This is a genomic window from Streptomyces phaeofaciens (genome assembly GCF_014648915.1).
Lineage (GTDB): Bacteria > Actinomycetota > Actinomycetes > Streptomycetales > Streptomycetaceae > Streptomyces > Streptomyces phaeofaciens.
Window position 1 is genome coordinate 56072 of sequence record NZ_BMSA01000021.1, and the last position, 57277, is coordinate 113348.

46 protein-coding genes and 1 pseudogene (2 of these 47 cut by a window edge) are annotated in these 57277 nt (G+C 72.4%); 25 read left to right on the forward strand and 22 right to left on the reverse strand.

Annotated elements, in window-relative coordinates:
- Positions 1-1715 carry the 3' portion of an NHL domain-containing thioredoxin family protein gene (locus IE275_RS30265; RefSeq protein ID WP_189714957.1) on the forward strand. Its footprint begins 118 nt before the window's first position, so the window shows 1715 of its 1833 coding nt (coding positions 119-1833); its start codon lies off the left edge, out of view; it ends in the stop codon at positions 1713-1715.
- A 40-nt stretch (positions 1716-1755) separates the two neighbouring features.
- Here the strand turns inward: IE275_RS30265 and IE275_RS30270 are convergent, their stop codons facing one another.
- From IE275_RS30270 to IE275_RS30280, 3 genes are all read right to left on the reverse strand, one after another.
- Positions 1756-2004, reverse strand: coding sequence for a DUF6458 family protein (locus tag IE275_RS30270; RefSeq protein ID WP_189714959.1), 249 nt, complete (start codon positions 2002-2004; stop codon positions 1756-1758).
- A gap of 83 nt (positions 2005-2087) precedes the next feature.
- Positions 2088-3413, reverse strand: a complete 1326-nt coding sequence (locus tag IE275_RS30275) for a M18 family aminopeptidase (RefSeq protein ID WP_189714961.1) — start codon at positions 3411-3413, stop codon at positions 2088-2090.
- A gap of 135 nt (positions 3414-3548) precedes the next feature.
- The gene (locus IE275_RS30280) at positions 3549-5375 is read right to left on the reverse strand and encodes an acyl-CoA dehydrogenase (protein ID WP_189714963.1); all 1827 of its coding nucleotides are present in this window, start codon (positions 5373-5375) and stop codon (positions 3549-3551) included.
- 220 nt (positions 5376-5595) lie between these two features.
- Here IE275_RS30280 and IE275_RS30285 point away from each other — a divergent pair, with 220 nt between their 5' ends.
- The 3 genes and pseudogenes from IE275_RS30285 to IE275_RS30295 all read left to right on the forward strand — a co-directional run.
- Positions 5596-6063, forward strand: coding sequence for an SseB family protein (locus IE275_RS30285; RefSeq protein ID WP_189714965.1), 468 nt, complete (start codon positions 5596-5598; stop codon positions 6061-6063).
- Positions 6064-6250: 187 nt separating this feature from the next.
- Positions 6251-8194, forward strand: coding sequence for an NHL repeat-containing protein (locus IE275_RS30290; protein ID WP_189714967.1), 1944 nt, complete (start codon positions 6251-6253; stop codon positions 8192-8194).
- A gap of 130 nt (positions 8195-8324) precedes the next feature.
- A pseudogene (locus IE275_RS30295) lies at positions 8325-9032 on the forward strand (pirin family protein); the annotation flags it as partial.
- Between the two features lie 69 nt (positions 9033-9101).
- Here the strand turns inward: IE275_RS30295 and IE275_RS30300 are convergent.
- A complete protein-coding gene (locus tag IE275_RS30300) occupies positions 9102-10016 on the reverse strand; it encodes a BRO family protein (protein ID WP_189714969.1) in 915 nt (304 codons plus the stop codon).
- 174 nt (positions 10017-10190) lie between these two features.
- Here IE275_RS30300 and IE275_RS30305 point away from each other — a divergent pair, with 174 nt between their 5' ends.
- A complete protein-coding gene (locus IE275_RS30305) occupies positions 10191-11243 on the forward strand; it encodes an AI-2E family transporter (protein ID WP_189714971.1) in 1053 nt (350 codons plus the stop codon).
- Here IE275_RS30305 and IE275_RS30310 read toward each other — a convergent pair.
- Positions 11207-13369: a SpoIIE family protein phosphatase gene (locus IE275_RS30310; RefSeq protein WP_189714973.1), complete on the reverse strand. Its 2163-nt coding sequence runs from the start codon at positions 13367-13369 to the stop codon at positions 11207-11209. The genes IE275_RS30305 and IE275_RS30310 overlap by 37 nt on opposite strands.
- 144 nt (positions 13370-13513) lie before the next feature.
- Between IE275_RS30310 and aspS the strand changes: the two genes are divergently transcribed.
- The 4 genes from aspS to IE275_RS30330 all read left to right on the forward strand — a co-directional run bounded on the left by aspS (position 13514) and on the right by IE275_RS30330 (position 17994).
- A complete protein-coding gene (gene aspS / locus IE275_RS30315) occupies positions 13514-15277 on the forward strand; it encodes an aspartate--tRNA ligase (protein WP_189714975.1) in 1764 nt (587 codons plus the stop codon).
- 162 nt (positions 15278-15439) lie between these two features.
- Positions 15440-16366 (forward strand): dioxygenase family protein, encoded by a 927-nt coding sequence (locus IE275_RS30320; RefSeq protein WP_189714977.1) that lies wholly within the window; start codon positions 15440-15442, stop codon positions 16364-16366.
- A gap of 108 nt (positions 16367-16474) precedes the next feature.
- Positions 16475-17452 (forward strand): intradiol ring-cleavage dioxygenase, encoded by a 978-nt coding sequence (locus IE275_RS30325; RefSeq protein WP_189714979.1) that lies wholly within the window; start codon positions 16475-16477, stop codon positions 17450-17452.
- 158 nt (positions 17453-17610) lie between these two features.
- Positions 17611-17994: a hypothetical protein gene (locus IE275_RS30330; RefSeq protein WP_189714981.1), complete on the forward strand. Its 384-nt coding sequence runs from the start codon at positions 17611-17613 to the stop codon at positions 17992-17994.
- A gap of 17 nt (positions 17995-18011) precedes the next feature.
- Here IE275_RS30330 and IE275_RS30335 read toward each other — a convergent pair whose 3' ends face one another.
- The 3 genes from IE275_RS30335 to IE275_RS30345 form a co-directional block, all read right to left on the reverse strand.
- Positions 18012-18239, reverse strand: coding sequence for an ATP-binding protein (locus IE275_RS30335; protein WP_189714984.1), 228 nt, complete (start codon positions 18237-18239; stop codon positions 18012-18014).
- Between the two features lie 109 nt (positions 18240-18348).
- Entirely contained in the window at positions 18349-19023 is a 675-nt protein-coding gene (locus IE275_RS30340) for a hypothetical protein (protein ID WP_189714986.1), read from the reverse strand.
- A gap of 57 nt (positions 19024-19080) precedes the next feature.
- Positions 19081-21594: an FG-GAP-like repeat-containing protein gene (locus IE275_RS30345; protein WP_229870714.1), complete on the reverse strand. Its 2514-nt coding sequence runs from the start codon at positions 21592-21594 to the stop codon at positions 19081-19083.
- A 216-nt stretch (positions 21595-21810) separates the two neighbouring features.
- Here IE275_RS30345 and IE275_RS30350 point away from each other — a divergent pair, with 216 nt between their 5' ends.
- The 3 genes from IE275_RS30350 to IE275_RS30360 are packed head-to-tail and all read left to right on the forward strand — an operon-like array spanning position 21811 to position 25024.
- Entirely contained in the window at positions 21811-22413 is a 603-nt protein-coding gene (locus IE275_RS30350) for a DUF4956 domain-containing protein (protein ID WP_189714988.1), read from the forward strand.
- The gene (locus IE275_RS30355; protein WP_189714990.1) at positions 22410-23198 is read left to right on the forward strand and encodes a polyphosphate polymerase domain-containing protein; all 789 of its coding nucleotides are present in this window, start codon (positions 22410-22412) and stop codon (positions 23196-23198) included. Before IE275_RS30350 ends, IE275_RS30355 begins: the two co-directional genes overlap by 4 nt.
- A complete protein-coding gene (locus tag IE275_RS30360; RefSeq protein WP_189714991.1) occupies positions 23195-25024 on the forward strand; it encodes a carbohydrate-binding domain-containing protein in 1830 nt (609 codons plus the stop codon). Before IE275_RS30355 ends, IE275_RS30360 begins: the two co-directional genes overlap by 4 nt.
- A 74-nt stretch (positions 25025-25098) precedes the next feature.
- Here IE275_RS30360 and IE275_RS30365 read toward each other — a convergent pair whose 3' ends face one another.
- A complete protein-coding gene (locus IE275_RS30365) occupies positions 25099-25464 on the reverse strand; it encodes a PH domain-containing protein (protein WP_189714993.1) in 366 nt (121 codons plus the stop codon).
- 76 nt (positions 25465-25540) lie between these two features.
- The gene (locus IE275_RS46195; RefSeq protein WP_229870717.1) at positions 25541-28006 is read right to left on the reverse strand and encodes an FG-GAP-like repeat-containing protein; all 2466 of its coding nucleotides are present in this window, start codon (positions 28004-28006) and stop codon (positions 25541-25543) included.
- 194 nt (positions 28007-28200) lie between these two features.
- Here IE275_RS46195 and IE275_RS30375 point away from each other — a divergent pair, with 194 nt between their 5' ends.
- On the forward strand, positions 28201-29550 hold the full coding sequence (locus IE275_RS30375) for a pectate lyase family protein (RefSeq protein WP_308435713.1): 1350 nt from the start codon (positions 28201-28203) through the stop codon (positions 29548-29550).
- Between the two features lie 92 nt (positions 29551-29642).
- On the opposite strand, the gene IE275_RS30380 is transcribed toward IE275_RS30375, so the two are convergent.
- The 3 genes from IE275_RS30380 to IE275_RS30390 form a co-directional block, all read right to left on the reverse strand.
- Positions 29643-30134, reverse strand: a complete 492-nt coding sequence (locus tag IE275_RS30380; RefSeq protein ID WP_189714995.1) for a hypothetical protein — start codon at positions 30132-30134, stop codon at positions 29643-29645.
- A 131-nt stretch (positions 30135-30265) separates the two neighbouring features.
- Entirely contained in the window at positions 30266-31981 is a 1716-nt protein-coding gene (gene metG / locus IE275_RS30385) for a methionine--tRNA ligase (protein ID WP_189714997.1), read from the reverse strand.
- Between the two features lie 162 nt (positions 31982-32143).
- On the reverse strand, positions 32144-33997 hold the full coding sequence (locus tag IE275_RS30390; protein ID WP_189714999.1) for a VWA domain-containing protein: 1854 nt from the start codon (positions 33995-33997) through the stop codon (positions 32144-32146).
- Between the two features lie 267 nt (positions 33998-34264).
- Between IE275_RS30390 and IE275_RS30395 the strand changes: the two genes are divergently transcribed.
- Positions 34265-36328, forward strand: coding sequence for a PhoX family protein (locus IE275_RS30395; protein ID WP_189715001.1), 2064 nt, complete (start codon positions 34265-34267; stop codon positions 36326-36328).
- A 33-nt stretch (positions 36329-36361) separates the two neighbouring features.
- On the opposite strand, the gene IE275_RS30400 is transcribed toward IE275_RS30395, so the two are convergent.
- From IE275_RS30400 to IE275_RS30415, 4 genes are read right to left on the reverse strand one after another with little or no spacing between them, the layout of a single operon-like run.
- Positions 36362-38326 (reverse strand): FUSC family protein, encoded by a 1965-nt coding sequence (locus IE275_RS30400; RefSeq protein WP_189715003.1) that lies wholly within the window; start codon positions 38324-38326, stop codon positions 36362-36364.
- Positions 38327-38355: 29 nt separating this feature from the next.
- A complete protein-coding gene (locus IE275_RS30405) occupies positions 38356-39372 on the reverse strand; it encodes an endonuclease/exonuclease/phosphatase family protein (protein ID WP_189715005.1) in 1017 nt (338 codons plus the stop codon).
- Complete coding sequence (locus tag IE275_RS30410; RefSeq protein WP_189715007.1) at positions 39317-39664, reverse strand: hypothetical protein; 348 nt, start codon at positions 39662-39664, stop codon at positions 39317-39319. The genes IE275_RS30405 and IE275_RS30410 overlap by 56 nt, the downstream gene beginning before the upstream one ends.
- Before the next feature lie 41 nt (positions 39665-39705).
- Complete coding sequence (locus IE275_RS30415; RefSeq protein WP_189715009.1) at positions 39706-40527, reverse strand: alpha/beta fold hydrolase; 822 nt, start codon at positions 40525-40527, stop codon at positions 39706-39708.
- A gap of 78 nt (positions 40528-40605) precedes the next feature.
- On the opposite strand from IE275_RS30415, the gene IE275_RS30420 reads away from it, so the two are divergent.
- Entirely contained in the window at positions 40606-41934 is a 1329-nt protein-coding gene (locus IE275_RS30420; RefSeq protein ID WP_189715011.1) for an aminotransferase-like domain-containing protein, read from the forward strand.
- Here IE275_RS30420 and IE275_RS30425 read toward each other — a convergent pair.
- Entirely contained in the window at positions 41846-42739 is an 894-nt protein-coding gene (locus IE275_RS30425; RefSeq protein ID WP_189715013.1) for a hypothetical protein, read from the reverse strand. The genes IE275_RS30420 and IE275_RS30425 overlap by 89 nt on opposite strands.
- 293 nt (positions 42740-43032) lie before the next feature.
- Here IE275_RS30425 and IE275_RS30430 point away from each other — a divergent pair, with 293 nt between their 5' ends.
- Positions 43033-43353, forward strand: a complete 321-nt coding sequence (locus IE275_RS30430; RefSeq protein ID WP_229870718.1) for a hypothetical protein — start codon at positions 43033-43035, stop codon at positions 43351-43353.
- Between the two features lie 121 nt (positions 43354-43474).
- Here IE275_RS30430 and IE275_RS30435 read toward each other — a convergent pair whose 3' ends face one another.
- Positions 43475-43915: a hypothetical protein gene (locus IE275_RS30435; RefSeq protein ID WP_189715015.1), complete on the reverse strand. Its 441-nt coding sequence runs from the start codon at positions 43913-43915 to the stop codon at positions 43475-43477.
- A 134-nt stretch (positions 43916-44049) separates the two neighbouring features.
- Between IE275_RS30435 and IE275_RS30440 the strand changes: the two genes are divergently transcribed.
- On the forward strand, positions 44050-45270 hold the full coding sequence (locus tag IE275_RS30440) for a PP2C family protein-serine/threonine phosphatase (protein ID WP_373299314.1): 1221 nt from the start codon (positions 44050-44052) through the stop codon (positions 45268-45270).
- A gap of 129 nt (positions 45271-45399) precedes the next feature.
- Positions 45400-46683 (forward strand): hypothetical protein, encoded by a 1284-nt coding sequence (locus tag IE275_RS30445; protein WP_189715017.1) that lies wholly within the window; start codon positions 45400-45402, stop codon positions 46681-46683.
- A gap of 29 nt (positions 46684-46712) precedes the next feature.
- Here the strand turns inward: IE275_RS30445 and IE275_RS30450 are convergent, their stop codons facing one another.
- Complete coding sequence (locus IE275_RS30450) at positions 46713-46886, reverse strand: hypothetical protein (RefSeq protein WP_189715019.1); 174 nt, start codon at positions 46884-46886, stop codon at positions 46713-46715.
- A gap of 127 nt (positions 46887-47013) precedes the next feature.
- Between IE275_RS30450 and IE275_RS30455 the strand changes: the two genes are divergently transcribed.
- From IE275_RS30455 to IE275_RS30470, 4 genes are all read left to right on the forward strand, one after another.
- Complete coding sequence (locus IE275_RS30455) at positions 47014-48357, forward strand: helix-turn-helix domain-containing protein (RefSeq protein WP_189715021.1); 1344 nt, start codon at positions 47014-47016, stop codon at positions 48355-48357.
- 117 nt (positions 48358-48474) lie between these two features.
- Positions 48475-49470, forward strand: a complete 996-nt coding sequence (locus IE275_RS30460) for a permease (protein ID WP_189715023.1) — start codon at positions 48475-48477, stop codon at positions 49468-49470.
- Complete coding sequence (locus tag IE275_RS30465) at positions 49467-50219, forward strand: TIGR03943 family putative permease subunit (protein ID WP_189715246.1); 753 nt, start codon at positions 49467-49469, stop codon at positions 50217-50219. Before IE275_RS30460 ends, IE275_RS30465 begins: the two co-directional genes overlap by 4 nt.
- A gap of 50 nt (positions 50220-50269) precedes the next feature.
- On the forward strand, positions 50270-51001 hold the full coding sequence (locus IE275_RS30470) for a GAF and ANTAR domain-containing protein (RefSeq protein ID WP_308435714.1): 732 nt from the start codon (positions 50270-50272) through the stop codon (positions 50999-51001).
- 16 nt (positions 51002-51017) lie between these two features.
- Here the strand turns inward: IE275_RS30470 and IE275_RS30475 are convergent, their stop codons facing one another.
- Positions 51018-51803, reverse strand: a complete 786-nt coding sequence (locus tag IE275_RS30475) for a hypothetical protein (RefSeq protein WP_189715025.1) — start codon at positions 51801-51803, stop codon at positions 51018-51020.
- Positions 51804-52113: 310 nt separating this feature from the next.
- On the opposite strand from IE275_RS30475, the gene thrS reads away from it, so the two are divergent.
- Both thrS and IE275_RS30485 read left to right on the forward strand, forming a co-directional pair.
- Positions 52114-53337, forward strand: a complete 1224-nt coding sequence (gene thrS / locus IE275_RS30480; protein ID WP_189715027.1) for a threonine--tRNA ligase — start codon at positions 52114-52116, stop codon at positions 53335-53337.
- A gap of 111 nt (positions 53338-53448) precedes the next feature.
- Entirely contained in the window at positions 53449-54420 is a 972-nt protein-coding gene (locus IE275_RS30485; RefSeq protein ID WP_189715029.1) for a nucleoside hydrolase, read from the forward strand.
- Positions 54421-54495: 75 nt separating this feature from the next.
- Here IE275_RS30485 and IE275_RS30490 read toward each other — a convergent pair whose 3' ends face one another.
- A complete protein-coding gene (locus IE275_RS30490) occupies positions 54496-55440 on the reverse strand; it encodes an LAETG motif-containing sortase-dependent surface protein (protein WP_189715032.1) in 945 nt (314 codons plus the stop codon).
- 236 nt (positions 55441-55676) lie between these two features.
- Between IE275_RS30490 and IE275_RS30495 the strand changes: the two genes are divergently transcribed.
- On the forward strand, positions 55677-57277 hold the 5' portion of the coding sequence (locus tag IE275_RS30495) for a glycoside hydrolase family 13 protein (RefSeq protein WP_189715034.1). The gene runs 46 nt beyond the window's last position; the window shows 1601 of its 1647 coding nt (coding positions 1-1601); it begins with the start codon at positions 55677-55679; the stop codon falls past the right edge of the window.

Sequence of the window (57277 nt, forward strand, 5' to 3'; positions counted from 1 at the left end):
TCGTACTGGATTTTTGGACGTTCTGCTGCATCAACTGTCTGCATGTCCTCGACGAGCTGCGTGAGCTGGAGGCGAAGCACCGGGACACGGTCGTCGTGATCGGGGTGCACTCGCCGAAGTTCGTGCACGAGGCCGAGCACCGGGCCGTGGTGGACGCGGTGGAGCGGTACGGCGTCGAGCATCCGGTGCTCGACGATCCCGAGCTGGCCACGTGGAAGCAGTACGCCGTGCGGGCCTGGCCGACGCTCGTGGTGATCGACCCCGAGGGGTACGTCGTCGCGCAGCACGCCGGCGAGGGGCATGTGCACGCGATCGAGCGGCTGGTGACGGAGCTGGAGGCGGAGCACGGCGCGAAGGGGACGCTGCGGCGCGGCGACGGGCCGTACGTGGCGCCGGAGCCGGAGCCGACGGCGCTGCGCTTCCCCGGCAGGGCGATCGTGCTGCCGAGCGGGAACTTCCTGGTCAGCGACACCACACGGCATCAGCTGGTGGAGCTGGAGGCCGACGGGGAGAGCGTCGTGCGGCGGATCGGGTCCGGTGGGCGCGGCTTCGCCGACGGTCCGGCCAGGGGCGCCTCGTTCAACGAGCCTCAGGGGCTGGCGCTCCTGGACGACTCCGCCGTGGTCGTCGCCGACACCGTCAACCACGCCCTGCGCCGTCTGGACCTCGGCTCCGGGGAGGTGACGACCCTGGCGGGCACCGGCCGGCAGTGGTGGCAGGGGTCGCCGACGTCAGGGCCGGCCCGCGAGATCGACCTCTCCTCCCCGTGGGACGTGGCGCTGTTCGACGGGCGGGTGTGGATCGCCATGGCGGGTGTGCACCAGCTGTGGGCCTACGACCCGGCCGAGGGCACGGTGGCGGTCGCCGCCGGTACGACCAACGAGGGCCTCGTCGACGGACCTGCCGACGAGGCGTGGTTCGCGCAGCCGTCCGGGCTCGCGGTGTCCGCCGACGGCGCGCGGCTCTGGCTCGCCGACTCGGAGACGTCCGCGTTGCGCTGGGTGGACCGCGAGGGCGTCGTCCGCACCGCCGTCGGCACCGGGCTGTTCGACTTCGGGCACCGTGACGGGGCGGCGGGGCAGGCGCTGCTCCAGCATCCGCTGGGCGTCACCGTCCTGCCGGACGGGTCGGTCGCCGTCAGCGACACCTACAACCACGCCCTGCGCCGTTACGACCCGTCGACCGGCGAGGTCACCACCCTGGCCACGGATCTGCGGGAGCCCAGTGACGCGGTGCTGGTCGGCGACGAGATCGTGGTCGTCGAGTCGGCCCGGCACCGGCTGACCCGGCTGCGGCTGCCGGAGGAGGCGGTACGGGTGGAGGCCGTGGCCCACCGCACCCGGCGCGCCGCCACCGAGGTCGCGCCGGGCACCCTGCGGCTGGACGTGATCTTCCAGGCGCCGGCCGGGCAGAAGCTCGACACCCGGTACGGTCCGTCGACCCGCCTGCTGGTCTCCGCCACCCCGCCCGAGCTGCTCCTGAAGGGCGAGGGCGGGGACACGGACCTCTCCCGCACCCTGGAGCTCGACCCCGACGTCCCGGAGGGGGTGCTGCACGTCTCCGCGATGGCCGCCTCCTGCGACGACGACCCCGCCAACCCGTACCCGGCCTGCCATGTCCACCAGCAGGACTGGGGTGTCCCGGTCCGCCTCACCGAGGGCGGGGCGGACCGGCTGCCCCTGGTCCTGGCGGGGATGGACGACTCGGCCGGCTGAGGCGGAGGGCCGGCGCCGGCGGCTGCCGGCCGAGGTGGGCTCAGCCGCCGTACCCGTCGCTGTATCCGCCGCGGTGGTGGCGCTCCTCCTCGACGACGGTCGTCGTCGCCGGAGGCACCACCACGCGGCGGCGTCGCGCGATGCTGCTGAACGTGGTGACGCCGATCAGGCCGACGATCATCAGAATGACTCCGACCAGGTCGAGGTTGACCCCTTGCATGTCCCAGTCGGTCGCGAAGGTGAGGATCGCTCCTACGGCGATCAGGATGATGCACCCGCCGAGGCCCATGGTGTTGCCTCCCTGTACGGTCCGGTGGTTCCGGTCTGCTCCGGTCTGCGGTCCGCACCGGCGGGTACCCCCCTTCGCGTGAACTACCCCTCCAGGAAGGCCACCAGAGCGTTCGCCAGCAGATAGGGGTCGGCGTCGCCGCACAACTCCCGTGCGCTGTGCATCGACAGGATGGCCACGCCGATGTCGACGGTCCGGATGCCGTGCCGGGCGGCGGTGATCGGGCCGATGGTGGTGCCGCAGGGCATGGAGTTGTTGGAGACGAAGGACTGGAAGGGCACGCCGGCCTTCTCGCAGGCGGCGGCGAACACCGCCCGGCCCGAACCGTCCGTCGCATAGCGGTTGTTGACGTTGACCTTGAGGATCGGGCCGCCGTTGACGCGCGGGTGGTGCGTCGGGTCGTGCCGCTCCGCGTAGTTGGGGTGCACCGCGTGCCCGGTGTCGGAGGAGAGACAGACGGTGCCGGCGAAGGCTCTCGCCCGGTCCTCGTACGATCCGCCGCGCGCGAAGACTGAACGTTCCAGCACGCTGCCGAGCAGCGGCCCGTCCGCGCCGGTGTCGGACTGGGAGCCGTTCTCCTCGTGGTCGAAGGCGGCCAGCACCGGGATGTACGGCAGGTCGGTGCCGCTCGTCGCCACGGCCGCCAGGGCCGCGGTGGCGGCGTGCACCGACAGTAGGTTGTCCATGCGCGGGCCGGCCACCAGCTCCTGGTCGCGGCCCAGGTAGGCGGCCGGCTCCACGGGGTGGGTCATCAGGTCCCAGCCGGTGACCTCGCCCGCGGGCAGCCCGGCCTCCTCCTCCAGGAAGGCGATCAGGTCGCCGCCGCGGACGTCGCCGCCGAGGCCCCAGACGGGCTGGAGGTGGCGCTGTTTGTCGAGCTTGAGGCCGTCGGTGTTGACCGCCCGGTCGAGGTGGATGGCGAGCTGGGGCACGCGCAGCAGCGGCCGGTTCACGTTCACGAGGCGTGTCGTGCCGTCCCGCAGGGACAGCCGGCCGGCGATGCCCAGGTCGCGGTCGAGCCAGGAGTTGAGCAGCGGACCGCCGTAGATCTCCACGGCGACCTGGCGCCAGCCGTGCGCGCCGGTGTCCGGCAGCGGCTTGACGCGCAGGTTGGGGGAGTCGGTGTGCGCGCCGATGATCCGGTAGGGGGTGTGCGGGGCGGCGCCCTCGGGGACGTACCAGGCCACGATCGCGCCCCCGCGCAGTACGTAGCGGCCGCCCGAGCCCGCGGCGGAGGTGGCCGCGGATGTCTCCGTGTCCCAGGCGTCCGTCTCCGAGACCTGCCGGAATCCGGCCTTCTCCAGCCGCTCGGCCGCGTTCGCCACGGCGTGGTACGGCGACGGGCCGGCCGTCAGGAAGGACATGAGGTCGTCGGTGTGGCCGCGGTCGAAGCGGGCGGGTGCGCTCATGGGTTCACCTTAACGACGGACGAGAGCCCGCTCCCTGTCATGGGAACGGGCCCTCGTGAGGACGGTGTGAGAGTCACCGGGTGGGTGACCGGGCGGCATTTTGGCATGCCGCGCCGGCCACCGCGGCGGGATGGATCAGAACGCGGCCTCGTCCAGCTCCATCAGGTCCAGCTCGACGCCCTCGGCGATCTTGCGGGCCAGGGTGACGCCCGGCAGGACGTTGGCCGCGAAGAACTTCGCCGCCGCGATCTTGCCGGTGTAGAACGCCTGGTCCTTGGCGGAGGCCGTCTCCAGCTTCTCGGCGGCGACCGCGGCGCCCTTGAGGAGCAGGTAGCCGACGACCACGTCACCGGAGGCGAGCAGCAGGCGGGTGCTGTTCAGGCCGACCTTGTAGATGTTCTTGACGTCCTGCTCGGTGGCGGCGAGGTCGGTGAGCATCAGGCCGACGATGGCCTCCAGCTCGACGGCGGCCTTGGCCAGGTGCTCGCGGGCCGAGGAGAGGTCCTCGCCGCCGGTGCCCAGCGCCAGGAACTTCTTGATGTCCTCGGCGAGGGAGTTGAGGGCGGCGCCCTGGTTGCGGACGATCTTCCGGAAGAAGAAGTCCTGGCCCTGGATGGCGGTGGTGCCCTCGTACAGGGTGTCGATCTTGGCGTCGCGGATGTACTGCTCGATCGGGTACTCCTGGAGGAACCCGGAGCCGCCGAAGGTCTGGAGCGACTGGGCGAGCTGCTCGTAGCCCTTCTCGGAGCCGTAGCCCTTGACGATCGGCAGGAGCAGGTCGTTCAGGGCGTGGTCGGACTTGGTGTCCTCGCCGGCCGCCTCCTTGACCGCGATCGTGTCCTGGACCGAGGCCGTGTACAGCACCAGCGCGCGCATGCCCTCGGCGTACGCCTTCTGCGTGATCAGCGAGCGGCGGACGTCCGGGTGGTGGGTGATGGTGACCTTGGGCGCGGCCTTGTCCATGAAGTTGGCGAGGTCGGGGCCCTGGACGCGCTCCTTGGCGTACTCCAGCGCGTTGAGGTAGCCCGTCGACAGGGTGGAGATCGCCTTCGTGCCGACCATCATGCGGGCGAACTCGATGATGCGGAACATCTGGCGGATGCCGTCGTGCTTGTCGCCGATCAGCCAGCCCTTGGCGGGGTGCTGGTCGCCGAAGGTCATCTCGCAGGTGTTGGAGGCCTTGAGGCCCATCTTGTGCTCGACGTTGGTGGCGTAGGCGCCGTTGCGCTCGCCCAGCTCGCCGGTCTCGAAGTCGAACTCGTACTTCGGGACGAGGAAGAGGGAGAGGCCCTTGGTGCCGGGGCCGGCGCCCTCGGGGCGGGCGAGGACGTAGTGGAGGATGTTCTCCGACATGTCGTGCTCACCGGACGTGATGAAGCGCTTCACGCCCTCGATGTGCCAGGAGCCGTCCTCCTGCGGCACGGCCTTGGTGCGGCCGGCGCCGACGTCCGAGCCGGCGTCCGGCTCGGTGAGGACCATGGTGGAGCCCCACTGCTTCTCGACGGCGATCTGGGCGATCTTCTTCTGGACGTCGTTGCCCTCGTCGTGGAGGATGCCGGCGAACGCCGGGCCGGAGGAGTACATCCACACGGCCGGGTTCGCGCCCAGGATCAGTTCGGCGTAGGCCCAGATCAGCGAGGGGGGAGCGGTGGTGCCGCCGATCGCCTCGGGCAGGCCGAGACGCCAGTACTCGGAGTCCATGAAGGCCTGGTAGCTCTTCTTGAAGGACGCCGGGACGGGCGCGGTGTTGGTGGCCGGGTCGAAGACCGGGGGGTTGCGGTCGGCGTCGATGAAGGACTCCGCCAGCTCGTTCTCCGCGAGGCGGGTCAGCTCGTCGAGGATGCTTTTCGCGGTCTCGGTGTCCATCTCCTCGAACGGGCCGGTGCCGTACAGCTTGTCGCGCCCCAGTACTTCGAAGAGGTTGAACTCGATGTCGCGGAGATTCGACTTGTAGTGCCCCATGGCGATGGCTCCCGAGAGAGATCGGCGAGGCACTTGGATCCTCGCGCCAGTTCACTTACCAACTAGTAGCTACGATGATGCTACCCGTCGGTAATAAGCCGCAACCCCGAACCCGCCATCTGTGACGGTTCACACCGCAACGGTCCCGGCGGAGCGCCCGAGTGCGGTACGGACCCCGCCGCAGCCCCACGGGCCGGGCGCTCTCGGTACTCTTGCGCCCATGTACGGCTACGACCAGAACATGGGCGCCCAGCAGCAGTACGCCCAGCCGCCGCAGCAGCCGATGGCGGGCGGCTACGGCCAGCAGCCGCCCCTGTATCCCGAGCCGTCCCCGCCCTCCCTCGCGGACGCGGTGCGGGCGTTCACCACCGGGCAGTTGGCCGCGGAGGACTTCCAGCAGGTCTTCGCCACGTCCAAGGTGTACTGCCCGCGCGGCGACAACCCCGGCTTCCTCGCGCTGCACAACACCCAGCAGCCGGTGATCCCGATGTTCACCTCCCTCAAGGAGCTGCGCCGGTACGCGGGCAAGGAGTCCAAGTACTTCGTCATCACCGGCGCGGAGGTCATCGACCTGCTCCCCACCGGCTACGGCTTCGTCCTCGACATGGAGGGCGAGCACCGCATGGTCTTCGACGCCAAGGCGGTCGAGCAGATGGTGGAGTTCGCGATGCGGCGCATGTACGGCTGACAGCGGCCTCCCCGGCCGGTCGCGCCCGGAAATCCCCCTCCCTGTTTGTCACAGGCATGCCATAGGGTTCCCTCAGGCAGCCGCGCCCCGGGGGCCGTCCTTCACGACGGCCGTCTCCGGGTGTCGCGCGGCGCTCTCTCATCACCCGGGGAACCCGGGTCTTCTGTGGGGGTTCATCACTGTGCGTATGCGCAGCACATCGGCCGCGACGGCACTCGCGGTCCTCTTCAGCTCGGCGGCGCTGAGTGTCGTGGCGGCGGGGACCGCCTCGGCCGCCGGCACCACCGTCGCGAGCGTCGGCGGTCTCGTCGTGGACGGCACGCTCCAGCGCGTGTTCGTCGGCGACGCGGCGGACGGCCGCATCCTCGCCTCCGACTACAAGGGCAACCTCGTCGACCTGAACGCGGGCTTCGGCAGCGTCAGCGACCTGGCCCTGTCGGACGACGGCAGCACGCTGTACGCGGCCCTGCCCAACACGCACCAGATCGTCGCGCTCGACCCGGCCACGCTGGACATCAAGCGGACGTACGCCGTCCCGACCGACACCGGCCCGCGCCACCTGGCCTTCGCCGGCGGCAAGGCGTGGTTCTCGTACGGCGACCAGTGGGACGGCGACCTCGGCTCCGTCGACCCGGCGGTGGACCCGGCGAGCGGGACCGACCCGGTGGCGCTGGCCCAGGTCCCGGCCGAAGGAACGGGGTCCGGGCTGTGGGGGCAGGCCCTGCTGGACACCGACCCGCTGCGGCCGGGCCTGCTGGCCGTCGGCGAGACCGGGGACTCCACGGGCACCGAGGCCGTCCTCGACGTGTCGAGCGGCACGGCCCGGGTGGTCGCCTGGAACGACACCTCGTACGCCCTGAACGACGGCCTCGGGGACATCGACCTCGTCGCGGGCGCCGACCAGGTGCTCGTCAACGGCTCCGGCCGGCACGCCTACGCGAACGGCACTCTCACCAAGGCCGGCGCCTACCCGTCCGGGCACGGCGCCGACATCGCGCCGAACGGGCTGGTCGCCCAGGTCGACGGCGACAGCGTCAAGGTCTACCGGCCGAACGCCGCTCAGCCGCTGCGCACCTTCTACGACCTCTACGGCGGACCGGTGCGCTGGGCGCCGGACTCCTCGCGGATCTTCGGCCTGGTACGGGGCGCCGGCGGCGAACTCACGCTCACGGCCCTGACCCAGCCGACGCTCAACGTCCCCACCCTCACGGTCAACGCCCCGAGCTCCGCGACCCGCGCCAAGAAGATCACCGTCACCGGCAAGATCTCGGCGACGGTCCCGCTGCCCGCGGGCGTCAAGCTCTCCGTCACCCGCACCGACCTCGACAGCCCGAGCGGCAAGGCGCTCGCCGCCGTCACGGTCAAGGCGGACGGCACGTACTCCTTCACGGACACCCCGCCGGCCGGCGGCACGGTCACCTACAAGGTCACCTATGCGGGTGACGCCGAGCACACCTCGATCTACGCCTACGACAAGGTCGCGGTCTCCCGCGCCTCGACGAGCCTGAGCCTGAACAACAACGGCAAGCTGTACAACTACGGCACCGACGTCAAGTTCACCGCGCATCTCGGGGCGACGTACAAGAACCGTACGGTCGAGATCTGGGCGGACCCCTTCGGCGGCGACAAGCCCAAGAAGCTGGTCAAGAAGGGCACGGTCAACTCCAGCGGCAACATCGTCGGGACCGTGGACATGACCCGCGACACGACCGTCACCGCGGTCTTCGCGGGGGACGCCCGCAACGCGCCGAAGACGGTGAAGGTCACGGCGTACGCCCGGGTCAAGGTCTCCACCGCCGTCACCAGGCACTACCGGACGGCCAAGATCGGCTCCACGTCGTACTACTGGTTCCACAAGAACACCGACCCGCTGCTCACCACGACGATGACCTACTACCCGGGGCGTCAACAGCGCTTCGACCTCCAGGTCTACTACCAGGGTTCGTGGTACTCCATGGACTCGGAGTACTTCCCGGTCGGTACGAACGGGAAGTCGGCCGTCAGCCTCGGCGCCCCCGGTGAGGCGGGCATCCGGGTCCGGATGCGCTCGGTGTACGTCAACAGCTCGTCCGGCGACACCGTGAACTCCACGACGTACGGCGCGTGGAAGTACCTGTACTTCAGCAACTGACCGGCCCCGATCTTCGGTGAAGAGGGCGATGTGGCCCGGAGGGAATGTCCTCCGGGCTTTCGTCGTTGGGCCTGGCAGAAAGTTCAACGCTCAACTAAACTGAGACGCAGTCGCCCAAGGAGGTACCGACATCGACGGCATCTTCGACCACCAGGACAGCCAGGGCGGCGGCGGCACCATCACCAACGGCGACACCCAGTGGATGACGGCCGGTTCCGGCCTGCTCCACATCGAGGCGCCGCCGGAGCACCTCGTCATGTCGGGCGGTCTCTTCCACGGCCTCCAGCTGTGGGTGAACCTGCCCGCCAAGGACAAGATGATGGCGCCCAGGTACCAGGACATCCGCGGCGGCAACGTGCAGCTGCTGACGTCACCCGATGGCGGTGCGCTCATGCGCGTGATCGCGGGTGAACTGGACGGCCACGCCGGCCCCGGCATCACCCACACCCCCATCACGATGATCCACGCCACCCTCGCCCCCGGCGCGGAGATCACCCTCCCCTGGCGCGAGGACTTCAACGGCCTGGCCTACGTGCTGGCGGGCAAGGGCGCGGTCGGCGCGGAACGCCGCCCGATCCACCTGGGCCAGACGGCGGTCTTCGGCGCGGGCTCCTCGCTGACCGTCCGCGCGGACGAGAAGCAGGACTCCCACACGCCGGACATGGAGGTCGTCCTGCTGGGCGGACAGCCCATCCGTGAGCCGATGGCCCACTACGGCCCGTTCGTCATGAACACCAAGGACGAACTCATGCAGGCGTTCGAGGACTTCCAGAAGGGCCGCCTCGGCACGATCCCCGCGGTCCACGGAATGACGGAGGAGGGCCCGCGGGAGGCCTGAGGCCGGTACGGTACGACGCAGGCCCGACGCCGCAACTTCGTTTTGCGACGTCGGGCCTGTCTCATCGCGTCACGGCAGGACGCAGACCGGTGTCCCGTCCGCCGCACGGCTCCCGTGCCGCACGCAGCCCCGTTCGAACAGCACGTCCAGGCAGTCGCGTACGCGGCTGGGCGACAGTCCGGTACGGGTGGAGATCTCGTCCACGGAGCACCTCGCCCCGCCGCGCAGCAGCGCCGGTGCCAGGTAGGCCGCCACCACGTGGACGTCTTCCGTCACGACCAGGTTCGTCGCCTTCCACTTGGCGAGGATCTGCTGAGGCGTCAGCTCCGGGGCCGGGGCGGGCCCAGGGCGGGTGTTGGGCTGCCTGAGGGCCTCGGCGATGTCCTTCAGGCCGTTGTTGATCTGCCGCAGCAGATCGTTCCGCTCCTCCTGGAACGCCAGCATCGTGTCGTCCGCCCGGATGTTCCGCTCCTCCAGCCGCACGATGGCCTCGACCACCTGCTCCGGCATGACGTACGCGGTGCCGCCGGACGGGGCGGGCTGTACGGCGGCCGGTTCCAGGGAGTAGGAGCCGTCGCGCTGGATGGTGACGATGACGTCCGAGACCCAGGTCTTGAAGGGCCCGCTCTCCGGTTTCGTGCAGCCGTTGACGAGGGCGATGAGGCCTTGCAAGTTCACCATCCTCATTGACTTCTTGAGCCCGTGACCTGCGATCTTGCTCGAAGCGTCGGCCCCATAGACGCTTTGGACAAGATCGTCGAGAATGGATTGGCATGTTGCCGCAACATGCCACTGGAGTGCTTGGCGGGTGTTCGCATAACCGAGGTCTGTGGCCACATCGGCCGCCACGAACCAGTGCTCCCCGTCCGGCATCGTCACCCTCCGCACCCGCGCCCCCGTCGCCGCGAACACGAAGTCGTTGATGTCGATCGCGTCCTTCCGTCCCGTCGACTCGTCCGACGGAATGTTGTTCTGCTCGTACATCGAGCATCACCTCCGTCCCGGAACGTAGGCACGGGCAAGGGCAACTGGTGTGCATAGTACGGACAATCATCCGTTAGGGTGATCGACGCATCGATTCTGCTCGAATGTGATGAACCGTCACCCGGCCGGCCCCGCCGGGAGGACAAGTCCGGCACCCCATGATCCGCTGGACCCGTGCACCTCCTCCCCGTCCCCGCCCGTCGGTTCGCCGCCTGGTGTGCCGTGATTCTGCTGGCGTCCGGGGTCGGGTACGTCGGGATCCGGTTGTGCGCGGAGTTCCGTACGGCCGTGACGCCGGTGCTGCTCGCCCTGCTCGGGACGGCGCTGCTGGGTCCCCTGTACCGCCGGATGGTGAAGGCGCGGGTGCCCAGGTCGATCGCGGCCGGGCTGACCTGTGTCGCCGTGGTGGGCGTCGTCGGTGGGGCGGTGTACATCGTCGTCGCCGCGCTAGTCGACACCGGGGACGAGATCATCGCCTCGCTGAGGAACGCCGCAGAGAGCGTCGCCGATCACTTCGGGGCGGCCGGGACCTCGCTCGACGACCTCGCCTCGAATTCGAGGGAGCTGCTGAGCCGGTTCGGCGGGACCGCCGCCTCCAATGTGATCAGCGGGGTGAGTGTGGTCGGTGAGGGCATCGCCATGGCCGTACTCGCGCTGCTGCTCGTCTTCTTCTTTCTGCGGGACTCGGACCGGGCCGTCGACGCGCTGCGGGCCGTCGCCCCGCATGGCACCGCGGACACCGTGGAGGCCATGGCCCGGCGGGCCTTCCAGGCGGTCGAGGGGTTCATGAGGGGGACCACGCTCATCGCCCTCATCGACGCCGTGTGCATCACCGTCGGGCTGCTCATCCTCGACGTGCCGGGCGCCGTGGGGCTCGGCGCCCTGGTGCTCGTGCTGGCCTACATCCCCTACCTGGGCGCCTTCCTCTCCGGCACGGTCGCCGTGCTGGTCGCGCTCGCCGACCGGGGCTTCGTCGTCGCGCTGTGGGCGCTCGGGGTGGTGCTCGCCGTGCAGGTGCTGGAGGGGCATGTGCTCCAGCCGATGATCCAGAGCCGCACGGTGCAGATGCATCCGGCGGCCGTGATGCTCGCGATCACGGCCGGGGCCTCCGTCGCCGGCATCCTCGGCATGCTGCTCGCCGTACCGCTCACCGCCGCCGTCTTCGGCATCCTGCACGAACTGCGGACCCGTTACGCCACCTCGCCGGAGCCCGCCGGCGGCTCGTAGAGCTCGAACCAGATGCTCTTGCCCTCGCCGCGCGGTGCCACCCCCCAGGTGTCGGCGAGCAGCTCGATGAGGACCAGCCCGCGGCCGGAGGACGCCAGCTCGCCGGGCCGGCGCTTGTGCGGCAGGTCGTCGCTGGTGTCGGTGACCTCGACCCGGATCCGGCGCTCGCCGGGCTCCCCGGTCACCTCCGCGACCAGCAGCGCGTCGGCGTCCGTGTGGACGAGGACGTTCGTCAGCATCTCGGAGACGAGCAGCACCGCCGAGTCCACCTGATCCGCGCTGTCCCAGTCGTGCAGCAGCTCCCGCACCTGCTGCCGGCCCACGGCCACCCGCTCGGGCTCGGCCTGCGCGACGGTGAGCAGGGTGCGCCGTACGGGAAGCCGCGGAAGCGCCGCGCTGGTGTCGAGGCCGTAGCCCGGCCCGCCCTGCCGGCACAGCAGCAGGACCGCGATGTCGTCCTCGCGGCGGTCCGCCAGCGGGCCCGTGGTGTGGTGGGAGGAGGGGCCGTGCACGGCCTGGACCAGGGCGTCGGCCAGGGTCTCCAGGTCGCCCTCGTGGGTCTCCATGATCTGGCGGACACGTCGCCAGCCGGTGTCGAGGTCGTGCCCGCCGGTCTCCAGCAGTCCGTCGGTGCAGAGCATCAGCGCCTCGCCGGGTTCCAGGGCGAGCCGGGTGGTCGGATAGTCGGCGTCGGGATCGACGCCCAGCGGGAGCCCGCCGGCCGTGGCGCGCGCCAGGACCGTGCCGTCGGTCATGCGCACGGCCGGGTCGAGATGGCCGGCCCGGGCGAATTCCAGGACGCCGGTCACCGGGTCGACCTCGACGTACAGACAGGTCGCGAAGCGCGGGTCGACGCCGCCGTCGGAGTCGGTGAGGCCGTGGAAGAAGTGGGAGGCGCGGGAGAGGACGGCGTCGGGGCGGTGTCCCTCGGCGGCGTACGCCCGCAGGGCGATGCGCAGCTGGCCCATCAGTCCGGCGGCACGTACGTCATGGCCTTGGACGTCCCCGATGACCAGGGCGAACCGCTCGCCCGCGGACTTGGTGCGGGAGGTCCCTCCGGGCAGCGGGATCATGTCGTACCAGTCGCCGCCGACCTGGAGCCCGCCGCCGGTCGGTATGTAGCGGGCGGCCAGGGTCATGCCGGGTATCTCGGGGCCGAGCGTGGGCAGCATGGAGCGCTGGAGGCCGTCGGTCAGCTCCCGCTGGGTCTCGGCGACGCCCGCCCTGGTCAGGGCCTGGGCGAGCATCCGGGCCACCGTGGTGAGCACGGAGCGCTCGTCGGGGGTGAACGCCACCGGGTAGGTGAAGGCCGCCATCCAGGCGCCCATCGTGCGGCCGGCCACCGTCAGCGGCAGGAACGCCCACGACTGCCGGCCGAAGTGCGAGGCCATCGGCCAGGTGAGCGGGTAGCGCTCCTTGTACTGTCCGGGCGAGGAGAGGTACACGGCCCGGCCGGTGCGTACGACCTCGGCGGCCGGATAGTCCGTCTCCACGGGCATCCGGGTGAAGGGGCTCTCGTCGCCGGGGCGCTGCCCGTGGTGCCCTATGACGGTCAGCCGGTCGCCCTCCACACCGAAGACGGCCAGCCCGTCCGGGGAGAAGCCCGGCATCGACAGCCCGGCCGCGACCCGCAGCACCTCCTCCGTGTCCCGTGCCTCCGCCAGCGCGCGGCCCGCGTCCAGCAGGAACGCCTCCCGGGAGCGCCGCCAGTCACCCGTGACGGCGGTCCGTCCGGCGGGGGTGCCCGGCCGGGGCTCGGTGACCTCCTGGAGGGTGCCGATCAGCTCGTACGCCTTCTTCACCGGGTCGAAGGACGGTTTGGAGCGGCTGCGCACGATCCGGATCACCCGTCCCTGGTCGTCCATGATCCGGATGCGTACCTCGGCGAGCGTCTCCTCGGCGACGGCCAGCTGGATGACGCCGGTGATCTCGTTCCAGTCGACCGGGTGGAGACGGGCCCGGGTCTGGGCCTCCGTGAGGACCGCCTCCTCGGCGGGCAGCCCGAGCAGCCGGGCGGCCTCGGCGTCGACCGTGACCAGCCCGGTGGCCGTGCTCCATTGCCAGAGGCCGGTCGCGAGGGAGGCGAGGACCTCTCCCACGGCGGGCAGGGACTCGCCGGTGCGCATTGCCCCACTTTATGAAGACGGGGACGAGAAGTGCCACTGATCGTCGGCGCGCTATTGAGGGGAGCCGATCTCGGGGTGCCCGGTAGGCTGGGGTTGTTTCACGTGAAACGTGCCCCCCGATCCGCGAAGGCTGGATGAACCACGATGCATCGGTACAGGTCCCACACCTGCGGCGAGCTCCGCTCCTCTGACGTCGGCACCGACGTCCGGCTGAGTGGCTGGCTGCACAATCGGCGCGACCTGGGCGGCATCCTCTTCATCGATCTGCGCGATCACTACGGCATCACGCAGCTCGTGGCCCGTCCCGGCACGGCCGCGTACGAGGCTCTGGACAAGGTCACCAAGGAGTCCACGGTCCGCGTCGACGGCAAGGTCGTCTCCCGCGGTGCCGACAACGTGAACCCCGACCTCTCCACCGGTGAGATCGAGGTCGAGGTCGGCGAGGTCGAGCTGCTGGGCGCGGCCGCCCCGCTCCCCTTCACCATCAACGCCGAGGACGGTGTCAACGAGGAGCGGCGCCTGGAGTACCGCTTCCTCGACCTGCGCCGCGAGCGCATGCACCGCAACATCCTGCTGCGGACGTCGGTCATCTCGGCGATCCGCCACAAGATGACGGCGCTGGGCTTCAACGAGATGGCGACGCCGATCCTGTCCGCCACCTCCCCCGAGGGCGCCCGCGACTTCGTGGTCCCCTCCCGTCTGAACCCGGGCAAGTTCTACGCCCTGCCGCAGGCGCCGCAGCAGTTCAAGCAGCTGCTGATGATCTCGGGCTTCGACCGCTACTTCCAGATCGCGCCCTGCTTCCGTGACGAGGACGCCCGCGCGGACCGTTCGCCGGGCGAGTTCTACCAGCTCGACGTCGAGATGAGCTTCGTCGAGCAGGAGGACGTCTTCCAGCCGATCGAGAAGCTCATGACCGAGCTGTTCGAGGAGTTCGGCAACGGCCGTCACGTCACCTCCCCGTTCCCGCGCATCCCGTTCCGTGAGGCGATGCTGAAGTACGGCTCCGACAAGCCGGACCTGCGGGCCCAGCTGGAGCTGGTCGACATCACCGACATCTTCGACGGCTCGGAGTTCAAGGCCTTCGCGGGCAAGCACGTGCGCGCCCTGCCGGTGCCGGACGTCTCCGCCCAGCCGCGCAAGTTCTTCGACCAGCTCGGGGACTTCGCGGTCTCGCAGGGCGCGAAGGGCCTGGCCTGGGTGCGCGTCGCCGAGGACGGTTCGCTGTCCGGCCCGATCGCGAAGTTCCTCACCGAGGAGAACGTGGCGGAGCTGACCAAGCGTCTCTCCCTGGCCGCCGGTCACGCGGTGTTCTTCGGCGCGGGCGAGTTCGACGAGGTCTCGAAGATCATGGGCGCGGTGCGGGTCGAGGCCGCCAAGCGTGCCGGGCACTTCGAGGAGAACGTCTTCCGCTTCTGCTGGATCGTCGACTTCCCGATGTACGAGAAGGACGAGGACACCGGCGCGATCGACTTCTCGCACAACCCGTTCTCCATGCCGCAGGGCGGCCTGGAGGCCCTGGAGACCCAGGACCCGCTGGACATCCTGGGCTGGCAGTACGACATCGTCTGCAACGGTGTCGAGCTGTCCTCCGGCGCGATCCGGAACCACGAGCCGGAGATCATGCTCAAGGCGTTCGAGATCGCGGGCTACGACCGGGACACCGTCGAGGAGAAGTTCGCGGGCATGCTGCGGGCGTTCCGCTTCGGCGCCCCGCCGCACGGCGGTATCGCGCCGGGTGTCGACCGCATCGTCATGCTCCTCGCGGACGAGCCGAACATCCGAGAGACGATCGCCTTCCCGCTCAACGGCAACGCCCAGGACCTGATGATGGGCGCGCCGACGGAGCTGGAGGAGGCGCGGCTGAAGGAACTGCACCTGACGGTGCGCAAGCCGCAGCCGAAGTAGGTAATTGAGTAAGGGCAGCCTTACCTAATTATCGCTCAGAATTCCAAGGGGCCGGAAATCTCCGTAGATTTCCGGCCCCTTTCGTTTTCCCTTTTCAGGTTTCTTGGTTAACCACAGTGCTTTCCCACGGCGCTGACAGCCTTCTTACTTAGCGTCCGAAACATGACGGGAACACAAGAACCGAAGCACAAGAAGGACCTGACGCGCCGGAAGGTCGTCGTGGCCGGCACCGCGGCGGTGGCCGCGGTCGGCGCGGGCGGCGCCCTCGCGATGTCCGCCTCCGCCGACGAGGCGGCCGACGCGACGAGCACCGCGTCCGCCTCCAGCACCGCGGAGGTCTGTTACAAGCTCACCTCGGAGACCACCGAGGGGCCGTACTACATCGACGCCGACAAGCTCCGCCAGGACATCACCGAGGACAAGGAGGGCATCCCGCTGACCCTCCAGCTGAAGGTGATCGACTCCGAGACCTGCAAGCCGGTGGCGAACGCGGCCGTCGACATCTGGCACTGCGACGCGCTGGGCCTCTACTCGGGCTACGAGAGCTTCTCCCAGGGCGGCGGCACCGCGCCCACGGACGCGCCCACGGACGCGCCCACCGGCACCCCCACCGATGTGCCGACCGGCACCCCGACCGGTGAGCCGCCGTCCGGTGGCGGCGGTGGCGGCGGCCACGAGGAGCCCACCAGCGACACCCGCTATCTGCGCGGCACCTGGAAGACGGACAAGAAGGGGTGCGTCACCTTCAAGACGGTCTTCCCCGGCTGGTACCAGGGCCGGTGCGTCCACATCCACACCAAGGTGCACGTGGACGGCGAGTGGACCGACGCCGGCTACGAGGGCGGGCACGCCTGCCACACCGGCCAGTTCTTCTTCGACGAGGAGACCGTGCTGCTCACCGCGGAGGTGGATCCGTACTCGACGAGCACCACCACGCGCACGACGCTCACCGAGGACACCATCTACGACCAGAGCGGCACGACCGGCGGTCTGCTCAAGCTGAAGTACAACAAGAAGAACATCGCCAAGGGTGTGACCGCCTCCATCACCATGGGCGTCGACCCCGACACGACCAACGACGGCACGTGACGGAGTCCGTCCGGCCGTAGGTCGATTTCCGGCCCCTTTCGCGCGCGGGTGCGAAAGGGTGCCGTTTTCTCAGCTCGTTGACAGGGTTCCTCTCTAATTTTCATGTGCATGACAGCACCTGAACAGGAAACCCAGGTAAGCCAGGAAATCCAGGAAACCCGTGATTCCGGTGACCCGACGCGTCGCCGGGTCGTCGCCGTCGGTGCCGGTGCGATCGCCGTGGCGGGACTCGGCGGCCTCGCCCTGTCGGTGGACGCGGCGGCGGGGGAGAGAACCCCGGCCGGGCGGGGCAAGGCCGAAGGGGCTCCGGCCGAGGACTGCTACGTCCTGACCTCGGAAACCGTCGAAGGCCCCTACTACATCGACGCCGACAAGATCCGCCGCGATGTCCGGGAGGACCGCGAGGGCATCCCCCTCCTCCTCGACCTCAAGGTCATCGACGCCGTGACCTGCCGGCCGATCCGGGACGCGGCCGTCGACATCTGGCACTGCGACGCGGTGGGCGTCTACTCCGGCTACGAGGACATGGGCAACGGCGGCGGGGGCGGCGGCGGACCGGCCCCCACCGGCGAACCCCCCACCGGCGCCCCGACCGGCGCGCCGCCGTCCGGCAACCCCGGCGGCCACCAGGAGCCGACCGACGACACCCGCTATCTGCGCGGCACCTGGCGGACCGACCGGCACGGCCGGGTCGCCTTCAAGACGGTGTTCCCGGGCTGGTACCGGGGCCGGTGCGTCCACATCCACGCCAAGGTGCACGTGGACGGCGAGTGGACCGACGCCGGCTACGAGGGCGGGCACGCCTGCCACACCGGCCAGTTCTTCTTCGACGAGGAGTCCGTCCTCGCCACGGCCGTGGTGGAGCCGTACGCCTCGAACGCCGCCGAGCGCACCACGCTCACCGAGGACACCATCTACGACCAGAGCGGCACGACGGGCGGCCTGCTGCGGCTCCGCTACGACCACCGGGACATCTCCCGGGGCGTACGCGCGGCGCTGACCGTCGGCGTGGACCCGGACGCGACGAACGACGGCCAGGGCGCGCCCCCGCAGCCGAGCGCCTCGGCGTCCCCCTCGGCCACCTGACCTGACCCTTTGTCACGGGGCGCCCCTCGCGGCCTTCCTGGAGACCTCACCGCGAGCGCACAGGAATCCCGAGGGGCGCCCACAGCGGCCTGCCGTCTCATGGGAGAGGAGGGAGCCGGGCCGACGCGCACCGGCTGGACCTGGGGAGGAAACCACCGATGGCGTTCACGCTCGTACTCTCGGCACTGCTGATCACCGGCGCGGTGACGGCCGTCGTCGCCCAACGCCGTTCCCGGCGCCCCCGCCCCCCGTCCGGCCTGGACGCGGAGGCCGAGGCGAACCACTGGCTCGTACGGCTGGGCGGGGGACTGGTCCCGCCGGACGCCCGCACGTGGGTCGGTGCGGACGAGGAGGCGGGCCGGGCGCTGACGAGGGCCGCGGAATGCCACCGCGAGGCACGGGCCCGCCTGGCCGCGGCCCGCACGGCGGCCGACTACGCGGAGGTGACACGGGTGGCGCGGGAGGGACTGGCACATCTGCGCACGGCCCGCGCGGCCCTGGGCCTGGACCCTGCATCGGCGGCGGTCTGCGTGCCTTCGTGAGCCGGTGCGGCGGGCGTTCACACGGCGGTGTTCGTCAGGTCGCACCAGATGTACTTGCCGGTGCCGACGAGGCGCCTGTGGTCCGGCTGCCGGACCCAGCCCCAGCTGTCCGAACAGGTGCGGACGAGCCCCAACCCGCGCCCCGATTCCGCGTCCCACGGCGTCTGGCGAGGTGGACGCGGTGGCGTGGGGTCGTTGTCCCAGACGCCGAACCGCAGGGTGCGGTGTTCCGCGCGGAGCTTCATGGCGGCGGGCCCCTCGGTGTGCCCACTTCCCGTCACCCCCGTCGGTCTCGCCGCCCTCCTGCGAGGTCTCCGCGTCGAAGGGGCGTGAAGCGGGCCGGTGACGGTGTGCTCACGGCGGTTCCGCTTCCCCGTCGTCCGGTGACGCCCCCTCCTCCAGCAGCCGTTCCGCGATGTCCGTGGACCACTCCTGGGCCCAGGCCCGCAGGGCGCCGATCTCCTCCTCCGTGAGGCCGTAGGCCGTGAACGCCGCGTCCGGGTAGTGGTCCGTGCCGGTCAGACGGGTCTGGAGGGTGGGCAGGTCGAACGCGTCGCGGGCGTGCCGACGGGCCAGTTCCTCCAGGTCGGGGTGGGTGAAACGGGCGGACGCGGCCCGCGCGTCGATCAGGTCGACGGCCAGTCCGCGGTCGTACAGGGCGCGGATCTTGGTCCCGACGGCGTCCGGCAGGCCGAGCGTCGGGCCGTACGGGGTGAGGACGGGCGGAGACCACAGGGTCTCCTTGTGGAGCGCGAGCCCCAGGTCCATGACCGTCAGATGCGCGGACAGCGGGTCCGTGTCCCGGACGGTCGCCTCCAGCCCGCGCACGGCCAGCGCCGCGACGAGCATGTCGGCGAGGTGCGGCATCGGATCGGCGCTCTCCGTCGCCAGGTCCACGTTCGCGTGCGGCCGCAGCAGCAGCCCGTGCGCCTCCAAGGCGTACCCGCCCGCCAGCGAGAGCGGCACGGGCGCGACGGCGGCGACTTCGGCGAGGAGCCGCAGATGCGGTTCGAGCAGGTCGGGCGGCATGACCGGAGCGTAGTGCCCGGATGCCGCCGTCCCCGCCCGTTCCCGTCCGGTGTCGGCTCAGGACAGGGTCTTGTACCCGCCCCAGCCCGACCCGATCTGCGTCCGCGACCCGAACGAGCCCTTGCCGTCGCCGTACTGGCGGTACAGCTTGCCGGCGGTGTCCCGGGCGACGAGATCGACCCTGCCGTCCCGGTTGAGGTCCCCGGCGCCGACGACGGCGTTGTACGAGGCGCCCCAGCCGGCGAACAGCTTCACCCGTGCCCCGAAGGTCCCCTTGCCGGTGCCGAAGTACCGGTACAGGTTGTTCGCCTTGTCCTGCGCCAGCAGATCACCGACGCCGTCCCCGTTCAGGTCGCCGGCGCCGACGACCTTCCTGTACGTCTTCCAGTTGTCGTACAGCTTCACGCGCGACGACAGCTTGCCGGTGCTCGTGCCCTTGTAGAGGTAGACGGCGCCGGTGGAGGCGTTGCGGGCGATGAGGTCGGGGCGGCCGTCCTTGGTCACGTCGCCGGGGGCGGTCAGCACGTCGTACTGGTTCCAGCCGCCGGTGGCGAGGGTGGTGTACGGCGTCGAAGGCTTCACCGCACCGCCGCAGGCCGGCTTGTACAGCCGTACCGCTCCGCTGCTCAGCCGGACGAGGACGTCGTTGCAGCGGTCGCTGCTGAGGTCGCCCACGGGGACGGCCTTGACCGTCGTGGCCCAGCCGGTGCCGGTGAGCTTGCCCGAGAGCGCCCCGCCGCCGGTGCCGTACTGGACGCTCAGCGCGCCTGAGGAGTTCAGGGTGAGCAGGTCGCCGGTTCCGTCGGGGGTGGCGGAGGCGCCGCCGAAGTCGTGGGCGGCGGCCGCGCCGCCGGTGACGGTGACCGTTCCGGAAGCCAGCTTCACGGCCGAGGCCGCGCCCACCTGGGTGGCGCTCAGTGTCCAGGTCAGCGGTCCGTTGGACGCGTAACCGCCGCTCGTCGTACGGCCGTTCCAGTGTGCCGCGACCTTCAGGCCGTCGGCGGTCGTGCCGGTGAGCGTACGGACCGTGCGGCCCGCCCGGTCGGTGACGGTCACCGACCACGACGAGGCCGGCCGGCTCAGCTGCCAGACGGGAGCCCAGGCGGTGTCGGCGGTGGTCGTGCCCTTGAGCGGTGCGGTCGCCGGGACGGTGGAGCCGCTGACGGCGAGCGTCGGCCACGCGGTCCGGGAGCCGTACAGCCGGCTCACGGCGCTCGCGCTCGCGGCGCCCGACCAGACGGCGGTGGCGGTGCCGTCGCCGGCGACCGAGAGCCGGCCCTGAACGTAGGCGCTCGCCGAGCCGGGCAGCTGGGCGGGTGTCGTCCAGGCGCCGTTGTCGCGGACGGACTCGACCAGCGCTCGGCCGCCACCGCCGGTCTGCGTCCACAGCGCGTGGACGGTGCCGTCGTCACCGATCGCGCTGTCGTACTGCTCCGGCACGTAAGCCGTCGACAGGGTCTGCGGGGCGGACCAGGTGCCGGTGTCCGCGTCACGGGTGGCGGTGCGCGTGTTGAACCGGGTGGTCCAGTCGACCCAGACCAGGGTGACGTCGCCGTCGGGCGCGATCAACGGCTCCGGGGTCTCGACCAGGTTGGCGGTCCCGGTCACGGTCTCGACGGACGACCAGGTGCCGTCGGCGGCGCGGGTCGCGGCGAGGATGGAGCGGGACTCCGACTCGTCGGTGCCGCTGAAGGTGAGACTCACCGACCCGTCGTCGGCCGCCGAGAGCTGGGGGTCGCCGGCGGAGAGATAGGCGCCGGCCACCGGCACGGGTGCCCCCCACTCCGTCGCGTCGGCGGCCCGGGAGACCGAGAGCAATGTGGCGATCCCGCCGGAGTGCTGGAGATAGGTGACGACCGTGGTGCCGTCGGAGGCGACGGCGACGCTCGGGGAGAGGGCCGCGTCGGCCCCGTCCGCGGTCGCGGTGCTGATCCGCACCGGGTCCGACCAGGTGCCCTCGGCGCTCCGGACGGCGACGCGCACCTCCGGCTTGACGGTGGTACCGGTCCTGTTGCCCCAGACCACGGTGAGTGTGCCGTCGGCCGCTTCGGCGAGCTCGATGCCGCCGTCGGCCCAGGACGCGTCGGTGCCGACGATCTCGACGGGCGTCGACCAGCCGGACTTGTCGGCCGTGAGTACGGAGCTGACCAGCCGGCTCGCGTTCTTGCCGTCACCCGGCGAGGTCGACTCGGGGAGCTCCCACCACACGGCGGTCACCGTGCCGTCAGCCGAGGCGTGCAGTTGCGCGTCGCCGCCCTCGGTCGGGGTGGTCGTGAGCAGTGTCGGCGTGCCCCATGTGTCTGCACCGGCCGGTCGTACGGCGGCGTAGAGCTTGCGTTCGCTCGTGCCGGCGAACTGGTTCCAGACCGCGACGGCGGATCCGTCGGCGGCGGTGACGACGTCCTGCACGGCGGTGTGGGCGGCGGCTCCGGTGATGGCGGTGGCCGTCGTCCAGGGGACGGCCGGGGCCGCCGCGGCCGTCGACGGGAGCACCGCGCCGCCCGCGACCGCGAGCGCCACCGATGAGATCGCGGCGGCGAGCCGGCCGCGCGACAGGGCGTATCTGCCCATGGAACGTTCCCTCCCCCGCAAGGGCCCCCGCCCTCGCACAAGTGAGCGAACTTTAACAGTCTTTGATCTCCGTTTACCGCCGATTTACACAAGGGTGACGTGCCCCAAGTGCCCTGTGGGGATGGTCCGTTCATCACCAAGACGCTCCCTGTACTTCTCAAAGTCGCTTAAGGGAGACCAAAGGCCGTTCACAGCGTGTGGCCCGATGGTCTTGGCATGGCCACCCCATTGCTGCTCGTCGCCACGGACCTCGTCGCCGGTTCTGTCCTGGCCTTCGCCGTCTACTTCCCCCGCCACCACCGCAAGGACCTGGTCACCGCCTTTCTCGGGATCAATGTCGGGGTGCTCGCCGTCGCGATGACGTTGAGCAACGCGGCGGTGGGCATCGGCCTGGGCATGGGTCTGTTCGGGGTGCTGTCGATCATCCGGCTGCGGTCGTCCGAGATCGCGCAGCACGAGATCGCCTACTACTTCGCCGCGCTGGCCATCGGCCTGCTCAACGGCATCCCCGAGGAGACGTCGGCCCTGCCCGTCGCGCTGACGGCGCTGGTCGTCGTCACCCTGTACGTCGCCGACCACCCGCGGCTCTACGCCCGGCACCGCTCGCGCAGTCTGCGGCTCGACTCGGCGCACACCGACGAGGCGGCCCTGCGCGCGCACCTCGAAGTGCTGCTCGGCGGGCGGGTGGTGAACCTGTCGGTGAAGAACGTCGACCTCGTCAACGACACCACCCTGGTCGAGGTCCGGTACGTGACGCACCACGCCGGGGCGCCGGTCCCGGCGCCCGGCTCCGCGGCCCGGCCGGGGGTACGGGCGTGACCACGCTCGAGTCCCTCGGCGCGGCCGTCGGCGCGCTGCGGCCCGTCGGGCTCGACGAACTCGTCGCCCGCGCCGAGCTGCTGACCCGTGTCGACCGCAAGTACGTCCTGCCGCTCGCCGACCTGCCCTTCGCCCTCGGCGGCCTGGACACCGGCGTACGCGTCCTGGACATCGACGGGCGGCGGGACTTCGGCTACCGCTCCCGCTACCTCGACACCCCCGACCTGGACGCCTACCTGGGCGCCGCCCGCGGCCGCCGGCACCGGTTCAAGGTCCGCATCCGCAGCTATCTCGACTCCGGCCTCGACTTCCTGGAGGTCAAGACACGCGGTCGCCGGGGGACGACGGTCAAGCAGCGGATCCCGTACGAGGGGGACGGGCGGCGGCTGGAGGGCGGGGCGCGCTTCTACGCCGACACCGTCCTCGCCGGCGCCGGCATCGACTCCCGGAGTTTCGTCCTGCGGCCCACGCTGACGACGACGTACCGGCGTACGACGCTGCTGCTGCCCGACGGCAGCCGGCTGACCGTCGACACCGGGCTGGTGTGGGCGCTGCCGGACGGCGGCGGGGTGCTCGGCGCGCAGGACCGGGCGATCGTCGAGACGAAGTCCGGGCGGGCCGGGTCCGGCGCCGACCGGCTGCTCCGGTCGCTCGGACACCGGCCCTGCACGGTCTCCAAGTACGGCACCGGACTGGCCGCCCTGCGCCCCGGACTCCCCGCCCACCGCTGGCTGCCGGTCCTGCGCCGCCACTTCCCCACCGCACTCGACGGGAGCCCGACATGAGCAGCAGAACAGTACGGCGCAGGTCCGGCGCCGCCCTCGCCTCGGCGGCGCTCGCCTGCGCCGCCCTCGTCGGGTGCTCGTCCGGCGGATCGGCCGAGGCAGGCGGCTCCGCGGAGTCGTCCGCGGCGAGTACGGCGGCCGCCGGCACCGACGGCACCCAGAGCGCGGACACCGTCCTCGCCGCCGACGAGGAGGCCCACGACGGCGACCCGGGCGATGTCTCCGACGCCGTGGAGATCACGCTGAAGGGCGCCGCCTCCGTCGCCGGGGAGGGCGCCGACGTCGACGGGTCGACGGTGACCATCACCTCCGGGGGCACCTACCGGATCAGCGGCACGCTCACCGACGGGCGGCTCGTCGTCGACGCGGCCGACGCGACCGTGACGCTCGTCCTCGACGGGGCGAGGATCTCCAGCTCGAAGGGCGCGGCCGTCGCCGCCACGGCCGTGGACCGGCTCGTCGTGGTGCTCGCCGACGGGAGCACGAACACCCTCTCCGACGCCGGTTCCTACGCCGACGGGGCGGAGGCCGACGCCGCCCTGTTCAGCGCGGGCGACCTGACCGTCGCGGGCGGTGGCACGCTCACCGTGAAGGGCAACGGCAACGACGGCATCGTCAGCAAGGACGGGCTGGTCGTCGCCTCCGGGACGGTCACCGTGACCGCCGCGGACGACGGCATCCGCGGCAAGGACTACCTGGTCGTCGAGGACGGCGAGATCACCGTCACGGCGGGCGGCGACGGCCTCAAGGCCGACAACGAGGAGGACGCGGACGCCGGATACGTGTCCGTCGAGGGCGGCACGCTCGACCTCACCGCCGGGGGCGACGGCGTCGCCGCGGCGACCGACCTCGTCGTCACGGGCGGCCGGCTGACCGTCGGCAGCGGCGGCGGCAGCGGTACGCGGCCCGCCGACGACATCTCCGCGAAGGGGCTCAAGTCCGGGATCATCACCGTCCTGGAGGGCGGCACGGTCGCCGTCGACGCCTCCGACGACGCCGTGCACAGCGACGGCGCCGTCCATCTCGCCGGGGCCACGGTCAGCGCGGCGAGCGGGGACGACGGGGTGCACGCCGAGGGCGATCTCGTCGTCGACCGGGGCACGGTCAAGGTGACCCGGGCCTCCGAGGGGATCGAGGGCGGGAACATCGTCGTGGGCGGCGGCTCGGTCTCGGTCGTCTCCAGTGACGACGGGGTCAACGCGTCCGGCAGCAGCGGGAGTTCCGCGGCGCGGGGCGGCGGCCCCGGCGGTGGCGGTGGCGGCGAGAGCGTCGGCGACTACCGGCTGACCGTCACCGGCGGCACCCTGCTGATCGACGCCGAGGGCGACGGTCTGGACTCCAACGGCACCGCCGAGATCACCGGCGGCACGGTCGTCGTCAACGGTCCCCAGCAGGGCGGCAACGGCGCGCTCGACGTCAACGGCAGCTTCACCGTCAGCGGCGGCACGCTCCTCGCGGCGGGCAGTTCCGGTATGGCCGTCGCCCCCGACGAGGACTCCGCGCAGGGCTGGCTGTCGGCGACCCTCGACTCCTCCGTCCCGGCGGGCACGACGCTCCATGTGGTCGACGCCGACGGGAAGGTGGTCGCCACGTACGTCACGGCGAAGCAGATCCAGAACGTGGTCTATTCGTCGTCCGCGATCGAATCCGGGGCGGAGTACCAGGTCTGGTCCGGCGGCTCGGCGGCCACCGAGAGCACCGGCGGCCTGGCCGCGAAGCCCGGCACGCTCGGCGACGCGGAGCGGATCGCCACGGTCACCGCCGGGGACGCCCCGCAGGGCGGCGGCTTCGGCGGAGGCGGCGGGCCGGGCGGCGGCCGCGGGTGACGGCGGCGGGGGCCGTCGTCAGTGACGTACGGCCCCCGCGGACATCGGTGTGACGACCGGTGTGACGGCCGACGTCACCTGGCCACGAACTGCGTGAGGATCGCCTGCACCTCGTAGATGTCCACACCCTTGGTGAACGTCTTCTCGATCGGCGTCGGCGTGCCGGAGACCCAGATCTTCAGCTCGGCGTCCAGGTCGAAGGTGCCGGCGGTCTCCACCGCGAAGTGGGTGATGCTGCGGTACGGGATGGAGTGGTACTCCACCTTCTTGCCGGTGATGCCCTGCTTGTCGACGAGGAGCAGCCGACGGTCGGTGAACAGGATGGTGTCGCGGATCAGCAGGAACGCGGCGTGCACCTGCTCACCCTGGCCCAGCAGACGCGCGTAGTCCTGCTGCGCCTGGTTGTTGTCGATCGGGTGGGCGTTGCCGAAGAGTGCCATGGAAGTCCCCCAGGTGTCGGTTGTCGTGCGTCGGATTCGAGGTGGGTGCGGGTGCTGCGGGTGCGGATCGGGTGGGTCAGAACAGACCCTTGTAACGGTTGAAGCTGCCCCCGATCTTCACGCGGCTGCCGAACGTGCCCTTGCCGGTGCCGGCCTGCCGGTAGAGGTTCCCGGCGGTGTCACGGGCGACGAGGTCCGCCCTGCCGTCGCGGTTGAGGTCCCCCACACCGACGACGACGTTGTACGAGGCCCCCCAGTTCGCGGCGATCTTCGCGCGGGAGGAGAAGGTGCCGTCGCCCTTGCCGTAGTACCGGTACAGGTTGTTGGCGGTGTCCTGGGCCAGCAGATCGCCGATGCCGTCGCCGTTGAGGTCGCCGGCGCCGACGACCTTCTTGTACGTCTTCCAGTTGTCGTAGAGCTTCACGCGCGCCGACAGGCCGGCGGTGCTCGTCCCCTTGTAGAGGTAGACGGCGCCGGTGGAGGCGTTGCGGGCGATCAGGTCGGGGCGGCCGTCCTTGGTCACGTCACCGGGGTAGGTGAGGACGTCGTACTGCTTCCAGCCGGTGCTGGAGATCGTCTTGTACGTCGTCGTCGGCTTCGGTGCGGTCCCGCAGGCCGGCCGGTACGCGCGCAGGGCGTCGCCGACGCGGACCAGGACGTCGTTGCAGCGTTCGCCGTTCAAATCGCCGAAGGGCACCGCCTTGATGCTCGTCGACCAGCCCGTGGCCGACGCGCCCGTCTCCAGCTGTCCGGTGCCGTCGCCCAGGACCCACTGGATCCGGCCGGAGGTGTCGAGCTGGAGCAGGTCGCCCAGGCCGTCCGGGGTGACGTCGTGGCCGCCGAAGTCACGGAACGCCGGGCTGCCGCCGGTGACCGTCACGGTGCCGGTCGCGAGGGTCGACGCGGTGCCGGAGCCCCACTGGACGGCCTTCAGCGACCAGGTGAGCCGGCCGTTGACGGCGATGGCGCCGGTGCCCGTACGGCCGTTCCAGACCGGGGCGAGCGCCGTGGAGCCGGCCGCCGTGGTGCCGGTGAGGGTGCGCACGGCCTTGCCGGCGGTGTCCGTGAGGGTGAGCGTCCAGGAGCTGACCGGCGAGCTCGTCGTCCAGGTCGGCTTCCAGGCGGCGCTGGAGGACGTGGTGCCCTTGAGGGGCGCGGTGACCGGGACCGAGCTGCCGCTCACGGCGAGCGCGGGCCAGGTGGTGCGGGCGGCGGACACGTCCGTGTAGGTCGAGTAGCCGGACACCGCGCCCCAGACGGCGGTGGCGTCGCCGGCCGAGTTCGCGGCGATCTCGCCGCGCACCAGCTTGCCGACGGTGGCCACCCGGCGCGGGGACGTCCACTCCCCGTCGGCCAGGGTGGCCTCGTAGAGGGAGCCCGTCTGCCCGTCGGACTCGGGCCACAGCACGTGCACCGAGCCGTCGGGGGCGATCTCGGCGTCGGCGGTGTACGCCGCGGTTCCGGCGGACAGGGTGCGCGACTCCGCCCATTCACCGGTGCCGCTGTCGAAGGTGGCGGTCCGTACGTCGTCGGCGCCCGCCGCCCGGTCGAACCAGACGAGCGTGACATCGCCGTCGGGCCCGACCAGCGGCCGCGGCATCTCGGCGACGGTGCCGACCGCGGACGCGGCGGTCCGCGGTCCGCTCCACGCGGAGGCCGCGTCGGCGCGCCGCAGCACCTGGAAGGAGCCGTTCAGGTCCTTGTACACCAGGTGGAGCGAGCCGTCCGGGGCGGAGCCCAGCGTGGGCAGCTCGTAGGAGGCGGTGATCATCTCCGGGGTCTGCCAGGCGAAGGTCTCGGCCGGCCGGGAACTGGTCATCACCCGGTACATCTCGCCCACCGACATCCAGTACGACACGACGAGCCCGCCCTGGCCGTCGAAGGCGATCTGCGGCCCGCCGACGTTGCCGTAGCGGGAGGTGCCCGCGTGCGTGGCGGCGTTGCTGACCTGCTCCGGCTCGGACCAGGTGCCCTCCGGGTACAGGAGGGAGGCGAACACCTCGCTGCGGGAGTTCGCGCTGCGGCCCCACACGGCGGCGACCACTCCGCCGGGCCTCACGGCGATGTCGGGCACGATGGAACTCGATACGTCGGTCGAGTCGAGCACGGTGGGCTGCGACCAGGCCGTCTGCCCGGCGGGCAGGACGGCGGAGAGGGTCCGCCAGCCCGTGCCGGTGCCGGTGTCGATCCACACCGCGACGACCGAGCCGTCCGGCCGGGCCGCGAGCCGGGCGTTGAAGGTCGTCCCGCCGATCTTGGCCCGGGTGCTCCAGGTGTCGCTGTTCGCGGGCCGCCGGGCCGCGTAGAGGTTGCCGGTGACCGTCTCGGTCCACACGGCGACGGCGGTGCCGTCCGCGGTGACGACGACGTCCCGGACCTCGGACTTGGTCATGCTGAGCGTCTTCGCGCCGGTCCACGGCGGCAGCACGGGCGCCGCCGCGGCCGGTGTGGCCGGGAGCGTGGCGCCCGCGAGCGCGAGCGAGACGGCGACGAGTGCGGTGGCCGTCGCGCGACGGCGCGACGGCAGGGCTGATCTGCCCATGCGTGATGATCCCTCCCCGTTGAGGGGCGTTTCGCCCCCTGACGGGCACCTTAAGGGGCAGGTGAGGGAATCGTGAAGGTGTTTGATCGCGTGGCGGACGGGACAGGCGAAGAAATTTCCGATTCAACGGCAACCCCCCACGGGGCGGCGGCCACTGACAGGACGTAAGCCCGTTCCTCCCGTAAGGATCCCCCGTGGCAGCTCCCGCTCACCGCCGGTCCCTCCGCGCCCGCCGCACCCTCGTCGTCTCCGCCGCCGTCGTGGCCGCCGGGGTCGGCGCCGGTGTCGTCGTGATGAACGCGAACGCCACCGCCGTGGACGTGTACCACCAGACGCTCGCCGCCAAGGACGGCTGGGCCTCCTCCGGCACGGGCACCACCGGTGGCACCAAGGCCGACGCCGCGCACACCTTCACCGTCTCCACCCGCGCCCAGCTGGTGAAGGCGCTGGGGTCGGCGTCCGACACCACCCCGCGGATCATCAAGGTCAAGGGCACCATCGACGCCAACACCGACGACTCCGGCAAGAAGCTGACCTGCGCCGACTACGCGTCGGGCACCGGCTACTCGCTCTCGGCGTACCTCAAGGCGTACGACCCCGCCACCTACGGCACGTCGAAGCTGCCCTCCGGCACCCAGGAGAAGGCCCGCGCCGCCGCCCAGACCAAGCAGGCGAAGAACATCGTCTTCAAGGTCCCCGCCAACACCACCGTCGTGGGCGTGCCCGGCACGAAGGCCGGCATCTCCGGCGGCATGCTCCAGATCCAGAACGTGGACAACGTCATCGTCCGCAACCTGACCTTCGCCGCCACCGAGGACTGCTTCCCCCAGTGGGACCCGACCGACGGCGACGACGGCAACTGGAACTCCAACTACGACTCGGTCACGCTGCGCGGCGCCACCCATGTCTGGGCCGACCACAACACGTTCACCGACGCGCCCCACCTGGACAGCGCCAACCCGAAGTACTACGGCCGCGAGTACCAGATCCACGACGGCGCCCTCGACATCACCAAGAGCTCCGACCTGGTCACCGTCTCCCGCAACCAGTTCACCAACCACGACAAGACGATGCTGATCGGCAGCAGCGACAGCGAGCCCAGCGGCAAGCTGCGCGTGTCCATCCACCACAACATCTGGAAGGGCATCGTCCAGCGCGCCCCGCTGGCCCGGGTCGGCCAGGTGCACATTTACAACAACTACTACGACGTCACGACCCTCAACGGCTACGCGACGCAGTACAGCATCAACTCCCGGGCCAAGGCGCAGGTCGTCGCCGAGAACAACTACTGGAAGGTCCCGGCGGGCGGGAAGGTCGCCAAGCTGCTCAGCGGCGACGGCACCGGCTCCGTCAAGGGCTCCGGCAACCTCGTCAACGGCACGGTGACCGACCTCGTCGCCGCGTACAACGCCGCGTCGTCGAAGGACCTCAGGACGACCGTCAACTGGACCCCGGCCCTCACCACCGGCCTGGAGTCCTCGGCGAAGAACCTGCCCACGTCGCTCGCGACCACCACGGGCGCGGGCGTCCTGACGGCGTCCTGACCGCCCCGCACGGCCGGCGGCCCGGTGCCCACCTCTCCCGGGCCGTCGGCGGTCACTTTGCCGCTGACGCCGTCATACGGGGACCGGACCGGTCACGTGTCGTACGAGCCGTCCCACGGTTCGCCGAAGCCGAGACGGTCCGGGTAGAGCTCGGCCCAGGATTCGGGTTCGCCGTCGTCGTCCTTGTCCTCGCGGATCACCAGGCCGAACAGCACGCCCTCGTAGGTCAGCCGGAACGGGCGGATCGCGATGTCCGTGTACGAGCGGCGGGGCAGGCTGCGCAGCAGGGTCGCCAGCCGGACGCGGGCGCGGGTGAGGACCGAGTTCTCGCCGTACGGGTCGCGCTGCTGCTCGGCCCACGTGCCGGCGCACCAGATGTCCGAGTCGCGGTAGTGCCCGTCGGCGTCGAAGGTGTGCAGCACGGTGTAGAGGCGTTTGTGCTCTTCCCAGCCCTCGTCGGGACGGAACCCTTCGGGGAAGGCGTACGTGACCGACGCGAGGAACTGGCCGTCGGCGTACCGCCCGATGGACTCGGTGCGGTGCTTCGGCTCGTAGGCGATCGGGATGACGGGGGGGACTGCCATGGCGGGAACCATACGGCTTGGCGAGAACCCGCTGAAGCCGGGGGGAACCTCTACGGCTCTTCCGTTACGTCCTCGCCCTCACGGCTGCTCCTCCGGACACCGGTGCGGTGTCCGGAGGAGGCCGGGAGCCGTCAGCCCTCGGTGCCGCCGAAGCGCTCCTTGTACGTCTCCAGGTCCTCGTCCGTGAGCTTCGCGAACAGGACCGGCGGGACGGTGAAGGGGGTGCCGGCGGGGACGGAGGCGAGGGCGCGGGCCTCGTCGGCCGTGACCCAGGCCGCCGTGTCGTCACCGAGGGAGAAGGCCTCGCGCATGGTCTTCGCCGTCGACGGGATGAAGGGCTCCGACACCACCGCGTACAGGTGGATCAGGTTCATCGCCGTACGGAGGGTGAGGGCCGCGCCGTCCTTGTCCGTCTTGATCTCCAGCCAGGGGGCCTTTTCCTCGAGGTAGGAGTTGCCCGCGGACCACAGGGCGCGCAGGGCGGCGGCCGCCTTGCGGAACTGGAGGGCCTCCATCTGCGTCTCGTACTCGGCCAGCAGCTCGGCGATCTGCCCACCCAGCTTCGCCTCGGCCTCACCGGCCGCGTTGCCCGCCGGGACCTCCTCGCCGAAGCGCTTCTTGGAGAAGGACAGCACGCGGTTGACGAAGTTGCCCAGGGTGTCGGCGAGGTCCTTGTTGACCGTCGCCGTGAAGTGCTCCCAGGTGAACGACGAGTCGTCCGACTCGGGCGCGTTGGCGATCAGGAAGTAGCGCCAGTAGTCGGCCGGGAGGATGTCCAGGGCCTGGTCGGTGAAGACACCCCGCTTCTGCGAGGTGGAGAACTTCCCGCCGTAGTACGTCAGCCAGTTGAAGGCCTTGACGTAGTCGACCATCTTCCACGGCTCGCGCACGCCGAGCTCGGTGGCCGGGAACATGACGGTGTGGAAGGGCACGTTGTCCTTCGCCATGAACTCCGTGTAGCGGACGTCGTCGGCGGACTCGTACCACCACGACTTCCAGTCCCGGTTCTCCGGGTCCTGGGCCGCCCACTCCTTCGTCGCGCCGATGTACTCGATCGGGGCGTCGAACCAGACGTAGAAGACCTTGCCCTCGGCGGCCAGCTCCGGCCAGGTGTCGGCCGGGACCGGGACGCCCCAGTCCAGGTCACGCGTGATCGCGCGGTCGTGCAGGCCCTCGTTCAGCCACTTGCGGGCGATGGAGGACGCCAGCTGCGGCCAGTCGTCCTCGTGCCGGGAGACCCACTCCTCGACCTCGTGCTGAAGCTTCGACTGGAGGAGGAAGAGGTGCTTGGTCTCGCGGACCTCCAGGTCCGTGGAGCCCGAGATCGCGGAGCGCGGGTTGATCAGGTCCGTGGGGTCCAGCACACGGGTGCAGTTCTCGCACTGGTCGCCGCGGGCCTTGTCGTAGCCGCAGTGGGGGCAGGTGCCCTCGACATAGCGGTCCGGGAGGAAACGGCCGTCGGCGGGCGAGTACACCTGGCGGATGGCGCGCTCTTCGATGAAGCCGTTCTCGTTCAGCCTGCGGGCGAAGTGCTGGGTGATCTCCCGGTTCTCGGGGGACGAGCTGCGGCCGAAGTAGTCGAACGCCAGCGCGAAGCCGTCGTAGACCGCCTTCTGCGCGTCGTGCGCCTGCGCGCAGAACTCGTCGACCGGGAGACCCTGCTCCTTCGCGGCCAGCTCGGCGGGGGTGCCGTGCTCGTCCGTGGCGCAGATGTACAGCACGTCGTGGCCACGCTGGCGGAGGTACCGGGAGTACACGTCCGCCGGGAGCATGGACCCCACCATGTTGCCCAGGTGCTTGATCCCGTTGATGTACGGAAGGGCGCTGGTGATGAGGTGTCGAGCCATGGTGGCTGCTCCCGGGTCGGTCGTTCTGCGGTGGTCGTGCTTGCGAACCTTGAAATCGTAGCCGACATGTGTATGCCGCCCGCCTCCCGTTTTACGGGGTGAGAGGCGGGCGGCAGGGGATGGCGCTGCGCGGCTACGCGGGGTGACCGGCGGTCGTGCGGACTACGGCCGCCAGTTCGCCAGGACGCCCTCGTACAGCTCGGCGTCCGTGAGCTCGCGCGGGGCGGGGCCCGCGTGGAAGAAGGACGCGTTCGCGGTCTTCAGCTTGCGGAGGTAGTCGAAGGCCTTGTTGTCGTGCTCACCGAAGGCGACGAAGGAGAAGAACACGGTGGGGTGGTTCTTCGCGGCGTCCGTGAGGGACTGGGTGGCCGGGGTCTTGGCGTCCGGGGCGCCGTCCGTCTGGAACACCACCAGGGCGGGGCCCTGGGCGTCCTTCGACTTCTCGTGGTGGCTCACGACGGCCTCGACGGCGACGTGGTAGCTGGTACGGCCCATGCGGCCCAGGCCGGCGTGCAGGTCGTCGATCCTGTTCTCGGGGTCCGTGAGGGTCAGGTCGGCGGTGCCGTCGACCTCCGTCGAGAAGAAGACGACGTGGACCGTGGCCTCCGGGTCCAGGTGGGCGGCGAGGGCCAGGGTCTGGTCGGCCAGAGCCTGCGCGGAGCCGTCCTTGTAGTACGGGCGCATGGACGCGGAGCGGTCGAGGACCAGGTAGACGGACGCCCGGGTGCCGGTGAGGCCCGCCTTTTCGAGGGCGGCGGTCGCTGCGGCGGTCGCTGTCGCGGGCGCTGCGGCGGTCGCTGCCGCGGGCTCGGTGGGCTGCGAAGCGGCCTCGGCTTCGCCTTCGGCCTGGTCGTTCCCACCCGCACCACCCGTGCGGGTTTCGTCGTCGGGTGCGGGTGGCCCCTGCGGGGCTGCCTCGCCGTCGGCGGCCGCGGGTTCGATCGGCTCCGCCTCGGCCGTCGGCTCCACCTCGGGCTCGGCGGCGGCTTCGGGCTCGGCCTCGGCGACCGGCTCGGGCTCCGCTTCGACGACGGGCTCGGGCTCGGCGGCGGCCTCAGGCTCGGCGACGGGCTCAGCCTCGGCGGCAGCTTCGGCCTCGACCTCGGCGACCGGCTCCGGCTCTGCCTCGGCGACGGGCTCGGCGACCGGCTCCGGCTCCGCTTCGATGACGGGCTCGGCCTCCGCGACGGGCTCAGCCTCAGCCTCGGCCTCGGCCTCGGGCTCGGCGACGGGCTCTGCCTCGGGCTCCGGCTCGACCTCGACCACAGCCTCGGCGATCGGCTCAGCCTCGATCTCGGCGGCCGGCTCGGGCTCCGCTTCGACCTCGGGCTCCGGCTCGGCGGCGGCCTCGGGCTCGGCGACGGGCTCAGCCTCGGCGGCAGCTTCGGCCTCGGCCTCGGCGACCGGCTCGGGCTCAGCGGCAGGCGCGACCTCGGCCACGGGTTCGGCCTCGGCGACCGACTCCGGCTCAGCCTCGACCTCGACCTCGGCGACCGACTCCGGCTCTGCCTCAGCCGCAGGCGCGACCTCGACCTCGGCGACCGGCTCCGCTTCGACGACGGGCTCCGGCTCGGCGGCGGCCTCGGGCTCGGCGACGGACTCAGCCTCGGCCTCGGCCACCGGCTCGGCCTCGACCTCGGCCTCGGGCTCGGGCTCAGCGACAGCCTCGGCCTCAGCCACGGGCTCAGCCTCAGCCACCGGCGCGGCTGCCTCCGCCTCCGCAGGCGTCGGCTTCGGGACCGTGATGTTGTCGAAGGCCGCTGCGACCAGGTCGTGTTCCTCGGTGGATTCCGAGCGGGGCTCGGGGACCTTGGGGGTGGTCGGCTCGGGGGCCGGGGTCGTCGGTGTCTGTCCCTGGGCAGGGACATGGTCGGCCGTCGGCGTCTGTCCCTGCGCAGGGACCTGTTCCGCCGTCGGAGTGTGCCCCTGCGAAGGGACCTGTTCCGCGCCTTCCGCCTCGGTGCGCTCCTTGCGTGAGCGGCCGAAAGCGTTCCGAAGGCGAGTGAGAATGCCCATGCGCGCAACCCTTCGCGTGAGTTGAAGCCCGTCAATCCCTGGCCAGGACGGACACGTAAGGTTAGCGGCCCCACGTGGCGATCTTGGGCAGGGGTGAGTAAGGGGAAGAGGGGTGTGTCAACACCGCCTCTCGGCCTTGTCCGGCGCAAGCCCAACACCCTTGTCGAAGCCGGGGATTCACCCGTCGTTCATCCGTCCGCTGCGCTTCCGCACATACGTCCCCCTACCGTCACGCTCACACCAAGGGCACGCAAGGGGAGATTAAAGGTGCGCAAGCTGCTTCCGCTCATCGGAACGCCGTCCGGGTCGCATCCCGGCGGACGCTCCGCAATGACCTGCCGTTTCCGCTGTGGCGACGCCTGCTTCCACGAGGTGCCCAACACCAGCGACAACGAGTACGTCGGCGACGTGATCGCCGGTGCCCTGTCCCGCCGCACGATGATGAGGGCCGCGGCCGTCGTCACCGTCGCGGCGGCGGCCGGAACCGGTGCCGCGCTGCCCGCCGCCGCCGCACCGCAGGCCACGTCCAAGAAACCCGCCGGGGAGAAGAGTGCCGCCCGCGGCCTGCGCTACTCCTCCGTCGCGCCGAACACCGCCGACGCAGTGACCGTTCCGGACGGATACCGGCAGAATGTCGTGATCCGGTGGGGTGAGCCCATTCTGCGCGGGGCGCCGGCGTTCGACCCGGAGAACCAGACCGCGGCGGCCCAGGCCGGCCAGTTCGGCTACAACAACGACTTCCTCGCGCTGCTGCCGCTCCCGGGCGAGTGCCGGCGCCAGCTCCTGGTCGCCAACCACGAGTACACCGACGAGGTGCTGATGTTCCGCGGCTACGACGCCGCGAACCCCACCCGGGAACAGGTGGAGATCGCCTGGGCGGCGCACGGCCTGGGCGCCGTCGTCGTGGAGGAGGACCGCAGGACGGGTGCGCTGACCGCCGTCCCGCGCCACCACCTGAACCGGCGTGTCACCGCCACCACCGAGTTCCGGCTGACCGGGCCCGCCGCCGGATCCCCCCTGCTCAGGACCTCCGCCGACCCGACCGGCCGCAAGGTGCTCGGCACGCTCAACAACTGCTCCGGCGGCACCACCCCGTGGGGCACCACCCTCCACGGCGAGGAGAACTTCAACCAGTACTTCGCCAACAGCAGCCGCGCCACCGACAAGCGGTACGGCATCGGCACCGGGGCCACCGAGCGCAAGTGGGAGCGTTTCGACAAGCGCTTCGACGTCGCCCAGGAGCCGAACGAGGTGCACCGTTTCGGGTACGTCGTCGAGTTCGACCCGTACGACCCGTCCTCCACGCCCCGTAAGCACACCGCTCTCGGGCGCTTCAAGCACGAGGCCGCGACCGTGCGGCTGACCGAGGACGGCCGTCCGGTCGTCTACTCCGGTGACGACGAGCGGTTCGACTACTTCTACAAGTTCGTCGGCACCAAGCGCATGCGGAAGGGCTCCTCCCGGGCCGTGCGCGAGCACAACCTCTCGCTGCTCGACGAGGGCACCCTGTATGTCGCCCGGCTCACCGGTGACTCCCCCGCCCTGGAGATCGACGGCACCGGCAAGCTGCCCGCCGACGGTGAGTTCGACGGCAGCGGCGAGTGGATCCCGCTGGCCACGGCCGGCGCCGACGGCGCGGTCTCGCACGTCGAGGGGATGACGGCGGACGAGGTGTTCGTCTTCACGCGGCTGGCCGGTGACAAGGTCGGCGCGACGAAGATGGACCGGCCCGAGGACATCCAGCCCTCGCCGGTCACCGGCAAGGTGTACGTCGCCCTCACCAACAACAGCAACCGCGGTGTCGGTGCGAACGCCAAGGCCGACGAGGCGAACCCGCGCAACGCCAACAAGCACGGGCACATCCTGGAGCTGACCGAGCGCTGGAACCGGCCGGAGAGCAAGACCTTCGCCTGGTCGCTGTTCCTCGTCGCCGGCGACCCGAACGACCCGGCGACCTACTTCGCCGGGTTCCCCAAGGACGACGTCAGCCCGATCTCCTGCCCGGACAACGTGGCGTTCGACCCGTACGGCAACCTGTGGATCTCCACCGACGGCTCGCAGCTGGGCTCGCACGACGGGCTCTTCGGTGTGGCCACGCGCGGTCCGCGGCGCGGTGAGCTGAAGCAGTTCCTGACCGTGCCGAAGGGTGCCGAGACCTGCGGTCCGATCATCCAGGACCGGCGTGTGCTGGTGGCCGTGCAGCACCCGGGCGAGATCGACGGGGCGTCCGTGGAGAAGCCGGCGAGCACCTGGCCGGACGGGCCCGGCAAGATCGTCCGCCCCGCGGTCGTGGCGGTGTGGCGTGCGGACGGCGACGACATCGGCGTCTGACACCCCCTGGGTCACCCCCTGGGGGCGTCTCCCCTAGGGGGAACCCGGTCGGTCCGATCCCGGTGAGGCGATCGCCCTCGCCGCCGCGACCTCCTGGCGCAGGGGTTCCAGGACGCTGTCCGGCGGGCCCGTGAGGTCCGTGCGGACGGGGTAGAGGACCTCGGTGTCCCGCAGGCCCTCGGCCAGTTCCCGGAGCTGGAGGGCGATATGGGCGACCTCCCGCTGCGACGGCGGCCCGGCTCCGTGCTTGACGCGGACCCGGGCCGCCGTCGTCACGTCCACGATCCGTTCCACGGCGACGACCAGCGGCCACCAGGCGGCGGCCCGGCGTCCGGTGGGCGGCGGTTCCGTCAGGGCGCGCTGGAACTCCGTGCGGACCACGGAGAGGTCGCGGTAGAGGCGGCGGCGCATCCGGGCCCGGGCGGCGGGGACGACGTCCGGGCCGAACGCCGCCTCGACATAGCGGGAGGCGTCGGCGACGGCGTCCGCGAGCCGGGCGCCGACGCGGGTGTGCCAGCTCTCGGGCCAGAGCAGATAGCCCACGGTCAGCACGATCGCGCAGCCGATCAGGGAGTCCACCAGGCGGGGCAGCAGCAGGCCGGTGCCCTGGTGGTTGAGCGTGTCCGACAGCAGCAGGATCACCGGGGTGATGGCGGCCGTCTGGTAGCCGTAGCCGCGCGGGGTGAGCGCGGGGACGAGCGGTGCGAGCAGGAGCATGACGGCCACGTCCCACCAGCCGCGGGGCACCTCGGAGAGGACGGCCGCCGCGACCACCAGGCCGGCGACCGTGCCGAGGGCCCGCAGCAGGGCGCGGGAGAACACCGAGCCGAAGTCGGGCTTGAGGACGAAGGTGATCGTCAGGGCCACCCAGTAGGAGCGGGGGACGGGCACGGTCGACACCAGGGTCTGGGCGAGTCCGATGCACAGGGCCAGGCGCAGGCCGTACCGCCAGGACGCGGCGGACAGGGCGGCGCCCCGGGTGGCGCGGGCGGTGCGGACGCGCAGGGCGGCGGGGCGGCCGAGGCGGTCGTCGATGCCGTGGCCGTCGACGTCGGGGGAGGCCACGACCTCGGCGGCGTGGCGCAGGGCGTGGTCGACGGCGCGCGCGGCCTCCCCGGCCGGGTCGGGGAGCTTCAGGCCGATGGGGCCGGTGTAGCCGGTCTCGACCGCCTGGGCGAGGTGGTGGACGGCTTCGGGGACCTGCGGCGGGAGCGGCCGGCCGCTGAGGTGGGCGGCGGGGGCGGCCTCGACGACCGGGGTGATCGCGTTCAGCTGGGCCAGCAGCCGGGTCAGTTCGGCGCTGCGGCCGTGGTGGCGGGCGCGGTGGGCGAGGACGAGGTCGTAGGACTCGTTGAGGGACTGGGTGACGGTGTGCCGGGCGTTCTCGTAGGCGCCGGGGGCGTCGCTGCCGCAGGCGGCGAGCAGGTCGGCGACCGTGCGGTAGGCGGCGGCGACGGCGGTGCGTTCGGGGACGCCGGAGCGCAGCGGCCAGGCGAGCAGGGCGAGGAGCAGCACGAGGAGTCCGCCGCCGGTCATCAGCAGCGGCGCCAGCCACCACGGTCCCGGCATGGGCAGGCCCGCGCCCACCACGGAGTTCAGCAGGAGCAGGAGTCCGGAGACGGAGGCCACGGCCCCGATGGTGGAGATCATCCCGGAGACCAGCGCGACGCCGGTGACGGCGGCGACGGCGAGCCAGCCGTGTCCGTGGACGGCCGCGCCGAGGGTGATGCCGACCGCGCCGAAGAGCTGGGGGATCGCGATGTTGAGGATCCGCATGCGGTAGGCGTCGGCGGTGTCGCCGATGACGCCGGAGAGGGCGCCCATGGAGGCGAGGGCGCCGTAGTCGGGCCGGCCGGCGGCGAGGCCGATCGCCAGGGGCAGGGTCATGGCGACGGCGGCGCGGGCGACGGCGGGCCGGTTGACGCGTGACCGCTGGGGCCGGAGGTTCCGCACCAGCCAGTCGGGAGGGGTGAGGCCGATGGGGAACTCGCGGGACATGGGCTCATTATGGGCGCCGCCCGCGACGGCTATCGGGGCTGGTGCAGGGTGAGGTCGACGAGCAGGGAGCGGTGGTCGGTGCCGGCCAGGTCGAGGAAGCGGGCGCGGCTCGCGGAGAACTCCTTCGAGACGAGCACATGGTCGATCTGGGCGCCGAAGGCGGGGGTGGTGTCGCTGGGCCAGCTCGGTTCGCGGCCCTCGCCGGCCAGCCGGGCGGCGTCGCGCAGGCCGGTGTCGAGGATGCGGCGGAAGGCGGCGTGGTCCTGTGAGGCGTTGAAGTCCCCGGCGAGGACGAGGGGGCCGTCGTCGTGCCGGTCGGCGAAGGCGCGCAGCCGTCCCAGCTCTTCCTTCCACAGGGAGACCTGGCGGGGCAGCGGGGGTTTGGGGTGGGCGAGCTGGAGCCGGACGGGGTGTCCGTCGACGTCGGCGACCGCTCCGGGCATGCCCATCTTCCCGGGGACGCCGGCGGTGGCGGTGAGGGGGAAGCGGCTGAGGACGATCGAGCCGACGGAGGTGTCCCCCTCGACCGCCCGCCGGTACGGGTAGGCGGCGCCGACCTCGCGTTTCAGCCGGGCCTGGCAGGTGTACTCGCACTCCTCGACGAACACGATGTCCGGTCGGTCGCGCCGGATGACGGGGATCAGGGAGCCGGTGGCCCAGCCGAACTCCACGTTGGAGGTGAGGACGCGCAGCCGGGCGAGGGCCGGTCCGCCGGGCTCGCCGCCCGGTCCGTACGGCCTGAGGAACCAGGCGAGCAGGCCGAGGACGACGACGCCCCAGATCAGCCCGGTCCACCAGCGGGTGAGCAGGGAGAGTGCCACGGCCGCCGCGGCGGGCACCAGCAGCCAGGGCAGGAAGGCCAGCAGTTGCGGTACGGGGGTGACGGCGTCGGTGTCGGCGGCCCGGCATCCGACGATCACGCTCACCGCGGCCAGCAGCAGCCCGGCGCACCCGGCGCCGAGCAGCCGCGCCCGGCCCGGCCGGGGCGGGTCAGCGGAACTCGCGGACGACCTCGATGCGCCCCACGATGTGCGCGTTGAACTCATCCAACTCCTCCGCCGGCACCCACAGCTCCAGGATGGTCTCTCCGCCGACCTGGCGCACCGGATACCGCTCCAGGAACTCCGTGTCGACCTCGAAGCGGGTGACGTGGCCGGAGCCGGAGGCGGGGACGTTCCAGTCCCGGGCGATACGGACCGCGTAGTCCTCGTCGAGGACCGGGTAGAAGATCGGCTGCTCGGGGAGGCGTGGCGGCCAGGCCGTCCACCCGGAGGCCTCGACCAGCGCCAGTTCCTCGGGTCCGGTGGGGCGCCAGAGGGTCGTCGTCTTCCTGCTCATGGACGGGACGGTAGCGGCGCGGGCGCGTGGCGGCGAAGGGATTACCGGGCGGCGTCCACCCGTGCCAGGAACGTCCCCAGTGCGGCGTTGAACCGCTGCGGGCGTTCCAGGTTGGGCAGGTGGGCGGCGCCGTCGATCACGCACAGGGTGGAGTCGGGGAGGGCGGCGTGCATGGCCTCGGCGTCGGAGACCGGGGTGAACGTGTCGTCGGCGCCGACCACGACGAGGGCGGGGACGGTGACCCGGGTCAGCAGGGCGCGGTAGTCGGGGCGTTCGGCGCGGCCGAGGAGGGCGGACGCGGCGCCCTCGGGCGAGGTGGCCGTCATCATGCGGTGGACGTGCGCCTTGACCTCGGGGGCGGCGTACGGCGCGACCATCTTCTCCAGCACCTCGTCGGCGTAGCCGCGCAGGCCTTCCGACAGCAGCCGGTCGGCGGTCTCCCGCCGGGCGGTCTTCCCGGCGGGGGTCTCGGCGGCGGGGAAGGTGTCGGCGAGGACGAGTCCGCGGACGCGGTCGCCGAAGCGGTCGTAGCACTCCATGGCGATCTGGCCGCCCATGGAGAGTCCGGCCAGGACGAAGGTGTCCACCCCGAGCGCGTCGAGCAGTTCCCGGATGTCCTCGGCGAAGCGGGAGAGGGGGGTCACGCCCAGGTGGACGGGGGAGGCGCCGTAGCCGCGCAGGTCGGGGACGATCACTCGGCGTTCGGCGGAGAACGCCTCGGTCTGCGGGGTCCACATGGTGCGGTCGAAGGGGTGCCCGTGAACCAGAACCAGGGGGACGAGGGGGACGAGGGGAGCGAGGGGAGCGAGGGGCGCCGGTGTGGAATCCGGGCCTTTGTCCTCGTATGCGAGGAAGGGTGCCATGGCTGCGACCCTAGGTCGGCCCGACTTCTCGGTGCAATAAGATCTTTGCCCTCGGTGCAATCTCAGGGGGAGAGCCGTATGCGGGACTTCCGGGCCATCGCGGACCGTATCGCCGACGACATCACCGCCGGCCGTCTCCGTCCGGGCCAACGGCTGCCGCCGCAGCGCTGGTTCGCCCGCCGCCACGGCATCGCTCCCTCCACCGCCGGCCGGGTCTACGGCGAACTCGTGCGCCGGGGACTCGTGGTGGGCGAGGTCGGACGCGGCACCTTCGTCCGCGCCGCCGCCCCCGCGCCGCGCGGGCGCGCGCTGGTCGAGGCGGCGACCACCGCCCCCGTGAACCTGGAGCTGAACTACCCTTCCGCGCCGGGCCAGTCGGAGCTGCTCGCCCCCGCCCTCGCCGCCCTGCTCCGGCCCGACGCGCTCGCGCAGGCGATGCGTCCGGGAGCCGCGGACGGCACCGCCGACGCCCGCTCCGCCGTCGCCGGCCTGCTCGCCCTCCCGGGCTGGCGGCCCGACGCCGGCCGGCTGCTGTTCACCGGCAACGCCCGCCAGGCCATTGCCGCCGCCCTCGCCTCCCTGGTCCGCCCCGGCGGCCGGGTCGGCGTGGAGGAGCTGACGTATCCGCTGGTCAAGGAGATCACCGCACGGCTGGGGATCGTCCTGGTGCCCCTGGCGAGCGACGCGCGGGGCGTACGGCCGGACGCGCTCGCCGCCGCCCACCGTGCCGCCCCCCTCTCCGCCCTCTACCTCCAGCCGGCCCTGCACAACCCGATCTCGCTGGTCACCGGCGAAGGGCGGGTACGGGAACTCGCCGCCGCCGTCACCGGCCTGGGCGTCCCGGTCGTCGAGGACCGCATCTGGTCCTTCCTGCGGCCGGACGCCGTCCCGCTCGCCGCGCACGCCCCCGCGCTCACCCATGTCGTCGACGGGCTGTCCAAGCGGGTCGCGCCGGGGCTGACCGTCGGCTTCCTCGTCGTACCGGAGCACCGGGTCGAGGCCGTGGGGGCCGCCGTGCGCTCCGGCGGGTGGAGCGCGGCCCGGTTCGCGCTGGAGGCCGCCGTGCGCTGGATCGGCGACGGGACCGTGGCGACGCTCGTCGACCGGAAACGGGCGGACGCCGAACGCCGGCAGGCGATCCTCGCCGAGCACCTGGGCACGGCCGGCCTCCGCACCGGCCCGCGCGCCTACTTCGCCTGGTGGGAGCTGCCCGCGCCATGGCGGGCGGACACCTTCACCGCGGCCGCCGCCGCGCACGGCATCGCCGTCACCCCCGGCACCGCCTTCACCGTGGACCCGCACCGCACCCCGGACGCGGTCAGGCTCGGACTCGCGTCGGCTCCGGAGGCGGAACTGACGCGGGCGCTGCGGACGCTCGCCGCGGTCGCCGCGGCGGGGCCGTCCTGACGTACCCGGTGAGCCAGGCGGCCGCCGCGACCGTCAGGCCCAGCGTGAGCAGCAGCCAGGACGCGGTGCGCAGGGTGGTCGTCAGGGCGTCGTAGACGGCGGCCGCCGCCGGGCGGTGGGCCGGGTCGGCCAGGTCGTCGAGGGTGAGCCGGCGGCCGATCGCGACCGCGAGGCCGAGGAACGCGCCGCCCAGGGCGGTGCCCAGCGCGGTCGCCGTGAGCGCGCGGCGGCGGCAGGCGGCCACGGCGATCCCGGTGACGGCGAAGAGGACGGCCGCCGAGGGCAGCCAGAAACCGGCGAAGTCGAGCACGTGGTAGCCCTTCCTCAGGACGGCCAGTTCATGGGGCCGGACCAGCACCAGGGCGCGGTGCTCGACCGGGATGCTTTCGGCGAACGGTGCACGGTCGGCTGCCAGTTGACGCTTCAGGGGCGCCACGACGGCGGCCAGGTCGAGGGTGACGCGGCGGTCGCGGTCGTCGTGCAGCGCCCGCATCACGGCGGTGTGCGCGGCCGTGTTGGCCGTGTCCCACGCGGTGCGGTAGGCGTGGGTGCCGGTGAAGGAGCGGACCGCGTCCCGTACGAGGACGCGGTCCAGGCCGGATGCGCGCGCCACCTCGTCACCGACCGTGTCCGCGACCACGTCCCGGACCGCGGGGTCGGAGGCGAGCGGCGCCATGGTGGTGACGTACCGTCCGGTGTCGGTCAGGCCGTACGCCGCCCAGGCCGCGAGGGTGCCGAACGGCACCAGCAGGCAGGCCAGGGCGATCAGGGCGGCCGAGAGGGCGGTCCGCGGGCTTCGGGACACGTTTTCAGGCAACAGCGGCCGGGCGGGCGCCGCGAGCGCTGCTGGGCCGGCCGGGTGCACGCCGCCACACCGGGCCGGAGCTGGGGTTTCCGGCCCTCCGGGCCGTCTCCGGTGGAGGGTTCACCCGAACGGGTGTTACCTGGTTCTGGGGAGAAGGAGGCCGATCATGCTCACCACTCCGGCCCTGCGGACTCTGGCCGCGGCCCTGCTCACCGGTGGCACCCTCGCCGCGACGGCGCTGGGCACCACCGCGGCGGTAGCTTCACCGACCTACACCGAAGGACACGGCAGCGGTGTCGACGGCCCGGTCCGGGGCACCGTCGTCTCCCGCACCGGACCTCGCCCTGCGGCAGGCACCCACCACCCACGCGCCGCTCGCCGGGCAGTTGCCGCCCGGCAGCCACGACCGTGTGCTGTGCATGGTCAAGGGACAGAGTGTCGACGGCAACCCGTACTGGTACTGGCTCGTCGGCGCCGAGGCCTGGGCGACCGCCGCGTTCGTCGACACCGGCGGTGCGCGCGTGCCCGCCTGCGCCGACCTCTTCCCGCAGTGGAAGCTGCTGGTCTCCGGCTCGTTCAGCATCTCGGGCTCGATCGAGTTGACCGTCTCCTAGAGACCTCGTCGGGCGGCCGGGAGTGGATACCCGCCGCCCGGTGAGTGGAGGGATGAGGGAACGCGTGGGCCCCGGCGTACAACGCCGGGGCCCACGTGGTGTCCTGACCGAGGAGACCGGGCTAGCGGATGCGATGTCCGGCCGCGTCCTCGTGGGTGTAGTAGCGGTAGAACAGCACCCCGAAGGTGCTCGCGCCGATCGCCAGGCCCATGGCCGCGGAGCGCTGGATGCTGGCGCCGGTCTCGCTGAAGAGGAAGCCGAACGCACAGCCCGCGAACGCCGCCCACATCAGGGCGTGCAGTTCACGCATCACGTGCGGGGCCAGGGCGTGGATGCCCATCCACAGCGCCGCGAACACGATCGCGCTCACGAAGCCGAGCAGGACGTTCCAGCCGGTGATGGGACCACCGGAGCGGTTGTTGGCCGCCACCCAGTAGCCGTAGATCAGGCCGAGCACGACAGGTACCGTCCACGACGCGATCCGGTGGGTCCGCTCGCTGAAGACGTCGGGTGTCCTGCTCGTCCGGTAGGGGGCCCGCACCGCGGGTGCCGCATGAGCCATGAGAGCACTCCTCTCTCCTCGTCCCCGTCCCTCCAGGGCACACCTGGGGGAAGGCGGTGGCAAGTCGGGTGCGGGCACGGTTCTCCGCCGGGTGCGCGGATGCGGGGCGTGCCGCACCGTGCTTCCCTGACGTCATGGAGGCCGGGGGCCACGACATGGAGGCCGCAGGCCACGAGCCGTACGACCGCAGCCCGCGGGCCCGGCGCCGGGACGTGCTGCAACGGCACCAGCTGTTGCGGTTCCGGGGCCGCAGCGTCACCTGGCTGGTGCCGCTGCTCACCCTCCTGGCCATCGCCTACGTCGACTACAACACCACCGGCGAGTTCCGGATCGTCTCCTGGTGCGTGTTCGTCTCCGCCATCGCCGCCGCGCTCTGCGGGCTGTGGACGACGGTCCTCTTCGCGGTGCTCGCACTGCTCACCTATCTCGGCGCGGACGCCGCCTGGCCCGACCAGTACCGGGCCGGACCGGCCGACTTCGTCCTCGTCCTGGTCGGCGGGATCCTCGCCGTGCTGGCCGCCGCGGTCCGGGTGCGCGGGGAGCGGCGGATGCTGCACATGATGGACATCGCCGAGACCACCCGCCGTACCGTGCTGCGCCCGCTGCCCCCCGTCTGGGGCGGTCTCGACCACGCGGCCGTGTATCTCGCCGCCGACGCGGTCGCCCGCGTGGGCGGCGACTTCTACGACATCCAGCCCGGCCCGCATGGCACCCGGGTGCTGCTCGGCGACGTCCAGGGCAAGGGGCTGGGCGCGGTGGAGGCGGCGGCCGCGCTGCTCGGCGCGTTCCGTGAGGCCGCGTACCACGAACCGGACCTCGCGACCGTCGCCGCCCGGCTGGAGACCCGGATACGCCGCCACCGGGTGCTCACGGTCGCGCTGGGCCGGGCCGACGGCGACCGGTTCGCCACGGCCCTGCTGCTGGGCTTCCCGCCGGGCGACCGGAGCACGGTGCAGATCGTGGGCTTCGGCCACGAACCGCCGCTCGCGGTCGGCACCCACGGGGTACGGCTCCTGCCGGCCGGGGACGGTCTGCCGCTCGGCCTCGGCGACCTCATCGGGCGGGCCGGTCCGCCCTCCGTGCTGCGGGTGACGGTCGACCCCGGTGAGACGCTGCTGCTGGTCACGGACGGGGTGACGGAGGCCCGGGACGGCACGGGGACGTTCTACCCGCTGGCCGAGCGCCTCGCGGCGGCGGTCGCCCGCGACCCCCGCAACGCCGAGCCCGCCCGCCTGGTCGCCCATGTCCGCGACGGCACCCTGCGGCACTGCCGGGGGCGGCTGGCCGACGACACGACGGTCTTCGCGGTCCGTACGACGGGGCGGCCCCCGGGGCCGGAGTCGCGACTGGGGTGACGGTCCCCGGTCCTCGCGCCCCGGGCCGGGGGCGAACGCCCCGAACGGGGATGTTTGCAGTCCTGGGGCACACCTTTGCAGCAGCAGCGGTTACCGTGCTGACGTACGTGATCGACAGGGGGAGGGACCATGCCCGGAACCGTGCTGCTGCTGGCGGCCTCGCCCGTGGGCAAGGGGTGTCTGGTGGACGCGGCGTCCGTCCTCCCCGTGCTCGCGGCCGTGCCGCCCGCGATACTGGCCGGCACCGACACCGCGAACGTCGTCGAGCTGGCCGATCCACTGGAACCGCAGGCCGTGCTCACCCGGCTGCGGGCCGCCGCGGCGGCACCCGGACCGCTGACGCTCTTCGTCACCGGCCAGCTCCAGCTGGACCGGCGCCAGCACCTGCCGCACCTGGCCCTGGCCAGGACCACCCCGTCGACCGTCCGCTACACCGGCCTGCCGTGGCACTGGCTGCGCGAGGAACTGCGGCTGCGTGCCCCGGGCACGACGACGCTGCTGGTGGACCTGCACGCCGACGCCGAGACCTGGGGATGGCTGCGCGGGCACGTGCTGGAGTGCGGGCCGGGGATCGCGGTGTACGGCCGGATCGCGCCGCCGCCGGGACGCCGTACGGTCGCGGTGCCCACGTACATGAAGGCGCTGGCGACGATACTGCGCAGCGGCGGCCGGCCGGCGGTGGAGCAGCTGCACCAGATGGCGTTGGCGCGGATCGCGGGGGAGGGGGAGGTGGGGGATCTGGTGCTGCACGGATTCCCGGCCACGGCGGTACTCACACCCGCGCACCGCGTGTCCTCCGTGCACCCTGCCCACCCCTCCGGCTCCGCGCCCCTCGCCCACCCCGCGCCCCCAGCACAGCCCGCGCCCTCCACGCACCCTGCCCTGCCCGTCCTGCCCGCCCCCGGCGGCCACCGCCCCCAGCCGCCCCTGCGGATCCCGCCGTCCTTCCAGACGCCCCGGCCCGCGCCGGACGGGCCGGGGGACGCGGTCCTCGATCCGCACGCCGCGATAGCCACCGCCGTCCGGGACGGCCGGCACGCCGACGCCGACGCGCTGGCCGCGCGGTGGGAGGGGACGGCCGCGGCCTCGCACGGGGTGGGGTCGGAGGCGGCGCTGCACTGGTCCGAGGTGCGGGCGGATCTCGCGATGTTCGCGGGGGACGCCGCGCGCAGCTGCCGGGCGTGGCTCGTGGTGGCGGCGGCCCGGCTGGCCGCCGGTCAGCCGGTCGACGCGCCCGCGGTGGAGGCGGCCGTGGACCGGGCGCACCACCAGTGGGGCCGGATCACCGATCCGTCCCGGGCCCGTGAGCTCGGCCCCGCGCTCGCGGAACTGCGCGGCCGCGTGCCGGGCCGCCGCCAGGGCGCCCTGGACCATGTCCACCGGCAGCTGCGCCAGTTGCAGACCCAGGGCTGACCTGCGGGACGGGTCCCGAAGGAGAGGCTCTAGCGGCCTTCGGCCTGCTGTACCGCCGGGGTCGCGGGGGACGTCTCCGTGGCGGGGGCCGGGCCCGTGTTGGCGGCGATGACCAGGGCGGCGGTGGCGAGGACGGCCGCGGTGAGGGCTCTGACGAAGGGTGTGGAGGGGCGTCCGGAACGTGCGGAGGGGGGTCCGGGCACGGCAACCTCGCAACGTCGGCGGGGACACGGCAACAACGATGTATTAAGCAAGCTTAATTCGCCGTTTAACCTATGGGCTGCGATAGTCCAACGGCAAGAGGCGTAGGGGGAGTTGGGGGAGTCGGGCGTGGGAGAACGGGACGAACCGGAAGTCATCGGACGACGCGTGCAGCGGCTGCGCGTCGAACAGGGCCTGACACAAAGGCAGTTGGCCGAACCGACCTACACCCCCGCCTACGTCTCCACCCTGGAGGCCGGCCGGGTGCGCCCCTCCGACGAGGCGCTCAAGCACATCGCCGAGCGGCTCGGCGTCGACTTCGAGGAGCTGGCCACCGGACGGTCGGCGAGGCTCGTCACCGACCTGCGGCTCCGGCTCACCGAGGCCCAGCGCGCCCTCGCCACCGGCGAGGCGGAGGACGCCGCCCTCCAGTACGCCGCGCTGCTCGCCGAGGCCCAGGAGAACCACCTGGCCGAGGAGGAGGCCACCGCGCTGCTCGGGCTCGGGGAGTGCGGGATCGACACCGGCGACCTGGAGGCCGCCCGGGACTGCTTCGAGCGGGCCGAGCGGCGGCTCGCCGACGCGCCCCTGCCCTGCCGCGTCCCCGCCCTGCGCGGCCGCGCCGTCGCCCACTACCTCGCCGGTGAACTCCGCTACGCCGTCTACCTCCTGGAGTCCACCCTCGACGAGCTGAACCGCGGCGGACTGCACGACCCCGACGCGCTCCTGCTGCTCTACGCCTCCGTCATCGGCCCGTACATGGACATGGGCGCCCAGGCCCGCGCCGCCCAGGCCGCCGAGTTCGCCCTCGCCCTCGCCCCCCAGGTCGGCGACCCGGCGCTCGTCGCCCGCATGCACCGCTCCGTCGCCCGCACCCTGCTCGCCGAGGGCCGGCTCGCCGAGGCCGACGCCTCCCTCGCCAAGGCCGCCGAGCTGTACCGCCAGCTCCAGCTGCGCACCGAACTCGCCAACTGCCACTGGATGCGCGGATACGTCTACGCGCAGAACGGCCAGTTGGAGCACGCCGAGGACGAGCTGCGGCAGGCCCAGGAGATGCTCGCCGCCACCCGCGCCACGCTCTACGGCAGCCAGGCCGCCGTCGAACTGGCCGACGTCCTGCACCGCCGGGGCAAGTCGGCGGAGGCCGCGGAACTGCTCCAGGGCGTCCTCGGCGACCTCTCCTCCGAGCGCGGTGCCGTGCACTCCGCCGCCGCCCACCGGCTGCTCGGCATCATCGCCGAGGACGCCCGGGACACGGAGGCCGCCGAGGAGCACTACGTCCGCGCCCTCAGCCTGCTGGAACGCGCCGGTGCCGCCGGCGACCTCGCCGACCTCTGCCGTCTCCTGGGCGACCTGCTGCGCCGCACGGGCCGTGTCGAGGCCGCCCTCGACGCCTACCGCACCGGCCTCGGCCACCGCACCGCCCCCGGCACCACCACCCTGGGCCCGGCCCCCGCCCAGCCCCCGCTCTAGAACCCCGACCGCCCCGGTCACAGCCGGCTCCCGGCCGGCGCCGGGCCGGTCCACAGCCGCCGTCGTTAGCGTCCCCGCGGAACCCGACCGACGGCGATGACGAGGGCGTACGTGGCGATGCGAAGGACTGTGGCCGACGGTCTGCGGTCCACCGTGCGCGCGCTGGTGTACGCGGTGCTCGGCGGGACGGCGCTGCTGGCCGTGGCCACCGTCGTCGCCGTGCTCGGGCCGGTGCTCGCGCTCGACCTGTACACCCCGGCCGTCGCCGCCTGGTGGACGGTCTTCACCGCCGTCGCCGTCCAGGGCGTGCCGTTCCTCCTCCTCGGCACGGTCGTCTCGGCGGCGATCGGCGCCTTCGTGCCCGAACGGGTCCTGCGGCGGCTGCTGCCCCGCAGTCCGGCGCTCGCCGTCCCCGTCGCCGGGGTCGCCGGCGCCGTCCTGCCCGGCTGCGAGTGCGCGTCCGTGCCGGTGGCCGGGAGCCTGATGCGGCGCGGGGTCGCCCCGGCCGCCGCCCTCGCCTTCCTCCTCTCGGCGCCCGCGATCAACCCCGTGGTGCTCGTCGCCACCTCCCTGGCCTTCCCCGGCCGGCCGGAGATGGTCCTCGCCCGGCTGCTCGCCTCGCTCGGCACGGCCGTGGTCATGGGCTGGCTCTGGGTCCGCTTCGGCCGCGAGAAGTGGCTGCGGATCCCGGGCCGCGACACCCCGCACACCACCGGCGTCCGCGCCTTCGCCGACGGCCTCCAGCACGACTTCCTGCACGCCGGCGGCTTCCTCGTGCTCGGCGCGGCGGCCGCGGCGACCTTCAACATCGCCGTCCCGCGTTCCGTCCTGGACGTCTTCACCGGCTCCCCGTGGCTCGCGGTGCCGCTGCTGGCGCTCCTTGCCGTCGTGCTCTGCGTGTGCAGCGAGGCCGACGCCTTCGTCGCCGCCTCCCTCAGCGCCTTCCCGGCCACCGCCCGGCTGGCGTTCATGGTGGTGGGCCCGATGGTCGACCTGAAACTCCTCGCCCTACAGGCCGGCACCTTCGGCCGCGCCTTCGCGGTCCGGTTCGCGTCCGCGACCTGGGTGGTGGCCGTGGCGTCCAGCGCGCTCGTGGGGTGGTGGCTGCTGTGAGGCGGTACGGCGGCGCGGTCCTGCTGCTCCTGACGGGAGCGGCGGTCCTGCGGATCACCGTCTTCGGCGAGCTGTACCTGCGCTATGTCCAGGCGGGCCTGCGGCCGTACCTGATCGTGTCCGGCGGCGCGCTGGTCCTGCTGGGCCTGGTGAGCCTGGCGACGACGGCCCTGCCCGGCCGGCGGGGCCGGCCCGATACCCCTCACGGCCACCCCGGTGCCCCCGATGACCACCCCGGGCACCACCACGGCCCCGCCGGCCCCCGTGTCGCCAGGCTGCTCACCCTCCCCGCGTTGGCCCTCCTCCTCTTCCCGCCCCCCGCCCTCGGCTCCTACAGCGCCGACCGCGAGGCCGCCCAGCGGGCCGCGCAGGGCGTCGGCACCTTCCCCGCGCTCCCCGCCGGGGACCCGGTCACCCTCACCGTCGGCGCGTACAGCTCCCGCGCGATCTACGACAGCGCCCGCTCCCTGAAGGGCCGTACGGTCCGCCTGACCGGTTTCGTCACGCACGGCGACGACGGCGCCTGGTACGTCACCCGCCTGCTCGTGACCTGCTGCGCCGCCGACGCCACCACCGCCAAGGTCGAGATCCGAGGCGTGGACGCGCCGCCCACCGACACCTGGGTCACCGTCACCGGCACCTGGCGCCCCAAGGGCACCCTCGGCTCCGACGCGGCCTGGCCGCCCCTGCTGGCCGCCACGACGGTCACCCGGGTGAGGCAGCCGGCGGATCCGTACGAGAAGCCGTGACCCGGTTCCCCCGGCGCCCGGCGGGTACCCGGCGGACGACAGGGAGCCGTGTGTCACCGGTGCCGGAGGTGATGACCGTGCGCGACCGGGTCGCCGAGGTGATCGCCGAGGAGACACGGGGATGCGACCCCGGCGAGGTGCCCGAGCGGATCTGCTCGGCCGCGGTACGGCTGCTGCCGGTGAGCGGCGCGAGCGTGTCGCTGCGCGGCGCCGGTATGCCCGTACCGCTGAGCGCGAGCGGTGAACGGGCCGCGTATCTGATGGAGATGCAGGTCACCCTGGGGGACGGCCCGTGCGTGGAGGCCGCGGAGACCGGGACGGCCGTCTTCGCCACCGATCTCGTGGGCGCCCGGGACACCTCCCGCTGGCCGGTGTACGCCCACCAGGCGGCCGCCGCCGGGGTACGGGCCGTGTACGCGCTGCCCCTGGGCGACGGCACGGTGTGCGTGGGCACGCTCGACCTCTACCGGGACGTCCCCGGAGCCCTGGCCGACGGCGAGGTGCGCACGGCGCGGTCCGTGGCCGACGTCATGACCGCCGCGCTGGTCGCCCTGCCGCACGGCGAGGAGAACGGCCCCGGCGGCGACGGACTCTGGCTGAGCCCGATGGCCATGGAGCACGACGAGGTCTACCAGGCCGTCGGCATGGTCATGGCCCAGCGCGGCGCCGGTGCCGAGGAGGCCCTGGACCTGCTGCGCGGCCACGCCTTCGCCCACGGCAGCACGGTGCTGGCCGTCTCCCACGAGGTGGTCACCCGCCGGCTGCGCATGGACCCCGACTGAGCGGGCACGGCCCGGCTCAGACCTGCACCCGCCCCTGCTTGCGGACGTCCGCCAGCCGTCGTACGCCGAGCTGGACGGCGACCTGGGTGGCCTCGTTCGGTACGTCGCCCAGGCCGCCGTTGGTCAGCGCGAACGCGTCCTCGCCGGCCCGGACGGCGGCCACGTCCAGGGCGAGGACGGTGGGCTCCCCGCCCGGGTTCTCCTCGGCCGTCGCCCAGATCGTCAGCGTCACCCTGAGGCCCTGCCGGGCGTTCCCCACCTCCGGCAGCGGCAGGTCCACGACCTGCACGTCCAGCACGGTGTCGTGCGGGGCCATGGCCGTGAACCGGCCGCACGTCCCCGGCAGCGCCCGCAGCCACGCCAGCGCCTTGTCGGCGTCGGCCGGGCGCCGGTCGGTGAGCTGGTAGCGCAGCTGGGCCCCGGTGTCGGGGTCGTCGAGCCCGACGACCGCGCGGGCCGGGGTGCCGAGCAGTTCGTCGGTGTACAGCGCGTCGAGCAGCTTCTGGCACTCGGGCACGGCGGTCGCCGCCTTCAGCAGCCCGTCCCGCCAGGTCGCGGCGCCGCGCGTCGGGGTCCAGGGGGCGCCGAGGTCGGTGTCGGTGATGAGCGCGGCCCGCGCCTGCGCCTCGGTGAGCACGGACGGGGCGGTCGGCGAGGCGGGCCGGTCGGGCGCGGCGCTGGAGCTGGCCGGGGCGGGCTCGGCGGTCGGCGGGTGCTCCAGCCCGAGGGTGGCACAGCCGGGGACGGCGCAGAGCAGCCCGAGGGCGACGGAGGCGGAGACGAGGAGGGGACGACGGCTCATCGGGACTGCCTCCTGGAACGCGTGCGGTCTGTTCGGCCTGTTCTCACGGCAACATCGCGGGTACGAGCCGACCAGCGCTGCGGGCCGTACGGGTTACCGGCGTTGATGCGGGCGGTGGAAATCGGGTCGTCCCCGGCCCGCTTCGGTTGCTACGGTCACCGCATGCAGCGCGCCCAGCCGTTCCTCACGACGACGCCGGAGACCGTCCCGGCGCGCTGATCCACGACGTGTTGTCGAAAGCCCCGGGGCGAGTGCCCCGGGGCTTTCGCGTGCCCCGGTCCGTCCTCGCCCCCGAACGAGGGAGACCACCGTGCACGACCACCGCCGCCTCGGCCGCGAGCTGGACCTGTTCGACACCGACCCCCTGATGGGTGCGGGCCTGCCCTACTGGCTGCCCGACGGCGCCCTGATCCGGCACACCCTGGAGGAGTACGTCCGCGACCTCGAACGCGCCGCCGGCTACCGGCACGTGTACTCGCCGGTCCTCGGCAAACGCGAGCTGTACGAGATCTCCGGTCACTGGGACCACTACAGCGACGACATGTTCCCGCCCATGGAGCCGGGCGGCCAGGGCTCGGAACAACTGGTGCTGCGTCCCAGCCTCTGCCCCCACCACGCCCTGATCTACCGCTCCCGCTCCCGCAGCTATCGCGAACTGCCGCTGCGGATCGCCGAGTTGGGTGCCATGTACCGCTCGGAGCCGTCCGGTGTGCTCGGTGGTCTCACCCGGGTGCGGGCCATCACCCTCAACGACGCGCACATCTTCTGCACCCTCGACCAGGCGGTGGCGGAGGCCCGTTCGGCCCTCGCGCTGATCGCCCGCGCCTACGCCGACCTGGGGATCCACGCCGTCCGCCACCGGCTCTCCCTGCCCGGCGAGGGCGGCAAGTACGTGGCCGACCCGGAGCTGTGGAGCCGGGCCGGCGCGCTGCTGCGGGAGGTCCTGGACGGTGCGGGTGTCGCGTACGAGGAGGCGGCGGGCGAGGCCGCGTTCTACGGTCCGAAGATCGACGTGCAGATCGTGGACCCGGCCGGACGGGAGGCCACCCTGTCCACCGTGCAGATCGACTTCCACCAGCCCGCCCGCTTCGGCCTGCACTACATCGGCGCGGACGGGGCGAGACACCGGCCGGTCATGGTGCACCGCAGTGTGATCGGCAGTGTGGAGCGGGCCGTCGCCCATCTGCTGGAGGAGCACGGCGGGGCGTTCCCGGCCTGGCTGGCGCCCGTTCAGCTGGCGGTGCTGCCGGTGTCGGAGGCGCAGGAGGAGGCCGCGGCGGACCTGGCCCGGCGGGCGGAGACGGCCGGTCTGCGGGTCCGGCTCGCGGACGCGGGCCAGGGCAGTCTCGGGGCGCGGGTGCGGGCGGCGCGGCTGGTCCCGTACCAGGCGGTGATCGGGGAGCGGGAGGCCGCGGCCGGGTCGGCGGCGGTACGTCTGCGGGACGGGCGGCGCCTTGGGGAACCGGCCGTCGGCGACCTGGTCCGGCGGATCGCCGCCCGGGTGGCGGCACGCGGCACTGAGCTGTGGGACTGAGCGGTGGGACCGGCCGAGGCCGCATAAGGTCGGCATGACGGCTCATGAGCGGCGCGGCAGGCAGAGCGAGTGCAGGCAGCAGGCAGCAGGCAGAGCAGAAGGAGTCACCAGGTGAGCGACGACCGGCCCATCCCTGTGATCATCGACTGCGACACGGGGGTCGACGACGCCCTCGCCCTCCTGTTCGCGGTACGCCACCCGGGCCTGGACCTGCGGGCGGTCACCTGCGTGGCGGGCAACACGGACGTGGACGGCGTCGTCCGCAACACGCTGACCGTCCTGGAGATCGCGGGTGCCGGGAACGTCCCGGTGGCCCGCGGGGCCGAACGCCCCCTGCTCGAACCGGCCCGCTCGGCCCGCCATGTGCACGGTGACGACGGCATGGGCGACATCCCCGGCCTCCCCGCCCCGACCGGCACCCCCGTGGAGGCGGACGCGGTCACGCTGCTGCGCCGGGAGATCCTCGCGTCGCCGCGTCCCGTCACGCTGATCCCCACGGCGCCGCTGACGAACATCGCCCTGCTCCTGCGCACCCATCCGGAGGTGGCCGGGAACATCGAGCGGATCGTGTTCATGGGCGGCGCGGTGGCCACCGGGAACGCCACGGCGGTCGCCGAGTTCAATGTGTGGCACGACCCGGAGGCGGCCGCGATCCTGCTGACCGCAGGGGTGCCGATCACCATGTACGGCCTGGACGTCTTCCAGCGGGTCGTCGTCCCCGGAACGGACGTGCGCAGGCTGCGCGCGAGCGCGGAACCGGGCGCCCGGCTGGCCGGCGAACTCCTCGCCCACCGCCCCTCCGCGCCCGACCCGGACGGCGACGACCCGCACGGCGGTCTCGGGGACGCGGGGGCGGTCTGCGCGGTGGCCGACCCGGCCGGCCTCACCACGGAGCTGCTCCCGGTCGAGGTCTCCCTCGCCGCCGGCCCGACCCGGGGCCAGACGGTCGTCGACCGCCGTCCGCGCCCCGGCGAGTCCGAACTGCACGGCGACACCAGGGAACGGCAACTGGTGGACGTGGCCCTGGACGTCGACGTCGACCGCTACGTGAAGCTGTACCTCGGGGCGGTCGAGGGGGTGTGAAGCGGAGCACCCCCGCGGGGTCCGGGGCTGAGCCCGGCCCCGGCGGGGGTGCTGTCGACCTGCCGCGTCGTGGGGCTAGGCGCGGGACGCCTTGCGGCGCCGGCCGGCGACGACGATCGCCGCCCCGCCGATCAGCAGCGCGGCCGCGCCACCGGCGATCACGGGAGTGCTGCTGTTCGCACCGGTCTCGGCGAGGTCGCCGCCGCCCCCGTTCGGGGTCGGCGCCGGGGCGTCGCTCGACTCGCTCGCGGACGGCGTCGGGGTGGCGGACTCCGACTCCGACTCGGAGGGGGTGTCCGACGGCGTGTCGGACGGCGTGTCCGCCGGCGGCTCCGAGGCCGGTGCCGAGGGCGACTCGTTGTCGTCGGCGGGCGGGGACGACGGCGGCTGCTCGTCGGCCGTGCAGTCCTTCGTCCCGCCGTTCCAGGCCGCGATCAGCTTGTCCTTGATGACCGGGCGGTCCGGTCCCTTGGGCAGGTTCCCGTGCTCGAACCCGTCCTTGGCGTCGAGCTCGCCGTCGAACTTCACGGCGCCGCGGTAGAGGTCGATCTGGGCGAAGCAGCCGGCGTCCGGCACGGCGATGTCGAGGGTGTCGGTCTGCCCCGGCTTCACGGTCACCGAGTCGAAGTCGATGAACACCTGCTCGCCGGAGGTGCCGAAGGTGGCGCCGTGGGCGAGGTAGGAGGCGAGGGACGCGGTGCAGGTGGACGCGTCACCGGCGGTGCGGACCGAGATGTGGACCTTGCCGTCCTCGGTCGGCTTGAGGTTCTGGTCGTCGACCCGCACGGAGTCGAAGAAGTTCTTGCCGTCGAGCGAGAACTGGCAGCGGTCGGTCCCCGTCTCGGTCCCGGCGCCGGTTCCCGGCTGGTACTGCCCGCCGGACTTCCAGCCGTCCCCACCGGGCGTACCGGTGTGGGCGAAGGCGCCGGAGGCGGCGGCGACGGAGGCGGCGCAGAGGGTGAGCGTCGCGGCGCCCGTCCCCAGCAGGCGGCGCACGGTGACACGTCTCGCTATGGACATGCGTATCCCATCTTGGCGAATGCCAGGGGTGATTGGTCAGATCACAGGAAACACGGGCCCCGTCGGTCACAGGCGCCACAGTGTGGGCCCATCGTCGTGTGGCTGACAGAGCGCTGTCAACCTGGGCTAAACCCTGGGGAGTTCAAACTTCCATCACAGCTTCGTCACGTGTGGAACGATTCCCTCCGCAGCGCGCGGATGTTCACTTTCCCGACGATCTGGACAGTCTTCTCCGCATGACCGACTTGTCACCCCACACCCCGGACTGGTGGCGCCAGGCCGTCGTCTACCAGGTCTACCCCCGCAGCTTCGCCGACGCCGACGGCGACGGGCTCGGCGACCTGCGCGGCATCACCGGCCGCCTCCCGCATCTGGCCGCCCTCGGCGTCGACGCGCTCTGGCTCAGCCCCTTCTACCCCTCCGAGCTCGCCGACGGCGGCTACGACATCGCCGACCACCGCGACGTCGACCCCCGTCTCGGCACCCTCGCCGACTTCGACGCGCTCGCCGCCGAGGCCCACCGCCTCGGCCTGAAGGTGATCGTCGACCTCGTCCCCAACCACACCTCCCACCGGCACGCCTGGTTCCGGGAGGCCCTGGCCGCCGGCCCCGGCTCCCCGGCCCGCGACCGCTATGTCTTCCGTGACGGCCGCGGCCCGGCCGGCGAGCACCCGCCCACCGACTGGCAGTCGGTCTTCGGCGGCAGCGCCTGGCAGCGCGTCCCGGACGGCCAGTGGTACCTCCACCTCTTCGCCCGCGAACAGCCCGACCTGAACTGGGACCACGAGGAGGTCCACGAGGACTTCCGCACCACCCTCCGCTTCTGGTCCGACCGCGGCGTGGACGGCTTCCGCGTCGACGTCGCCCACGCCCTCGCCAAGGACCTCGCCGCCCCGCTGCGCGACCTGGGCAGCCCGGAGCTGAGCGGCGAGGACGCCCTCACCCGCCTGCCCCCGGGCACCCACCCCTTCTACGACCGCGACGAGGTCCACGCGATCTACCGCGACTGGCGCCGCGTCCTCGACTCCTACTCCCCGCCCCGCACGGCGGTCGCCGAGGCCTGGGTGCCGGGCGCCCGCCGCGCCCTCTACGCTCGCCCCGACGAACTGAACCAGGCCTTCAACTTCGAGTATCTGCAAGCCCCGTGGGACGCGGACACGATCCGGCGGACCGTCACCGACTCCCTCGCCACGGCCCGCGCCGTCGGCGCGTCCGCCACCTGGGTCCTCTCCAACCACGACGTCGTACGCCATCCGTCCCGCCTGCGGCTCCCGGCCGGCACGGACGAGAACGCCTGGCTGCTGTCGGACGGCCGCACACCGCCCGTCGACGAGGAGGCAGGCCTGCGCCGCGCCCGCGCCGCCACCCTCCTGATGCTGGCGCTGCCGGGATCGTCGTACGTCTACCAGGGTGAGGAACTCGGGCTGCCCGAGGTCGCCGATCTGCGCGTCGAAGTCCTCCAGGACCCGCTGTGGGAGCAGACGGGCCGCACCCGCAAGGGCCGCGACGGCTGCCGGGTGCCGCTGCCGTGGACGACCACGGGACCCTCGTACGGCTTCGGCGCGGCCGGTGCCTGGCTGCCGCAGCCGCCGTCCTTCGCGCGGTACGCCGTCGAGGCGCAGGACGGCGTGCAGGGCTCCACCCTGGAGCTGTACCGCACGGCCCTGCGCCTGCGCCGCAAACTGCTCGACGGCGAGGAGCTGACCTGGGAGCCGGACACCCCGCCCGGGGTCCTGGCCTTCACCCGCTCCGACGCCTGGCGCTGTGTCACCAACCTGTCGGACGTGCCGGTGCCCCTGCCGCCCGGTGAGGTGCTGCTCGGCAGCGCCCCGCCGGA

Bases quoted from the DNA above. Each gene is read 5' to 3' on its own strand.
- IE275_RS30445 (WP_189715017.1), top strand. From the start codon at position 45,400: ATGCCCGGAACCGTGCTGCTGCTGGCGGCCTCGCCCGTGGGCAAGGGG.
- IE275_RS30475 (WP_189715025.1), bottom strand. From the start codon at position 51,803: ATGAGCCGTCGTCCCCTCCTCGTCTCCGCCTCCGTCGCCCTCGGGCTG.
- IE275_RS30380 (WP_189714995.1), bottom strand. From the start codon at position 30,134: ATGGCAGTCCCCCCCGTCATCCCGATCGCCTACGAGCCGAAGCACCGC.
- IE275_RS30275 (WP_189714961.1), bottom strand. From the start codon at position 3,413: ATGAGCGCACCCGCCCGCTTCGACCGCGGCCACACCGACGACCTCATG.
- IE275_RS30310 (WP_189714973.1), bottom strand. From the start codon at position 13,369: ATGCGCACCGGCGAGTCCCTGCCCGCCGTGGGAGAGGTCCTCGCCTCC.
- IE275_RS30335 (WP_189714984.1), bottom strand. From the start codon at position 18,239: ATGAAGCTCCGCGCGGAACACCGCACCCTGCGGTTCGGCGTCTGGGAC.
- IE275_RS30270 (WP_189714959.1), bottom strand. From the start codon at position 2,004: ATGGGCCTCGGCGGGTGCATCATCCTGATCGCCGTAGGAGCGATCCTC.
- metG (WP_189714997.1), bottom strand. From the start codon at position 31,981: ATGGCTCGACACCTCATCACCAGCGCCCTTCCGTACATCAACGGGATC.
- IE275_RS30490 (WP_189715032.1), bottom strand. From the start codon at position 55,440: ATGTCCATAGCGAGACGTGTCACCGTGCGCCGCCTGCTGGGGACGGGC.
- IE275_RS30400 (WP_189715003.1), bottom strand. From the start codon at position 38,326: ATGTCCCGCGAGTTCCCCATCGGCCTCACCCCTCCCGACTGGCTGGTG.
- IE275_RS30325 (WP_189714979.1), top strand. From the start codon at position 16,475: ATGACAGCACCTGAACAGGAAACCCAGGTAAGCCAGGAAATCCAGGAA.
- aspS (WP_189714975.1), top strand. From the start codon at position 13,514: ATGCATCGGTACAGGTCCCACACCTGCGGCGAGCTCCGCTCCTCTGAC.
- IE275_RS30320 (WP_189714977.1), top strand. From the start codon at position 15,440: ATGACGGGAACACAAGAACCGAAGCACAAGAAGGACCTGACGCGCCGG.
- IE275_RS30300 (WP_189714969.1), bottom strand. From the start codon at position 10,016: ATGTACGAGCAGAACAACATTCCGTCGGACGAGTCGACGGGACGGAAG.
- IE275_RS30290 (WP_189714967.1), top strand. From the start codon at position 6,251: ATGCGCAGCACATCGGCCGCGACGGCACTCGCGGTCCTCTTCAGCTCG.
- IE275_RS30420 (WP_189715011.1), top strand. From the start codon at position 40,606: ATGCGGGACTTCCGGGCCATCGCGGACCGTATCGCCGACGACATCACC.
- IE275_RS46195 (WP_229870717.1), bottom strand. From the start codon at position 28,006: ATGGGCAGATCAGCCCTGCCGTCGCGCCGTCGCGCGACGGCCACCGCA.
- IE275_RS30435 (WP_189715015.1), bottom strand. From the start codon at position 43,915: ATGGCTCATGCGGCACCCGCGGTGCGGGCCCCCTACCGGACGAGCAGG.
- IE275_RS30440 (WP_373299314.1), top strand. From the start codon at position 44,050: ATGGAGGCCGGGGGCCACGACATGGAGGCCGCAGGCCACGAGCCGTAC.
- IE275_RS30405 (WP_189715005.1), bottom strand. From the start codon at position 39,372: ATGAGTTCAACGCGCACATCGTGGGGCGCATCGAGGTCGTCCGCGAGT.
- IE275_RS30360 (WP_189714991.1), top strand. From the start codon at position 23,195: ATGAGCAGCAGAACAGTACGGCGCAGGTCCGGCGCCGCCCTCGCCTCG.
- IE275_RS30330 (WP_189714981.1), top strand. From the start codon at position 17,611: ATGGCGTTCACGCTCGTACTCTCGGCACTGCTGATCACCGGCGCGGTG.
- IE275_RS30415 (WP_189715009.1), bottom strand. From the start codon at position 40,527: ATGGCACCCTTCCTCGCATACGAGGACAAAGGCCCGGATTCCACACCG.
- IE275_RS30280 (WP_189714963.1), bottom strand. From the start codon at position 5,375: ATGGGGCACTACAAGTCGAATCTCCGCGACATCGAGTTCAACCTCTTC.
- IE275_RS30460 (WP_189715023.1), top strand. From the start codon at position 48,475: ATGCGAAGGACTGTGGCCGACGGTCTGCGGTCCACCGTGCGCGCGCTG.
- IE275_RS30345 (WP_229870714.1), bottom strand. From the start codon at position 21,594: ATGGGCAGATACGCCCTGTCGCGCGGCCGGCTCGCCGCCGCGATCTCA.
- IE275_RS30365 (WP_189714993.1), bottom strand. From the start codon at position 25,464: ATGGCACTCTTCGGCAACGCCCACCCGATCGACAACAACCAGGCGCAG.
- IE275_RS30285 (WP_189714965.1), top strand. From the start codon at position 5,596: ATGTACGGCTACGACCAGAACATGGGCGCCCAGCAGCAGTACGCCCAG.
- IE275_RS30340 (WP_189714986.1), bottom strand. From the start codon at position 19,023: ATGCCGCCCGACCTGCTCGAACCGCATCTGCGGCTCCTCGCCGAAGTC.
- IE275_RS30390 (WP_189714999.1), bottom strand. From the start codon at position 33,997: ATGGGCATTCTCACTCGCCTTCGGAACGCTTTCGGCCGCTCACGCAAG.
- IE275_RS30410 (WP_189715007.1), bottom strand. From the start codon at position 39,664: ATGAGCAGGAAGACGACGACCCTCTGGCGCCCCACCGGACCCGAGGAA.
- IE275_RS30350 (WP_189714988.1), top strand. From the start codon at position 21,811: ATGGCCACCCCATTGCTGCTCGTCGCCACGGACCTCGTCGCCGGTTCT.